The sequence below is a fragment of the Mesonia algae genome (assembly GCF_003253545.1).
In the GTDB taxonomy this organism is placed as follows: Bacteria; Bacteroidota; Bacteroidia; order Flavobacteriales; family Flavobacteriaceae; genus Mesonia; species Mesonia algae.
Window position 1 is genome coordinate 227,968 of the sequence record NZ_QKYV01000005.1, and the last position, 57,671, is coordinate 285,638.

The following is a 57,671-nucleotide window of genomic DNA, read 5'->3' on the forward strand; positions in this document are numbered from 1 at the left end:
TGAACCATCGTGATAAGTTATAATTAATGATTCAGAGAAGAAACTATCATATTCAGCTTTTGCAACATATTCTCCTATTGAAGAAGAAGTATAAACATTACCTTCAATTAATTCATCGTTAATATAGAATAATGTTTGATCTGTTATATCTTCTCCATCTTTAGTAGCTTTAAATTCTACACTATTTCCAATAAGACTTGTAGTGTTATTGGCGGTAATTAAAATGGGTTGATCTGAAGGTAATATGTCATAGCTTTCAGAGCAACTAAAAATTGTGATAATAGAAAGTAAGAGGAGTAATATGTATTTAGAAAACTTCATAATTGATTACTTCTTAATGATTTTAGTGGTAGCTTGTTTTCCGTTAAGGGTATTAAACTTAACTAAGTAAACCCCTGTATTCAATTGTGATGTATTTAAATTGTGTGCACCATGTGCAAAATTTTGAGACTTTATTTGCTTTCCGTTAAGGTCATAAACATTAATAGTAACATTTTCTTTAGTTGAAAAAGAAATGTCGTTTGTAATAATGGATGAATTTAAAACAACTCCTAAGTTTTCTAGGCTATAGTTTGAAGAGTGCAAAGAAGCATCATAGGTGTAAGTAAATGTTACAATATCTCCTAGTTCATTCCCATTAACATCTACTTCGTAAAACCTAAATGTATATTCTACAGGCGCATTGGTGTTATCTCCAGAATAATTATTGAAGAAGTGGTCAAATAAACCATTGTTACCGCCAGGTTGCAATGTTAAAGGACCATTAAGGGGATAGGTATTACCTTCCGCTATAACAGCATAGCAGGTGCCGCCTAAACAAAACTGTAGATTATTTCCAGATGCGTTTTCCATATTTACGAGTTCTGCTAAAATATAGGCAGTGTCATTTCCTTCATTACTTATAAATATAGGAAGCTCAACTCCTAAATTAGAGTAATAATAGGTTTCATTATTTACAATAGGTGCACCTCCTTCTTCGGTTATTGTGATTTGGGCATTTCCAATAGCAATAAAACATATGGCAACGATAAATAAGATTGTTTTTTTCATGGTATTTGGGTCTTAAAAATTAATATGGATTTGGTAATTATATAGCAAATCCATATTAATTAGTAGTAATTATTTTAAAATTAATTTAATTGTATTTTGTTTTTCGTTTGACTGGACCTTAACGAAGTAGATTCCGTTTTCTAAAAAAGACAAATTTATTTCCTCATTAGCTCCAAGTGCTTTTTTAGCAAAAACTTGTTTACCAGTAACATCATATATATTCATATTGTATTGATCTAATTGGCTAACAAAAATACTTCCTGAAGAAGGGTTAGGGTAAATAGTGATATCATTATTATCAAAACTACCTGCTTCAAGACTGCTTACATTAATAGCAGAACCTCTTTCAAAAGTACTTCCAAAATTACCCACATTTTCTCTATAAATTATTTCTCCTTCTGAGACAATTTCTATTCCTGCATCTGGGTTGCTTCCCCAACCGTCACCATAAGAATCTTTATAAACGACATCATAACAGTCAAAAGCTGCAGGCAAACTTACATTGTATGTTTTTATGGTATTTGCATTCGATCCTCCTCCGTCTGGATTTCCAGAGTATGGACCATCACTAGCTACAATAGTTCCTGAACTATCTTTGAGCTCCCAACTAATTTCAGTAGGATATTGATCTGTTCTAACATTTATTGTTATATTGGTAGAAGCTTCTTCGGAAGGTAAAACTTCATAATCTCTGACAACCATATTTTGAGAGGTATTATGAGGAGTTTGCCCATTAATTTCAGTTAATTCTGCAGTATAACTTGCATTAAGATTAATCGCTATATTATCAAAGTTAGCGGAACCTTTATCAAATTGATTTAGAGAGCCTGTAAAGTTTTCAGTACTTATAATAGTTCCATTTTCCTTTAAGACGATAGTAGCAGTTGTTATATTATTATTTCCATAATTTGTAACACTAAAAGGAACGCTTACGTTGTTATTATTACAAACATAAATTTGATTACTTTGTAATTCTAACATTCCATGATTTGGTACACCAACCACATTTGAAGCTCCGCAAAAATTATCCATTTTAGCTAATATCTCTGAAGGCGTTGAGTATGCAGTTTGTGTGTTGTTAGTAACTCCTACTTCGTAAACATTATTGTTAGAAGAACATATTCCATATAATGTTGGGAAGTATGCAACTTGATAACTACTCGCAATACTAGCATTGTCTAATACAGGATAAGGGGTGTGTGATAACCAATCTCCTTGAGATGAGTTTGTCTGTCCTAATAAATCGGCCATATTGGTAGATCCGTCACCTTCTATAAATAAAACTACGATCTCATCTGAACCATCTGGGCCATATGCATAATGTAATTTTTTTAAAGTTTCTGCTTGGTGAAATCCCCAACAAGGTCCACACCATGTTGCAGAAACATCCATGATTACATTTTTACCGCTATTTAAATAAGTAGATAGAGTATGTGTGTTGCCATCTGTATCAGTAGCAGTAAAGTCAGGTGCTGCACTACCGTCAGCAATTTGGGCTTGTACTATTAGCCCTGTAAATAAAAAAAATAAATTAAGTAAATTTTTTTTCATAATAGTTATTTGTTAAGGTTTAGTTAATTACAAATATATATATATTATCATATATTTTATGAAAATGTGTTTAAATTTTATAATTATTATTATTGAAATGGTTAAATATATATATATTTGCTTGCTATTAACAAAATATTAATATCTCATGAATAAAATTACTTTCATCATTTGTTGCTTAATAGCCACTTATTCTCAAGCGCAATCTCAAATGCCAAATGTTCAATTGAAGAACTTGGAAAATAATTATAAAAATGTATATAAAGATTATTCAGAAACAGATAAAGTATATGTTTTTTCTTTTTGGGCAACTTGGTGTGCACCTTGTATAAATGAATTAGAGGCCATTAAAGAAAATTATTCTGAATGGAAAGAAGAGGTCGATTTTGAAGTGGTCGCAATTTCAATTGATGACTCTCGTACAATGAGAAGAATAAAACCTTTAGTTAATGGGAAATCTTGGAAATATGAAATATTACTAGATACTAATCAGGAATTAAAAAGAGCACTTCAAATTAATAATATTCCTCACGTAATTGTAGTTAAAAATCAAAAAGTAGAGTATGTCCATAATGGATATGTCGAAGGAGGAGAAGAAGAATTGTTTGAAAAAATAAAAGCTCTTTAATGATTAAAAATACAATCTATTTGCTGTTGATTATTGGTATACTTCCGTATTCAGCAATTGCTCAAGAAGAAGATAATAACAAAACCCAAGGTAGGTTTTTTGGAGGGGTAGAATCAAACTCACAATATTATGTAGATGACCCTAAATTGGGAGACTTTATGTTTGAGGATCGTTTCAGGTCTAATAATTATATCAATGCAAATTATAACTACGGGAAGTTAACAGGAGGAATACAGATAGAAGCTTACGAAAAAAACTCTTTATTAAATTATAACCCTAAATATAAAGGAACCGATTTAGCTACTTTTTATTTAGATTATAAATCAGAAAAATTAGATATTACCGGAGGGTATTTTTATGAGCAGTTTGGTAGCGGTTTAATTTTAAGAACTTGGGAAGATAGAGCTCTAGGTATAAATAATGCTTTGCGAGGAGGTAGAATTGTCTATAGACCTAATAATAATATAAGTTTAAAGGCGCTTTACGGAAGACAACGTAGTGGTTTCTCTGTTTCTGATGGTCATATATTTGGATTTGATTCAGAATTTTACTTAACAGATTACCTTAATTTAGAAACATCAGATCTGTCGGTTGGAGTTTCTTATGTAGGAAGATATGAAGAAACTGATATTGAAAACCCAAAATTTTCAGAACTCACTAATGCAATGGCTTTTCGTTTTAATTATTATAAAGGTTCTTTTTACGCGAGTGGAGAAGCAAATTACAAAACCGAAGATGCTGTATTAGATGCGCAAAATGAAATAGGAAATGATTTTATAGAGCCTGGAAGTGCATATCTTTTAAATTTTGGTTATACAAAAAGTGGTTTGGGTGTCGATGTAACCTTAAGACGTATAGAGAATATGGGGTTCTATTCAGAAAGGGTTCCAGAAATTTTAGACGCCAACAATACAAGTCTTAATTATAATGATAAAATACTTAATTATTTACCAGGCTTAACTAAACAACATCATTCTAATCTTGCGAATATATACGTATATCAGGCTCAGGCAAGTGTAAGTTACTTAGATGTAGATAAGATGAAATCTGGTGAGACAGGTGGTCAAATAGATATTTTTTATAACTTCAAAAAAGGAAGTACTATAGGTGGTAAATACGGTACTAAAGTTGCCTTAAATGTTGCTACTTGGTATAATTTACCTGGAAAATATAAATTTTTCCCACAGGAATATGATACTGAGTTTTTTGGAGTAGCCCAAAAGTATTTTGCAGATTATAACATAGAAATTAAAAAAAGATTTAATGACGGATGGCGATCTGGACTATATTTTATCCATCAATATTATGATAAGAGTCTTATAGAAGGAGGTGAAGTTGTGAATGCCGATATTTTAGCAATAGAAAATACATGGTCAATTGGAGAAAAACAATCTTTAAGGTTAGAGTTAGAACATCTTTGGGCTGATGCAGATAGGAGAAATTGGGCAGGAGGGACGTTAGAATATAATTTAAATAGAAACCTTTCTTTTTATGTATGGGACATTTACAATTATGGAACTCATAAAGAAGCAGAAAAAAATCATTATTATAATTTTGGAGGAGCTTATCGTTTTGGGGCTTGGAGAATTGCGGCAAACTATGGGCGACAAAGAGGAGGCTTAGTATGTGTTGGGGGTGTTTGTAGATTTGTGCCTGAAAATACAGGTTATACTTTAAATATTTCTACATCATTCTAAAAATTAAAAAAAAATAAAATTAAACCCCAATTATTTATTATTGGGGTTTTTAATTATCAATCAACTCTACTTGAAATTCGATAATTCCTGCATTAATAATAGCTTTTTTTAAGACAGCATTTTCATAGATATAGGTGTTGATTCTATTTTTTTCACCTTTCTTTTCATAGATATGTTTCTTTACTTTTTTGAGACTATGAAACGTTCCATTTTCTTCTGAGTAAACATTTTTAATGCCTATAGGCTCTTCAAGCATAAGCATTGCAGCTGTGTAATTTATATTTTCAGATATTAGGAGACTTAAGTCTTCATCTTCATAGTAATGATATTTATTTTTTTTTAAAATCGTTTTCGAGTTTTTCCTAGACTTACCATTTAGTTCTATTTGTACAATAGCTTTATTTAATAAGCCATTTTTAAAAGTGATTTCATAATCGTACTCTAACTTAATTTTAGTAATAATTCGAGTGTCAATTTCTGTTTTATTTTGATAAAAAGTTATAGAATCATTTGTTCGTTTAATGGCATCTAAAGTTCCAACCTCTTTATCTTTATAGATCACTTTGTATTTTAAGTTTGTAATTTGTGCAAAATTATAGCTGAGTTTAAAGAAAATAAGTAAAAAAATAAGTGTTATTTTGTACATAAGAATATTTATATTAATTATAAATCTAAAAATAGATGAATAATTTAAAATTAATAAAAGAGAGAAAAGATATTAAGCTACTTGTTACTAAATTTTATGATAAGGTTAGGTTAAATGAAGATATAGGTTATTTTTTTAATGAAACTATTCAAGATTGGGAAGAACACCTTGAAAAGTTGACAGATTTTTGGGAAAGTAATTTGTTTAAGGTCAATAAATTTTCAGGAAGACCTGGGTATGCTCATATTAAAGTTGACCAAAAATTTAATAGCAGCATCGAAGCAAAACATTTTGGAGTATGGCTTAACCTTTGGTTCGAAACCATAGACACCTATTTTGAAGGAGAACTAGCCGATAAAGCTAAATATTTTGCTAGAAACTTAGGGAGTAACTTTCACATGAAAATTTTTGCGGCTAGAGGTTAAGTCAATTTAATTACGATATTAATTTTTTATTTGGTATTAGTACCAATCTTTTTCCTCCAATTGAAACAGTTCATCTGTTTTAACTTCTAATACTACGGCTAACTTTAGAGCAAGCACGGCAGAGGGTGAGTATTTTTCTAGCTCAATTGCATTAATGGTCTGTCTGGTAACTTCTACTTTTTCCGCTAAGGCCGCTTGTGTTAAACCTTTAATAGTTCGCTGAATTTTAATGAAATTTTTCATGAGTTATTTCGCTTTACGGAAATTAATTCTCTCTGAAAGAAGAAGATAAATAAGATTAAGGTACTCAGCATATTTAAAACTAAAACGCTAAAGAATGCCAAATTGTAAATGAAAAATATGGCAAGAATAAGAATAAAATAGTTGCAATATACAGCCTTAACCAAAGCGCTTAATCTTAGCTTAGATATATACTCGTCTTCTGTCTTCTCTTTGGAGAAAGCGAATAAAATACCGCTTATAATCACTAGGATAGTCAATAGGTCGTACCACACGTTGGTTTCAATCCAACTAAAGTAGGTCGCATCTTTTAAAAATTCAGTAGAAGCAATTGCAAACATGGGGAAGTTAAAACTAGAAGGAACCCAATCCATTAAAGTCGTCACTAGCAATACACAAAAGCAAATGATAAAAATAAAACCACTAAGTTTCTTTATTTGATAAGGAAATAAATAAGTCGATTTCATAAAATTATATCTTTTAGTTTTTATAAATGTAACATATTTTTTACAAAAAGTAAAAAATATGTTACATTTAGGTGATTAAAAAACCCGCTTAGACCATATCTAAGCGGGTTTTGTGTATTAAAACAATTTTATAATTAAAAATCAGTGGCTTTTTTCTTTTTTAGACTAAGACTATATGCACCTATCCCAGCGCCTAAGATTAGCACAAAAGGAATGTAGTCATCGATTGGAGCAGCTGGATTATCTATAGGGTCTTCATCAGGGATTCCAGGAGTTCCACTTGGAAATTGTGCGAAACTTATAGCGAAACATCCTAAAAGAGCTATACTGCATATAATATTCTTGATATATTTTTTCATAGAAATCAATTTTTAGGGGTTTACAATTTTCTTAGTGAATGTGGTGTTTTCTGTGGTTACTTTTACCAAATAAACACCTGCAGCCAGTTGGCTCATATTGATGCTTGTGTTTCCAGTAATAGCGGTGTGTGATTTCTTAATCATCAACTGTCCGACATTATTAAAGATAGAAACTTCCATTTCTCCTGTATAGTTGGGATTAGAGATATTTAGTACGCCATTGTTTATTGGATTAGGATATAGGCTAAACCCATTAGCTTTAACCGTATTGCTAGCTAAGCTGCTATCTTCAAAAGTTATTTTAAATCTATCAGTTTCTACACTTGCTGCAATTTGTTCATCTACACTAAAATTAAATACATTCTCTCCTGCAACTAAAGCTGTAGAAGTTTGTAAATAATTATCTACAAGATAAGCCTGCATATTAGGAATCCCTTCCCAATTGATTAAGAATTGATAATCTTGATGTCTATACGAGCCTACATATAATGGTATTTCTTCTAAATTTACAGGAATATCTCTTTGTTCTATGCTTAAGAAATGATAGCCGTTTACTAGCGCTAAGTTTTCATCTGAATTTCCTAATTTCTTAGCATCATAATCGTTGACTGCGTTATTATTATCATCGCTAAAATCAATTACTGCAGCATCTAAAGTGTTAGCTCCGCTTTTTAAGAGAATATTTAAAGCGTATGATGCTCCAGAAGGTCTAAATACACCCAAATTATCTTCTTCTACATTTTTATCGTTTTCTTCAAAACTTAGATTTGGAGAACCAGTCACTGAAGATACATTAGCCACAAAGATGGCTTGACCTGCTTGTAGAAAGCGATTTACATTACTACTAGGATTACTTATGTTATTATTGGTAACATTTACCACCACATAAGCTCCTTTAGTGGCTAAATTAGGATCCCATACCCAAATGAAATTAGGATTTATTTCGCTGGTTCCTGTATTTGTTAATACTTCGTTCATATCTACTGGAGCTTGGTATGGGTTTCCAAAAAAGCTGAACTCTTCGTTTCCATCTGCTAAGGTTGCAGCAGTTAAATCACTATCGCATAATTTTAAAGTTCCTTTAGTTCTTATAGTTGTACTTATAGGATCGGGAGCATTGGTGCTCATATCTAAGGTACGATCTCCTCTAATATTAATATAATAAGGATCACCTACGTTTAAATTGGTAGCATTTGTATTGGCTAGGGCGCTCCAAGTTTGAGCTTGATTGTTATAGGTAAAAGCACTAGGGTTGCCTGTAGCATTATAATCAAAGCCATTAGCGTTACTACCTCCTGTAATATGAGTGCCAAACCCTACAATATTACCTAAAGAATTAGATCCTGTATTATACTGTGTGTCAATATCTCCTTCTTGCCAGTTAGAGTTTATCGTTCCTGCATCTACAGCAGAAGTAAGCATGCGATAAGCTCTTACAGCTACCGTACCTCCGTCGGTAGAACCTGCGGGGATGTAGCGTTCCACTGTGACTCCTGAATTATTACCGTAAGTAATTCTTGAAGAAGTACACACTCCGCCAACTTCACCAAAGAACGCAGTGCCATTAGCATCACTATTAAAAATGATTTCAGCATCATCTTGTAAAGCTAAAATACCTTCGGTGGCTAAATTTAAGTTAGTCATCACTTCTACTTCATTAAGTACTTCTAGTTCAGCTCCACCAGTAGTATTTACTTGAACTTTATCAATTTGATGTCCGTTTCTGTTATCGGCAATACCATCTTTATCGACTAACAGATCTCCATCAAGAACTATATTATCTGTTCCTACAAAGATGATCTCACCATCACTTGCATCAATACTTCCGTCTGGGGCAGTAATACTTCCGCTAAGGGTAAAAGAATTGGTGTTTTCTACTGTTAAAATATAGGGTGAGTTAATGGTCAAATCGTGTACTTCTAGACTGCCGTGTGTATCTGTATTGTAATCGCCATTTATGGTAGCGATTCCATTGTCTGTAGCATCTGGACCGGTGACATTACTCCAAGCTGTACCGTTCCAAATGATATCTCCTGTATAAAAGCTATAGATATTTCCGTACAGTTGCGTGCTCGTTCCATTTATGGTAGAGGTCGCTGTAGCTCGGTAATAATAAGTGGTATTGGGGAGCAATCCCGAAATATTTTCAGAGTAATTAGCTGCAAATCCAGGGCCTGAACTAACAGATACTGTTCCAGCAGCAAAATTAGGAGTGGTACTATATTCAAACCCAAAAGAATCTAAACATGAATCATTTTCTAAACTTCCGTTTAAGGTAGCCTCATAATTAATACCCACAGATTCAGGAGCAATGCCTGTTGCATAATTAGTGGTAACCAGTGTTGTGTTTTTAGAAATTTCATATAATTCTAACCCCGAGAGTAAACTAGCTCCTACTAAAGAAGAAATACTGATCCTAATATTATCTATTGAAGCGCCAGGGCTATATAATACACTAACTTTTTCATTATTTTCTAAATTAAGAAGGTTTAGATCTAATAATTGATATAAAGAAATACTATTTTTAAATGTATTACCCTCATAACCTGCTAAAGTAATATTTTGTGCTACTCCTACTGATAGTAGCCCCGTGGGCAACCTTAAAGTAATATGATAGCTGTCTGAGCTAGTAGATAAACCTTCAAGGTAAACTGTTTGGGTAGTTGTAGCGGCTACACCTACTGTTCCTGTGGTTAAATTTGAAAACGTAGAGAGATCTCCATCAATAAAGTTACTTATGTTTTCGGCAGGACTAGTTAGGAGACTAACGCTTGCTAAACCCGATCCATCCCAAGAAGTATAAACAGGTGTGTTACAGTTAGCAGTGTTATTTCTATAAAAAGCACCATGGACATTTAAATTGAAATTGTTACCTGAAACTATTGTAGCTGGACCATTGTTGGTAATCACTATATTAGAAAATTGTACATCACTATATATCGCTAAATAGTAATTACCTTCACTATCTTGTACTACTTCGATATTCTTATTTCCAGTTATACTGGCTAAATTAAAGTTATCTGAAGAACTTCCTAGAAATAAACTTGTGGTACCATTTAAAATTTCTATACTTAGGATGTGATCTAGATCTATGACGGGAGCTATTATTTCTCCAGATACGCCAAGTGTACCTGCAACTAATGCTTGTAAAAAATTAGAATTGGTGGAAGTAGGATCTATACTTATACGTACAAAAGTGGTTCTGTTGGCAGGGACATTGGTGTCAAACTCTAAATCTATTGATGAAGAAGTACTTGCGGTTGTAGCGTTTAAGATAGCAAAAGTGGTCAAATCCCCTCTCGTATCTGTTGAAGGTAAGGTAGTATTGTCTACCGCGTTTCCAGATGCACTTACATTTGTTTCCGCAGCTACCGTATTAGCTTTTGTGTATTGAGCTTGGGCATAACCAAAACTAAATAACATTAGAAGTGATAAAATTGAGGTTATTCCCCATTTCTTGTGTTGTAATCTTTTTTTCATATTTAACATTTTTAATCAAGTATAGCACTTGTTTATTATCGACAAAATTACACCTTAATCGGTTTTAAAAGTTATTTTATTGTTAAAATATAAGAATATTATTTTTGTGAGGGTTTAATTATATTCTTTTATTTAATTAAAAACTAGTCATTTAGTAGTGTAACCGGGTTTGGTGTATGGTATTGTCGATTAAATTTATAATGTAATAGCTAATTTAGTTTTTAACGGTTTATAAAGGATTGATTACTAGTCGAAAGTGCATTTTGGTTCGGTAAGATGCTTTAAAGTGAAGATTAAACAACTTTTGTATTGTTTATCTATGAAAGGATTTTTTGCTAAAATTTTTTATTTAAAATTTTAAAAAATCAACATGTTAAACCTGTAGTTTTATTGCGTCAATTTGCGGTGTAAAAGAGAATAACTCTTAAGTTTGATTTTATAAAAGAAAGAAGAGCAAACTATAGAGTTTCATAAATATTTTATAGTTAAGACTATGACTAACAGGTGTTCTGTGAAAATTTGTAAATAGGTTACTGTAATTTCTTAACTTATAGGAGCAAAACTTCTAAGAAAGGATTATTAAAGACTTTCTTGATTTATGTAAGGTTAAACTCTTGTAGTATATTGAATATTTTAAAGAGTAAAATTTCGGAAGGAAACCCTAAAATAATTTGGCATCATTAGGGTCAATATTTATCGGGGTGAGAGCCTATGATGTTTGAAATTCTAAAGAATGTAATAGTGTGAACTTATGTTATACTATAATAGAAATTTAAGTAAAAGTTTTGATTTTATTTTCAAATAAAAAAAGGGGACTTTATAAGTCCCCCATACTTCTATGCTTAATTTAGTTTATTGATATACTTTAATCGAAAATTCTCTTTTTACGGAGTTCAAAATTCTGCCCTAGATATACTTTTCTCACCATTTCATCTGAAGCTAATTCTTCAGGTTGACCATGTTTAAGAATATTTCCTTCGAACATAAGATAGGTTCTGTCGGTAATCGCTAGAGTTTCTTGTACATTATGGTCAGTAATTAAAATACCTATATTTTTATTTTTTAATTGGGCTACAATGCGTTGAATATCTTCAACAGCCACGGGATCTACACCAGCAAAGGGTTCATCTAATAAAATAAACTTTGGATCTGTAGCTAAAGCTCTTGCAATTTCTGTTCTTCTACGTTCCCCTCCAGAAAGCAAATCACCTCGATTGGTTCTTATATGACCTAAACTAAATTCATCGATGAGGCTTTCCATTTTTGCTTCTCGTTCCTTTTTAGAAAGTTTAGTGAGCTCCAATACACTCATGATGTTATCTTCAATGCTTAATTTTCTAAAAACAGAAGCTTCCTGTGCCAAATAGCCAATCCCATGTTGAGCTCTTTTGTACATAGGGTATTTAGTAATATCAGTTTTATCTAAATAAATATTACCGCTATTTGGTTTAATAAGTCCGACTATCATATAGAAAGAGGTGGTTTTTCCAGCACCATTAGGACCTAATAAACCAACAATTTCACCTTGATTAACCTCTACTGAAATGCCTTTAACAACCTTTCGGCCTTTATAGGCTTTCATTAGATGATCTGCTCTTAGTTTCATATTTTTTAATTTTTTTACTGGATTTTTTTAGCTTCTAAAGTCTCCCAGTAATCGTAAGCTCTTCTTAAATGTGGAATTACAATGGTACCACCAATTAGTGTACCAATACTTAAGGTTTCCATAATTTGATCTTTAGACATTCCGCTACTGTGACTAGATTCTAAATGATACTTTACACAGTCATCACAACGCAATACTAAAGAAGCTACTAAGCCTAATAATTCTTTTGTTTGTTTATCTAGAGCGCCTTCAGTAAAAGCATTCGTGTCTAGATTAAAAATTCTTTTTAAAACCTTATTGTTTTCTCCAAGAATCTTATCATTCATCTTTTGGCGATAAGCATTAAACTCATCTACTTGATCACTCATTTCTTAATTTTTAGCAATTGATTTTTCTTTTTTTCTTTCTTTTCTTATTACAAAAGCAGAGATGTAAATGCTCACTTCATATAAAATCATCACAGGAATAGCTACTATAATTTGGCTCGCAATATCTGGAGGAGTAATTAAAGCTGAGATAATTAAGACGCCTACCAAAGCAAATTTCCTATATTTTCTAAGTATTTCTGGAGTTACTAGTCCTATTTTTGTTAGTAAAAACATAATAATAGGAAGTTCAAAAATCACCCCACAAGCTAATGAAGAAGCTCTTACTAAACCAAAATAACTACTTAAATCAATATCATTAAAAACCTCTTCACTCACCTGGTAAGTTCCTAAAAAGTTAATAGATAGAGGAGAAATTACATAATAACCAAAAAGCACTCCTAAAAAGAATAGGAAAGAGGCTATAAAAATAAAACCTTTAGAAGCTTTCTTCTCATTAGCATGTAGTGCAGGAGATATAAAACGCCAAAATTCATACAGTACATAAGGAAAAGCTACAATAAATCCAGCGGTAATAGAAGTCCATATATGTGCACTAAACTGCCCTGCCATTTGCCTACTTTGTATTCTAAAAGGAATTTCAGTAAAACAAAAACTCTCATCCATTCCCATAGAAGAAGCGATATTACATAGAACCCTATACGTAATAAAATTAGGATCTTTAGGGCCAAAAAGTATTCCGAATATAAAGTCTTTAGCGATAAAAGCAACTGCGCCGGCAATTACAATGGCTAGGGTCGATCTAATTAAATGCCATCTTAAATCTTCTAGATGATCTAGAAAAGACATTTCTTCAGGGTTTTTAGCTTCTCTCTTTGCCATAGGCTTATATAATTCCTTCTTTTATAAGATTGTGCAAATGTACAATACCTGCATACTTTCCTTTATTGTCTTTAGCAATTAATTGTGATATTCCGTTCTCTTCCAAAATGTCCATGGCATCTACCGCCATCGCATGATTGTCGATTGTTTTGGGAGAAGCTCCCATAATATCTTTAGCTTTTAGCTGAGAAAAATCTTCATTCTTTGTGAGCATTCTACGAATATCTCCATCGGTTATGATCCCAACAATTTCTTCATTTTCAATCACAGCAGTAACACCCAGCATTTTTTCTGAAATTTCTATAATTACTTTATTGATAGAAGTATTAGGAGTCACCTGTGGTTTTTGATTTTCTGAAGTAATATCACTTATTCTTAAATATAATTTTTTTCCTAAAGCCCCACCCGGATGATACTTAGCAAAATCTTTACTAGAAAAACCTCTTAGGTGCAATAGGCAAACGGCTAACGCGTCTCCTAATACCAATTGTGCCGTTGTACTAGTAGTAGGCGCAAGATTGTTAGGACATGCTTCTTTATCGATATACGCATTTAATACATAGTCAGATTGCTTTCCTAAAAAAGAATCCTTATTTCCTGTGATACCAATCAAGGTATTTTTAAAATTTTTGATAAGAGGGACTAAGACTTTAATTTCGGGAGTATTCCCACTTTTAGAAATACATATTACTGTATCATCTTTTAAAATTGTTCCTAAGTCTCCGTGAATAGCATCTGCAGCGTGCATAAAAATAGCAGGAGTGCCCGTACTGTTTAAAGTAGCCACAATTTTGGTAGCAATAATAGCACTTTTGCCAATTCCTGTAATAATTACCCTACCTTTGGAGTTATAGATATGTTGAACCGCATGCGCAAATTCATCATTTAAATAATCTTGAAGTTTTTCAACGGCTTTTGCTTCATTAGAAATCGTATCTCTAGCGACAGAAAGTATGTTGGATGCTTGCATTTAAAATTTTAAATTTGAATTTGTAGGTACTAAAGAAAAATGTATCTTTAGTGTAACAAAGGTATGTAAAATTGTAACATTAAATAATCAGTTTGTCAGAAATCGATTTACATCAAGAATTAAAGAAATATTTTGGCTTTAGCCAATTTAAGGGATTACAAGAAGAAGTAATTAAGAGTATAGTAGCTAAGGAACACACATTTGTCATCATGCCTACGGGTGGTGGAAAATCGTTGTGTTATCAATTACCTGCGTTGATTAATGAAGGTACTGCTATTGTAGTTTCTCCTTTAATTGCTCTTATGAAAAATCAAGTAGATGCTTTACGCGGAATTTCTTCCGAACACGGTATAGCCCACGTGCTTAACAGTTCTTTAAACAAGACTGAAATTAAGCAGGTTAAAAAAGATATCTCTGAAGGAATCACTAAATTGCTTTATGTAGCGCCCGAATCTCTTACCAAAGAAGAGAATGTGGAGTTTTTACGTGGAGAAAAAATCTCTTTTTTAGCCATAGACGAAGCACATTGTATTAGCGAATGGGGTCATGATTTTAGACCAGAATATAGAAACTTAAGAAGTATTATAAAGCGAATAGGAGATAATATACCTATTATAGCGCTTACAGCAACAGCAACCCCTAAAGTTCAAGAAGATATTCTTAAAAACTTAGGAGTCACGAATGCTAATACCTTTAAAGCTTCCTTTAATAGACCCAATCTTTACTACGAGGTAAGACCAAAAACAGCCAATGTAGATGCCGATATCATTCGTTTTGTGAAGCAAAATGAAGGAAAAAGCGGGATTGTCTACTGTTTAAGTCGGAAAAAAGTAGAAGAATTGGCACAAACCCTACAAGTAAATGGAGTTTCGGCCGTTCCCTATCATGCAGGTTTAGACGCTAAAACTAGAGCCAAGCATCAAGACATGTTCTTAATGGAAGATGTAGATGTCGTAGTGGCAACCATTGCTTTTGGGATGGGAATCGATAAACCCGACGTTCGTTTTGTGATCCATCATGATATTCCAAAAAGTATAGAAAGTTATTACCAAGAAACCGGTAGAGCAGGACGAGATGGAGGCGAAGGACATTGTTTAGCTTTTTACGCTTATAAGGACATTGAGAAACTCGAGAAATTTATGAGCGGTAAACCCGTGGCCGAACAAGAAATAGGTCACGCGTTATTACAAGAAGTAGTGGCTTATGCAGAGACATCGATGTCGCGTAGAAAATTTATACTTCATTATTTCGGCGAAGAATTTAACGGCGGAAAAGAAGATGGGGTAGATATGGATGATAACGTTCAGAATCCCAAAAAGCAAATTGAAGCTCAACCCGAAGTAGAATTGCTTTTAAAAACTGTAAAAACGACCAATCAACTCTATAAATCTAAAGAAGTAGTAAATACCCTTATCGGAAAATCTAATGCGCTCATTAAATCGCATAAAACCGATGAGATTGCTCTTTTTGGAAAAGGTAAATACAAGGACGCTCCTTTTTGGATGGCTCTTATCCGCCAAGTATTAGTTGCTGGTTATTTAAAGAAAGATATCGAAACCTACGGAGTAGTAAAAATTACTGAAAAGGGGAAAGAGTATATTAAAAATCCTGTCTCTTTTATGATGACAGAAGATCATAGTTACGATAGCCAAACAGATACTAAGAATATAATTTCAACAAAATCTGGAGGAGCAACAGATGAGCGACTCATGAAAATGCTCAAAGATTTGAGAAAAAAGGTAGCTAAGAAAAAAGAAGTTCCACCATTTGTGGTTTTTCAAGATCCTTCTTTAGAAGATATGGCTACAAAATACCCTATTACGTTAGAAGAATTGAGTAATATTCACGGGGTAGGAGATGGAAAAGCTAAAAAATTCGGGAAAGAATTCATTCAGCTTATCTCTAATTATGTAGAAGAAAATGATATTCTTCGTCCAGATGATATGATCGTTAAATCTACTGGAGCTAACAGCGGATTAAAACTATATATCATTCAAAATGTAGATAGAAAACTTCCTTTACCCGATATCGCTTCTTCTAAGGGTATGGAAATGAAAAATTTTATAAAAGAAGTTGAGGCTATTGTTTATAGTGGTACCAAACTAAATATTTCGTATTGGATAGACGAACTTTTTGATGAAGAGCAACAAGAAGAATTACACGATTACTTTTTAGAAGCAGAAACTGATGGTATCGAAGAGGCTATGGAAGAATTTGATGGCGATTACGAAGATGAAGATCTACGTTTGTATCGCATTAAATTTATGAGCGAAGTAGCCAATTAGAAAAAAAAATAATATTGAATACAAAAACCTGATTTCTAATAGTTTTAGAAGTCAGGTTTTTCTTTTTAGGAAAAGCCCTAAGAACAACTTATCTTTGGACTTTTAATAAAACAATTACTATGGAAAACGGATTATACGCTAAATTTACGACCAATAAAGGAGACATCTTAGTTAAGTTAACCCATGATAAAACTCCCGGTACTGTGGGGAATTTTGTGGGACTTGCTGAAGGAAAAATCAAAAATGACGCTAAAGCGGAAGGAACACCGTATTACGACGGACTTAAGTTTCACCGTGTGATAGAAGATTTTATGATTCAAGGAGGAGATCCTAAAGGTAGCGGAGCAGGAGGACCTGGTTACCAATTTGAGGATGAAATTCATGCAAATCTAAAACACGATGAGCCAGGGATTTTATCTATGGCAAATGCAGGACCAGGAACTAACGGAAGTCAGTTTTTTATCACTCACGTACCTACACCTTGGTTAGACGGTAAGCATACTGTTTTTGGGAAAGTAGTAGAAGGAAAAGAAATTGTAGATAAAATTCAGCAGGGAGATAAAATTGAAAAATTAAGTATAGAAAGAGTAGGGGAAGAAGCTGAGAGCTTTGACGCAAAAGCTGCTTTTGAAAAATTTAATGCTTCTAAGGCAGAAAGAGAAGCTGAAGCGAAAAAACAAGAAGAAGAAAAAATGAAGTCACTAACCGAAGGGATGACAAAAACCGATAGCGGCTTACATTATAAAATCACGCAAGAAGGTAAAGGATCAAAACCAAATAAAGGAAGCAACGTTTCTGTACATTATAAAGGAATGTTAACCGATGGGACTGTATTTGATTCATCTTTTAAAAGAAATCAACCTATACAATTTCCAGTAGGAATGGGTCATGTAATCGCAGGATGGGATGAAGGAGTTATGTTATTAAACGAAGGAGATAAAGCAACGTTTGTAATTCCGTCTCATTTAGGATATGGAGCGCAAGGAGCTGGTGGTGTAATTCCTCCAAATGCAACTTTAATCTTTGATGTAGAGTTGGTGAAAGCTTAATTCACTATTTAAAATACAATTACCTTATTAAAAAAGCTATTCTTCTAGAGTAGCTTTTTTATTTCCATTTTATACTACAGCCTACACTAGGCTTTTGAAGCTGAGGTATAGGCCTGCTATTAAAAAGAGCATCTAATACTTCTCGCACACTTCTTCCGTTGACGGCAATTCCATTTTGAGGTCTAGAATCGTCTAACTGTCCGTGATAAACCAATTCCGCGGAAGCGTTGTAAACGTAGAAATCTGGGGTGCAAACAGCCTTATATTTTTTAGCAACACGCTGACTCTCATCATACAAATAGGGGAATGTAAAATGATATTTTCTGGCGAATAACCACATATGTTCTAAGCCGTCTGCTGGATATTGTTTGGCGTCGTTACTAGAAATCGCTACAAAACCAAAACCTAAAACTCGGTAATCATTAGCTAGTCTTACTAATTCATCTGCCACGTGTTTTACGAACGGACAGTGGTTACAAATAAACATGATGACCGTTCCTTTTTCCCCCTGTATATCGGCTAAGCTATAAAGGTTATTGGTGCTGGCATCTAACAGAGAAAAATCGGGTGCTTTTTCACCTAATTTTATTTGAGAAGACTCTAGTTTCATATCTTTTCTTTAATTTTAAATTTAATAAAAATTAAAACTATTTGGGCATTCCTGCTTAAAAAAAAAGCAGGTCGGGCTTTCCGCTGTATTTTCTATCTCGCAAAAAAAAGCGAGAAAGAAAGATGCCGCTGCAATCCCTAATGCAAAACTTAAAAAAGATGAAAGAAATAACTTGGAGTGATTTTGAAAAAGTAGATATGCGTGTGGGTACTATCATAGAGGTAAACGATTTTCCTAAAGCTAGAAAACCAGCCTACCAACTTAAAGTTGATTTTGGGGCAGAAATTGGGATTAGAAAAACTTCGGCACAAATTACAAAACGCTATGCTAAAGAAGATTTAGTAGGTAAACAAACCATCGCGGTGGTTAATTTTCCTAAAAAACAAATCGCCAATTTTATGAGTGAATGTTTAGTAATGGGAGCTGTTGATGGAGATGAGATTACTTTAATACAACCCGAAGCTCAAATTGAAAATGGTTTAAGAATAGGTTGATATTATCATTTAAAAAAATATAGGTTTCATTCAGCAAGTAATTAGTGGTATTTAGAAAGTCAGTAAGCGTTTTAAGTGTTGATTTATAGAAATTTGGGTGTTTAATAAATAATACTCAAACTATGAAACGAACATTACTTTCTTTATTCTGCCTAGCTAGTGCTAGCCTTTTTGCTCAAAATGTATACATTCCCGATCCAGATTTAAAAAATGTTTTAATTAGTCACACAGGAATAAATACCAATGGAGATGGAGAAATTAGCTATCCTGAAGCGAATGCTTATACGGGGATAATTTCTGCTCCTAATTTAACTATTTCAGATTTAACCGGTTTAGAGGCTTTCCCAAATATTACGGAAGTATTCTTGCCTAATAATAATATTAGTTTTGCCAATTTTACTGCTAATACAGCTTTAACTAAAATTGCAATAGGTTTAAACCCGTTAACAACCTTAGATGTAACAGGACTTACCAATCTTACCTCATTAGGAGCAGATTATACGCTAAGTCTTGCCTCTATAGATTTAAGTACCAACGTAAATTTAGAGGTTTTAAACTTATCAAACAATCAGCTAAGCACGTTAGATATTTCTAACAATCCTAACTTGGTCAATTTTTTGGCAGGACTTAACCAATTAACAACGATAGATTTAAGTAATAATACAGCTATTGAAATGTTAAACTTGCACCAAAATAACCTAAGCAGTTTAGATTTAAGCAATCAAACTAATTTAACTAGGTTTGCTTTAGATTCTAATAATTTAACTGCCTCTAGTTTAATCTTACCTAATACATCAACCGTTACCATTGCTTATTTGAGTGATAATCCATTAGGAAGTATAGATGTAAGTAGTTTTACTAATTTAGAAAAACTAAAAGTAAATAATACCAATCTTAGTACCATAGATCTTTCTAGCAATACCGTTTTAGAAGAATTAGAGGCAAATACTAATAGCTTTACTTCTATAGATCTTTCTTCATTAGCTCAGCTTACAAGTTTAAAATTAGTAGAAAATAATCTTACCAGTATAGATTTATCTAACAACCCGGTACTTTCACAATTGTATGTAGGAGATAACGATTTAACTTCTTTGGATCTTACAAATAATCCAAACATATATCACTTAGAGCTACAAGATAATCTTTTCTCTAGTGTAGATGTTTCGATGCTACCATCTTTAGGCTCTCTGTATGTTTCAGATAACGCTAACTTACAAATTATAAATATGGCTAACGCCAATAATGCTTCAATCTATCAATTTTTAGCAACTAATTGTCCTAATCTTTCTTGTGTGCAATTAGATAATGGTTTTACGCCTCCTGCCACAAGCCCAGGTATTTCTTGGACTATAGATTCAGATAAAGACCCTAACACCATTTATGGTTATACTACTTGTACTTTAAGTACAGAACAAAATACATTAGAGAGCTTTTCTGTTTATCCAAATCCAGTACAAGATGTTCTTCATATAGATGCAGCTTTTATGGTAGAGAAAGTTACTATTTACAACACTTTAGGTAAAAAAGTAGCAACTTCTTCTACTCAAACTATAGATGTAAGTTACTTACCTAGCGGTATTTATTTTGCAGAGATTCTTTCTCAAGGTAATCGTGCTGTAAAGAGAATTATTAAAAATTAATCATTTATAAAAGCGCATACTGGTGGGGTAGTATGTGCTTTTGTATTTAAACCAATCTATTATGAAAATCAAATTAAGTTTAATAATGTTGGCTATTAGCTTGTTTTACAGTATTTCTACCCAAGCACAGTTTGGTAAAATGCTAAAAAATAAAGTTAAAAACGCAGCTAAAAATGTTGTAAAAAAAGAAGCCAGTACCACTACCAATTCTTCTTCAGGACCATCAGGTAGTGCTAGTAAAATGCCAGGCAGTGTACCTGGGAGTCCATATACAGAAGAAGCAGGTAATGTTACTACGAGTCTAAAATTTTTAGACCCAATGGGTTCGGTATATGCACATACTACGCATATGGTAACAGGGGCAAATTATAAAGAAGGTGAGTTAGAGCAAGGACACGCCGTAGTTATACAACCCGATTATGATTTAGAATATTCTTGGTTAGTTTTTATATCTCCTAAGGTGTTAGATGGTTTTGCTATTGGCGGTACACGTGTTTATGAGATGACTAACGGATCTTACATTGTTAAGCATCCAGCAGATCCTAATCAACAATTAGAGATAGGTATTACCGGACCTATTTTAAGCAGAATGTTGAAAGTAGAAGAAGATGTTTTTATTTTATATGCAGGGCAACAAGTAGGTGGTCACGCTTATAATGTACCTTCTTACATTGTTTTAGAAGATTTGTATATCATGAATGTAATTGCTCCAGAAGAAAAACTAGCAAACTATACCAAAGAAGCATCGAAAAAAATAGCTGTAGAAATGGAAACCAAACTTAAAGCTAATTATGATGCTGCTGCCAAAGCAGATTTGGCAAGTATTAAAATTCCAGCTGCAGGAAAATTAAATAGTGATTCTAGCTTGAAGAATTTTGCCAAAACAGAAATTAATAAAGTGGTAGTAAAAGATGGCGGAGAGCTAATTCATGTAAATATTGAATCTAACGATTGGAATATTGTACATCATAAAGTAACAGGGAGACCTTTGTATAGATGGATTAAAGGAACCTTTACTGAAAAATTAAGAAGTGGTAAGTGTAAACTACAAGGCTATTTACTAAAACAACAATACAATGGTAGTAGCTATAGTAATACCACTTTTGGAGGAGTAATCCACGGCCAGATGCCTTACGGTCAATATATAGATTGTAATAATACTAAACCATAAATATTATAAAAAATGAAAAAAACAGTTTTAGTCCTTTCAACACTTGCCTTAGTAAGTTTTTACGCTTGTTCTAGCGACGATGATAGTAACAGTAGTGAAGATATAGTTGAAGTTTATGTAAACATTCCTGATGCTAATTTTAAATCAGCCTTGTTAGAAAACACTTCCATAAATACTAATGAAGATGAAGAGATAAGTTATGCTGAAGCAGAAGCTTTTGAGGGTAACTTATTGATAAGTAATCAAGAGATAGAAGATTTAACTGGAATTGAAGCTCTTAAAAATATAGAAGTATTAACTGCATTTAATAATAGTATATCTACTATAGACTTATCGTCTAATACAAAATTAAGACAAGTACTTTTAGAAAGTAATTCTATAGAAAATTTAGATATAAGTATGTTGCCAGCATTAGAAGACTTAAAAGTGCATACAAACGACTTATTAAGTTTAAATGTAGCCAATGGTAATAACGCTAGTTTTACAAGAATGGAAGCACAAGGTAACTTTAGTTTAGCTTGTATTGTAATTGATGAAGATTTTACGCCAACAGATGGATGGAATAAAGATCTTGAAACTTATTACTCTATCACACCGTGCGACTGAATAGAGTAAGGGTAGTTTTATAATTCGTAGGGGTGAGAGGTCAAACAGGAATGTTTGGCCTCTTTATTTTTTATCCAAAAATTTGCTGTACTACTTTTAAAAAATTTTCTTTATTAGATTTAGAAATAGGAACCGATTTTTGATTGCTCATAATTAACTGGTCACCATCTTTTCTAGAAAACTCGACTACGTATTGTAGGTTTACCAAATACGATCTGTGACACTTAAAAAAGAGATCCTCTTCTTGTAATTGTTCAACAAAGATTTTTAATGGTTTACAAATAAGTTTTTTATCTCCATTTTTAAGAAATACATTGGTATACATTCCATCTGCTTCAAAATAAAGAATATCGTCGTGAGCTACAAATAAAATCCCTTTAGGTACTTCTAATGCAATTTTATTTATAGCAATTTTTTGTAGCGCTTTAGATAAATCTTCTATTTGATGAGTTAATCGTTCGCTAGAAATTAACTTTTGTGCTTTTTCAACCGCTTTTTCAAGCTCATCTATATCTATAGGTTTTAATAAATAATCTACTGCATTTTGTTTAAAAGCTTCAATAGCATATTGGTTATAAGCGGTGGTAAAAATTATTTTAAAGTTTACAGGAGCTTTTATAAAATTAAAAATTTCTAGACCTGAGTGTTCTGGCATTTCTATATCTAGAAAAACAAGTTTAGGTTGTTCTTTTTCTATTAATGCTATACCTTCTAATAAGTTTTTAGCCGTAAAAACTTCTAAGGAAATATTATTTATCTCGGCTAACATTTTTTGTAGAAGATTTCTAGCTCTAGGCTCGTCGTCTATGATTATTGCTTTCATTTAAGATTTATGGGTATTTTTAAGCTAACAATTGTACCAGGGTTTTCTTTGCTCTCTGTATAATTGACAATACTAATTTCTATATTATAATCTTTTAAACGATTATAAAGATTAATGCGTTCTTCATTTGCACTTAGCGCAAAAGATTTATGCTTACTATAATTTCTTTTATTGATAATTTTAGAATTCTCTACACCAATACCATTATCTATAATTTTACAAATGATCAACTGATTTTCTTTTTCAAAACTAATGTTTAGAGATTTATTTCCTTTTTTATGTAAAAGTCCGTGTTTTATAGCATTTTCTATATAGGGTTGTATAAATAATGAAGGAACTTTAATTTTTTGAGGCTGAATATTTTCTGAAATTTTTAAACTAAAGTCAAAGCTTTCTTCAATTCTAATTTTTTCTAATTCAATATATATTTTTAAAGCTTCAAGTTCTTCTGCAAGTGTTATAAAGTTTTTTTGACTGTGTTCTAAATACATTCTTATAAGTCTAGAAAATTTAACTAAATAAGAGCTTGCTAGTTTTTTTTCATTAGAAAGTATATAATCTTGTATTGCGTTAAGAGCATTAAATATAAAGTGCGGATTCATTTGTGAACGAATATTTTCTAGACGTAACTCGCTCATTTTTTTCTTATTTTCTAAAGCAATTAATTGTTTCGCTTGTTTCTTATTCTTTCTAGATATAAATATTTTGAAAGCAATAAGAATGATAGCAATTAATGTAAATGCAATACAGAAATAAAACCATGTTTTTTGCCAAAAAGGAGTCTCTATCTCAAAATTGATACAGAGGCTTTCTTTACTTTCTAATCCCTCTGTATTTATTGTTTTAATTTCAAGATCGTATGTGTTGGATGGTAAATAGCTGAAATTTAAATTGTTTATTCCTGTCGTAGTTTCTTCCCATTTAGTAGATAAATTAGATAATCTGTATTTATAGTTGTAGGGTTCCGAAATTTGTAGGCCAGGAGCTTGAAAGCTAATATTTATATTTTTTTGATTGTGTCCTAGTTGAAGATTTTCTGCCGTGAGGTATGTGGTATCTACTGTAGTAAGTTTTTGAAAGATAGGTGCTGGAGGAAGCTTTTGGTGGTTTTTGTTTTTTCTGCTTAAGGGTATTAAAATTAATTCTTCATTACCAGAAATAATTATTTGTTCATTGAAAATAAGTAGTTTTTTGAGGTTAAGCTGATTGTAGTTGTATTTATAATTATCTGTAAATACTTTTTGATGAGTATTATATTTTTGCACTCCATTTTTAGTGAGAATCCATAATTGATTTTGGAAAGCTTTTATATCTAAAATAGTATTGTGAGCTAATTTATTTTGAGCATTTAAAAATGTAGATATAATACCATTTTCATATTTTAAAATTCCTTTTTGCCGCGTACCTATATAAATTTGGTTTCCTATTTGTGTGAATGAAGTAGCTAATACAGATTCGTTTTTGTAGGTAATCGTTTTTTCATTAAAATCTCTATCATATTCTACCAACTCATCGATATAAGAAATAAAAAAACGTTCATTTTTTTCATCATAATAAGCGGTAACAGCTCTTTTGTCTTTTAATAAAGTAGCCTTCTCATAATTGGGCGTTTGGCTGTAAAAAGCTGCTCTGTACGATAAATTTAAAAATCCATTTTTAATATTCACCAAATCTTTAGCACTCCAATATCCTTTTATAGATTTTACTCTATAATTATTGAGGTCTACCGTATATGAACTTAAATTATCTTGACTTATTAATAGCTGATTGGTATTTGTTAAATGTAAAATCTTTACAATTGGATTTTGTTGAGGAAGATGTATAGTCTTTCTACCATGTAAATGTTGATCATTAATTAATATTTTACCTTTACTTGTACCAATAATAAGTTGATGGTTATCCACAAGGGTAAAAGCATTAACCGTTTCTTGATTTAGTTGGAGATTTAACTTGTTAAAATGATTTTGCGGAATAATAAATACTCCATTTTTAAGTGTGGTTATCCATGTATTGCCTTGAAAATCTTCTAAAATTTTAGTTATAGAATAATCAGTAAAATAAGTTTTGGTAATTTTAAAATTTCGATCGACTTCAATAATACCTTGGTTTGTTCCTAATATTTTTTTTTGATCTTTAAAAAAATGGGTGTAAATATGTACACCTTCATATTGTGGTAGAAAATTAATAATCTCAAATTTCTTTATTTTAGCATCCCACTTTTTTAAAACACGTTGATTATTTTCTTCTAAATATGAATGGTAAATAGTTTTATTCAATTGAAAAATTTGATAATTGTATTTTTCTTTTCGGTTTCCTTCAGGATCTTGATAAAGAACTTCAACTCGGTCTTTGGTAACCTTTTTAAATTCATCTTGATGATTTATGTAATAAACAGCTTTTGTTTCTGGGTTTTGCCAAGTAGTTAATATGTTTTCTTGATTGATAACCCGAAGCTGTTTATTTTCTTTATTAAATGTTAATAAACCATTTTGAGAGGAAATATAAAGTAAGTTGCCTAATGCGTTTATCTGAGCCAATTTGCCTTTAAGATATGGTGTTAAGTTGGTAACCACTTTAAGCGAATCATTTTCAGTTTTCAATAACTGACCGTATAGATTAACCATCCAAACAGCATTATTTATCTCTTTTAAAGAAAAAAATGCGTTACTTTTTTGTGCTGAAGTCGCATACTCCTTAAACGAATTACCGTCAAATTTATAAAGTCCATTATCTGTAGATAACCAAATATTTTTATATTGATCTTCTAATGCATCGTAGTAAACAAGATCAGGTTGTTGGAAGAAAGAGCCTAGAGAAATGGCAGCAGGTTCCTGTGCATAAATTGCCGTAAAACTTAAGAAAGCTAAAGCTAAAAAATGTTGATATTTTCTTAACACTTGGTAAAAGCTATATGGTAAAAGACTAAAATAGCTTCAAATTACTATATAAATTTATTATTTTTCTGAATAGCGACATTTTTTTGTTGAATGGCATAAAAAAAGCCGCTAAATTATTTAGCGGCTTTTTTTATAATATTTTTTTGTTTAAATATCGTCAAAACTTACATCGGTGAAATCACCTGTAGAAGTTCCATTAGAGGAAATATCTTCGGTGGTTTCGTATTCTTTTTTGAAATCTTTTTGGTGACGTTCACTAATTACTTCTTCTCCTTTTTCATTGATGATGTAATTTGTCATTTCTTTTAAAATCTCTTCAAAACCTTCAAAATCCTCTTTATATAAGTAGATTTTGTGCTTTTTGTAGAAAAATGAACCATCATCGTTAGTAAATTTCTTACTTTCTGTAATGGTTAAATAGTAATCATCAGCTTTAGTCGCTCTTACATCAAAGAAATACGTACGTCTTCCAGCTCTTAAAACTTTAGAAAATATTTCTTCTTTCTGCATCGTTCCGTTGTCGCTCATAGTCAAAAATATTAGTGTTTATTTTTAGTTGCTGTCAAAAATCATAAAAATATTAACATATAGCAAGAAAAATCAATTTTCTTTTTCACTCAGTTGCTTTAAATAAAGTTCTTTGTAATAGCCTTCTTTAGTGATAAGTTGATTGTGAGTACCTTGTTGTAAAATTTCTCCATCTTCTAAGACAATGATTTTGTCTGCATTTTTAGCTGAAGAGACTCTGTGACTTACAATTACCGTAGTTTTTTTGCTGGAGATGGCGTGTAGGTTATTAAGAATTTCTTCTTCCGTCTCCGTATCTACAGCAGAAAGACAATCATCAAATAATAGAATTTTAGGGTCTTGAATTATAGCTCGTGCGATAGAAACCCTTTGTTTTTGTCCGCCAGAAAGAGTGATTCCTCTTTCTCCTAAAACAGTATCGTAACCTTTGGAGAAGTTGGTAATGTTTTTATGAACGGCGGCATTTTTAGCTGCGGTCATAACTTCTTCTTCCGAGGCATCGTTTTTACCAAATTTAATATTGTTTTTTATAGAGTCGCTAAAAAGAAATGCATCTTGAGGTACATAACCTATAGCTTTTCTTAAGCTAGATAAATGGAGCTGCTTTATTTCTTTTTTATCAATTAATAACTCTCCATTTTGAACATCGTAGAGTCTGCTTATAAGTTCTAGAATAGTAGATTTACCCGAGCCTGTTTTTCCTATAATAGCTAAGGTCTCTCCGGGGTGAATGTTAAAAGAAACATTTTTTAAAGCTGTTATACCTGTGTCTTCGTAAGTAAAAGTGATGTTTTTAAATTCGATATCTCCATTTATTTCTGTTTCTTCATCAGAATGATTGTTGATTTCGGGTTTTTCACTTAGAAACTCATTAATTCTTTTTTGTGAAGCTTCTGCGCGTTGAACCATATCGGCCACCCAACCTACGGTTGCTACCGGCCAAGTAAGCATATTTACATATAAGAGAAATTCAACGATGATTCCAAAATTGTCAATTTCACCGCTAATGACTTGTTTACCTCCAATATAAATTACCAAAATATTACTGATTCCGATAAGCAAAACCATTAAAGGAAAGAAAAAAGCTTGCACTTTTACAAGGTCAATGTTCTTTTCTTTATTCATATTAGAGAGTTCAACAAACTCTTTATTGATTTGCTGTTCTAAACCGTAGGATTTAATCACTGTAATTCCGCTAAAGCTTTCTTGAGTATAGGTGTTAAGCTTAGATAAGTACTGCTGAACGATAGTACTTTTTTTGTTGATTTCCCGACTTAATTTGTAAATCGCAAATGATAAAAAAGGTAAAGGAGCAACGGTATAAAGAGTTAACATAGGAGCTGTACTTATCATATAAGCCAGAACCACCACAAATAAGGTAATGGTTGTAGCGCTATACATTAAAGCAGGTCCCGTATACATTCTTACTTTAGAAACATCATCACTTATACGGTTCATTAAATCTCCCGTTCTGTTTTTCTTATAAAAATTTAAAGATAGGGCTTGGTATTGACGATATACTTCATTTTTAAGATCAAATTCAATGTGCCTAGAAACTACGATAAAAGTTTGTCGCATTAAGAAAGTTAGAAATGCTGAAATTAAAGTAGCTCCTAAAATGATAAGTATATTATCGATTAAGGTAGATTTTACATAGCTAGCATCGGTAATTTCATCATTGATGTATTGTTCGATGACGTGCGTAGAGTCTCCAATAAACTGGGGAACGTATAAAGCAAAAATTCGTGCAGCTATGGTAATTATGAGTCCTAAAAATAAGCGTCCTTTATATTTTGCGAAGTACTTATTAATATGCTGAAGTTCTTTCATAAAACTAAATCAGTAAATATTTATTGATGATTATTCAATTTAACACCAAGATCGTTCATTATCTTTCAAACAATGTTTACTTTTGCGGTTCGATATTAAGAAATACTTAAATTAAAAAGTTTTACCTATGAACGCTGAAATTTTAAAAGCAAACGAATTAAAAAAAGTAGCGCCAGTATTTGGGCAACTTTCTTTTGATGAACATGAACAAGTTGTTTTTTGTAACGACAAAGATACAGGTTTAAAAGCAATAATAGGAATACATAATACAACTTTAGGACCTGCTTTAGGAGGAACTCGAATGTGGGATTATGCTAGTGAATGGGAAGCATTAAATGATGTATTGAGATTATCTCGCGGAATGACCTTTAAGAGTGCAGTGACTGGTTTAAACCTTGGAGGGGGAAAAGCAGTTATTATAGGAGATGCTAAAACTCAAAAAACACCCGAATTAATGAGGAAGTTTGGAGAGTTTGTAGATTCATTAGGAGGTAAATATATTACTGCAGAAGATGTAGGAATGGATACTGCCGATATGGACACGGTAAGAGAGGTAACTAAACACGTAACAGGTATTTCTGAACATTTAGGAGGTTCTGGAAACCCTTCACCAATTACTGCTTACGGTGTGTATATGGGAATGAAGGCTGCAGCAAAATATAAATATGGAAAAGATTCTTTAGCTGGTAAAAAAGTATTGGTACAAGGGATTGGACATGTAGGAGAAACCTTAGTAAAATACATTGCCGAAGAAGGAGGAGAAGTACTTATTGCAGATATTAACCAAGAACGTTTAGAGCAAATAAGAGATAAATACGGAGCTATCATTTTTGGAGGCGAAGATTTATATACTGCCGATGTGGATATTTATGCACCTTGTGCATTAGGAGCTACGGTAAATGATGAGACTATTCATAAGCTAAATGTTGATATTGTTGCGGGAGCAGCGAACAATCAATTAGCCGATGAGAAAGTTCACGGAAAAATGCTACAAGAGAAGGGTATCGTTTACGCTCCCGATTTCTTAATCAATGCAGGAGGAATTATTAATGTTTATGCAGAATTAGAAGGTTATGATAAACCAGAGATTATGCGTAAAACTGAAAATATTTACCATACTACTTTAGAGATTTTAAATTCTGCGGAAGCGAATCAAATCACTACGCATCAATCTGCTTTAAAAGTTGCTCAAGATAGAATTGAAAAAAGAAAAGCAGAAAAGAAGCAGTAAGCATTAGAAAAACATAATTTAATTATATTTTTGCAGGGCGAAATAACTATTTCGCCCTTTTTTAATTTAAAGTTCTTTAAAATACGCTATGTTAACAAGAAGACATATTCGAGTAAAAGTAATGCAGTCTATGTACGCATTTACACAATCGGCTAACGATAATTTAATTGCTGAGCAAAAATTTCTTCAAAAGAGTATGGGAGAAATGTATGATTTATTTTTACTCAACTTAGATTTACTGGTTCAGGTAAAAAATAAAGCTCAAGATTACTTAGAGAAATCACAGAAGAAACATCTTGCTACAAACGAGGATAAAAATCCTAATCTTAAGTTCATTCAGAATAAATTAATTCATAAGATTGAACATAGCGAAAATCTTAGTGAGTTATTGGATGATAAAAAATTGACCAATTGGCAACAGGATGATGAGTATGTGAATATTATTTGGGAGGAAGTAAAACAAAGCGAAACTTATAAAGATTACTTAACATCAGACCTATCTTCGTTTCAAGAAGATAAAGAATTTATCATAACTATATTTAAGGAAATCATAGCTCCTAACGATAAGCTTTATGATTATTTAGAAGATAAAAAACTGACTTGGTTGGATGATTTACCTATAGTTAATACTAGCATCCTTAAGTTTTTGAAAAAAGAAAAGGAAGCAAATCCAGAAGTAAAAGTCCCAAAACTATTCAAGAATAGGGAGGATGAGGAATTTGCAATAGAATTGTTTAGAAAAACACTCTTAAATCAAGAAGCTTACGTAGAAGATATTCAAGAAAAAACTCCCAATTGGGATAAGGATAGAATAGCAGGTGTAGATAGTATATTGCTTAAAATGGCGATCTGCGAGTTTATGAAGTTTCCTTCGATTCCTGTAAAGGTCACTATTAACGAATATTTGGAGATTGCAAAAGAGTACAGCACTCCAAAAAGTAGCGTGTTTATTAATGGAATTTTAGATAAGTTATCTAAGGAATATAAAAGTTCAGAAAAAATCAATAAAATTGGTCGCGGATTAATGTAGTCCATTAAATTTTATTATTTTTAGCACTTGAAAAATCAATTACAAACAATTAAAATAAGTTAAAATGAAAAAAGGATTTTTAATGTTAGCTGCTGTAGCGGCAATGGTTTTTACTTCATGTAAAGAAAATGCAGCAGATAAGGTAAATGCAGAAAATGAGAAAGAAGTTGCAGAACGTGATGCTAACACTTCTGGAGCTCCAGCAATGAAGTTTGAAGAAGATATGCATGATTTTGGAACTATTAATGAAGGAGATGTAGTAGAGCATACATTTATGTTCGAAAATACTGGAGATGCACCTTTAGTTGTTTCTAATGCAAAAGGAAGCTGTGGTTGTACGGTTCCTACTTGGTCTAAAGAACCAATCGCTCCAGGAGAAAAAGGAGAGATGGTAGTTAAATTTAACTCTAACGGTAAGCCTAATAACCAAATGAAGACTGTTAGAATTACTGCTAACACAGAGTCTGGGCAAGAAATGATTAAAATTAAAGCTTTCGTAACTCCTAAAGCAGGTGGTGCAGCAAAAACAGGAAATCCAGTAAAGTAATTTCATGGAAAACTTAACCAGTTTTTTACCTTTTATTGCGATTATAATCATATTTTATTTCTTTATGATTAGACCGCAGCAAAAGCGTCAAAAGGAAGAAAAGAATTTTTCTGAAAATTTAAAAAAAGGTGATAGAGTCATTACCAAGAGTGGAATGCACGGTAAAATTGTAGATTTTAGTGAAAAACTAAATACTGTAATTATAGAAACGGGTGCAGGAAAAATCACTTTTGAAAAATCTTCTATATCATCGGAGTTGAGTAAACAATTAAATACAACTACTCCAAAAGAAAATTAATTCTATATAGATTATAATAAAAAAGGATTCCTTAACGGAATCCTTTTTTTATTTATACTTATCATATAAACCCACCTGATTTATAATCATGGGTTTAATTTTTTCTAATCGTTTATCTTTTGTACTGGATCTTTTGGCTTCCCTTATATAATCGGCATACTCTCTTTGTTTTCCTTTTGTTAGGTTGAGAAATGAAGTTTCCATTTCAGGGTTTTTTTGAAAAAATTGAGTCAACTCCATAGGAATAATTAACTCCTTATTTTTTTGAATAGGTATAGACTTACCTTCTTGTTGCAGTTGAATAGCTTCTTCTATATATGCTCTTAAAATAGGAGAGTCAATTGCATCTTCCTTGGTGAATTTAATTTGTCTTAGGGCTTTTGTTTTTCCTTTTTGCGCATTCACCAGTAAATTGGTGTTCTTTTTTAATAAAGCGCCGTTAAAAAACCATAAGGCATAATGATTTTTAAAACCCCCGAGACTTACTACATTTTTATTTTTTAAAGTATATGTTGGAGCTCCCCATTTAATAGTTTCTTCTAAGTTGGTTAATAAGATGACTTCTCTAAGTTGTCTAAGTTCATTTTCCCATTGGGGATGTTTTTCTATATAATCTTCAAAATTCTTAACTGGCATTTTTATAGATGTGTTGGAAATTAATTATTTAAGATAAAAAGATATAAAAAAAGCCCAAGTAAAACTTGAGCTTTTGTGTAATTTATAACTTTATTTAAGCTTGGTATTTTTTCGCTGTAAGTTCAGCTACTTTTACAATAACCTCTGTAGCTTTAATCATACTTTCTACTGGAACATATTCGTACCTTCCATGAAAATTATGACCTCCGGCAAATATATTAGGACAAGGTAGTCCCATAAAAGAAAGTTGAGAACCATCGGTACCACCTCTAATTGGTTTAATTAAAGGTTCAATGTTCACCTCTCTCATCGCTTCTTCTGCAATATCTACAATATGCATTACAGGCTCTACTTTTTCACGCATATTAAAGTATTGATCTTTAATTTCTATTTCAATAACTTCTTTATCGTGCTGAGAGTTAATTTCGCTCACCAAATCTAACATCATTTTTTTTCGAGCTTCAAAGTGAGTTTTGTCGTGATCTCTAATGATATAATTTAGTTTGGTTTCTTCTACTTTACCATTAATTTCTGTTAAATGGAAAAAACCTTGAGTTCCTTCAGTATGTTCTGGAGTCTCTAAACGAGGTAGGGAATTGATAAAATCTTGAGCAATATACATGCTATTTACCATTTTTCCCTTCGCATAGCCAGGGTGAACGATCTTTCCTTTTACTTTTATTTTTGCTCCTGCAGCGTTAAAATTTTCATATTCTAACTCACCAATTTGGCTTCCATCCATGGTATACGCCCATTCTGCACCAAATTTGGCAACATCAAATTTATGCGCTCCTCTTCCAATTTCTTCATCTGGAGTAAAACAAACTTTTATAGGACCGTGTTTAATTTCTGGATGCTGAATTAGGTATTCCATCGCAGACATAATTTCTGTAATTCCTGCTTTATCATCTGCTCCTAACAATGTAGTTCCGTCGGTGGTGATAAGCGTCTGCCCTTTATATTGCAATAGATCTTCAAAATAATCTGGAGAAAGGATGATTCCTTCCTCTTTATTTAAGACTATATCTTTCCCATCATAATTTTCTACAATCTGAGGTTTTATATTTGCTCCAGTAAAATCTGGTGAGGTATCAAAATGTGAAACGAACCCAATAGCAGGTACTTCGTGATCTACATTACTAGGTAGAGTAGCCATTACATAAGCATTATCATCTATATTTACATCGCTCATTCCTATAGCTCTTAACTCTTCAGTTAATTGCTTTGCTAAATCCCATTGCTTGTTTGTACTTGGTGTAGTACTGCTTTCTGGGTCACTTTCCGTATCTACAGTTACGTAACTTACAAAGCGATTTATAATGTGTTGTTTTTCTATCATGGTTTACTTTTTTGGTAAAAATAATTAATCGTTAGGGGAGTACAAAGACTTTTAAGAATATGCTTTTAGATTTTTTAAAATAAAGTATTTTTGCCAAAACTTTCCCATTATGTATAAGTCTATTATTCGTCCAATATTATTTAAGTTTGATCCAGAAAAGGTTCATCACTTTACTTTTTCAACTCTAAAAAATACCTTAAAAATTCCTGGAGTTTCTTCCGCTTTAGCGAAAACCTATTTAGTTGAGGATAAAAAGTTAGAGAGAAATGTATTTGGACTTAAATTTAAAAACCCAGTAGGCTTAGCAGCAGGCTTTGATAAAGACGCAAGACTTTACAAAGAATTAAGCCAATTAGGATTTGGTTTTATAGAGATAGGAACGGTAACTCCTAAAGCTCAAGGCGGAAACCCGAAACAAAGATTATTTCGTCTAAAAGAAGATCAGGCGATTATTAATAGAATGGGATTTAATAATGAAGGAGTTGAAGCTGCGATTAAAAGACTAAAAAAGAATAATCAGGAGGTTTTAATTGGAGGAAATATTGGGAAGAACAAAATCACTTCAAACGAAAATGCAGTTGATGATTATAAAATTTGCTTTGAAGCCTTGTTTCCTTACGTAGATTATTTTGTAGTCAATGTGAGTTCTCCTAACACCCCAAATTTAAGAGCGCTACAAGATAAAGAACCTCTTACTAGATTGTTAAATACTTTGCAATCGCTTAACGCGGAAAAGGAAAACAGAAAGCCCATTTTACTAAAAATAGCGCCAGATCTTACTGATGATCAACTTTTAGATATTATTGAGATTGTAAATACCACTAAAATTGCTGGAGTTATCGCTACTAATACAACAATTTCTAGAGAAGGTTTAGAATCTGAGCATAAAGAAGAAATGGGAGGTTTAAGTGGGAAGCCATTAACTTCTCGTTCTACAGAAGTAATTCGATTTTTATCTGAAAAAAGTAATCAGGCTTTTCCTATTATTGGAGTAGGAGGAATTCATTCTGCTCAAGATGCTTTAGAAAAACTACAGGCGGGAGCAAGTTTGGTACAACTCTACACAGGGTTTATTTATGAAGGTCCTCAATTGATTAAAGAAATTAATCGAGCGATTTTAAAAGAAAACGCTTGAATATAGAAATTCTCATATCGTTTGTGGTAGCTGTTTTTGCTTTAGCAGTTTCACCAGGGCCCGATAATATTTTTGTACTAGTACAAAGTATTCGCTTTGGTAAAAAGTTCGCTTTAGCGGTGGTAATGGGTTTGATGGCGGGCTGCTTAGTTCACACCTCTCTCGTCGCTTTTGGGGTTTCTTTATTTATAGCAAAAAATGAAATTTTATTTACTTTACTCAAATTTTTTGGAGCTGCTTATTTATTATACCTAGCTTTTAAAGTATATAAATCTTCTGATGAGATAGATTTTAATACTGAAAATATACCAGCTAAACCCGTGACAAAATTATTCCGTCAAGGCTTTATGATGAATGTACTCAATCCTAAAGTTTCCTTATTTTTTTTAGCTTTATTTCCTGGATTTTTATTTTCTGAAACCTTATCAGAAACGCTTCAGTTTTTCATTTTAGGAGGAGTGTTTATCGCTGTTTCTTTTCTTGTTTTTGGAAGCATAGCTATGCTTGCGGGCTCGTTAAAAACCTATATAGAAAGACACCCAAATTCTGGAGTTTTTCTAAAATGGTTGCAAATAGTTGTATTTATAGGTATTGCGATTTTTATCTGCATCTAAGCCTATAATGCTTATATATTTTAAAGCTAATGAGTATCTTTGAGCTATGAACAAGATTAAGCTAATAGAATGTCCTAGAGATGCCATGCAAGGTATTAAGGACTTTATACCTACTGAAAAAAAAATTCAATATATTCAGTCTTTACTACGTTGTGGTTTTGATACCATAGATTTTGGAAGTTTTGTATCTCCCAAAGCCATTCCGCAAATGGTAGATACCAAAGAGGTATTGGCAAATTTAGATTTATCAAAAACCAATAGCAAATTATTAGCTATTGTAGCTAACGTTCGTGGTGCACAAGATGCCGTACAACATCCAGAAATAGATTATTTAGGTTATCCTTTCTCTATATCAGAAAATTTTCAAATGCGAAATACGCATAAAACCATAGAACAATCTGTAGAGACCTTACGAGAGATTTTAAACATTGCCCATAAACACGGGAAACAAGTAGTAGCTTATTTATCTATGGGATTTGGGAATCCTTATGGGGATCCTTGGAGTGTAGAAATTGTAGGAGAGTGGACAGAGCGTTTATCTTCTTATGGTGTGAATATTTTATCCTTATCGGATACTGTGGGAACTTCAGATGCAGAAACTATAGATTATCTTTTTTCTAATTTGATTCCTGCCTATCCAAATATTGAATTTGGAGCGCACCTGCACACTACACCAACTTCCTGGCACGAAAAAATAGACGCAGCTTACAAAGCTGGGTGTAGGAGGTTTGACGGAGCTATACAAGGTTTTGGTGGATGTCCTATGGCGAAAGATGATTTAACAGGAAATATGCCGACCGAAAAAATGCTAAGCTACTTTAATGCTGCTAAAGCAGATTCTAACGTAAAAATGGGTAGTTTTGAATCTTCTTATAATGAAGCTACTAAAATTTTTAATCTTTATCATTAATCTTATTTAAATTAAATATAAATAAAATTTGTTTGCAGGCTTAAATAGCATATTTTTGCAGCCGAAATAAAATTATTTTTAAAAAATCTAAATAAAGGTATAATGAAGAAAATTTTTATCCCCGCGTTAATTTGTACTACTATATTTTTTACCTCTTGTTCTAGTGATGACGATAATAATATTATCGGAGGTGAAGATCAAATAAACGTTCCTACTAATTATGAGTTTGAAAGAGAAGGTGTTTCTACTGTAAGTTATGGTGGACAAACAACTAGAATTTCAATGGCAAAAGAATTGAGTGATGCTTTCACAGACTTTGATAATTTAACGGCCGATCGTTTAACAAATATGTTTTCAAATGAAAACACACCATTTTCTGAAGGAGATTTAAATAGTTCTTCAAAAAGTATAAAAAGTAAAGTAGCAGCTTCTAACGATTATTTCTCTTTAAATTCAACCGGTTCTGCAGCTGTTAAAGAAGATTTTGAATCTTGGATGAATGCTCAATTTGATGAGGTTCTAGCTAATCAAAATGTAGCGGCAACTTCAGGAGTTGCTGGACAAATTGCACAAGGTGATAAGACTAGGTATGTAAGTGCAAAAGGACTAGAATACAATCAAATGTATGCTAAAAGTTTAATGGGAGCTTTATTAGCAGACCAGATGTTAAACAATTATTTATCTTCAGATGTTTTAGATGAAGGAGATAATATTGTCAACAACGAGAACGGAGTTACCGAAGAGAGGAAATCATATACTACTATGGAGCATAAATGGGATGAAGCTTATGGGTACTTATATGGAGATACAAGTATTCCAACTTCTAACCCTATGAGTGTATTAGAAGATAATTCAGATAAATTTTTATTCAACTATATAAGACAAGTTGCTGCCGATGATGATTTTGAAAATGTAGCGCAAGCAACTTTTGATGCATTTAAAAAAGGAAGAGCGGCAATTACTGTAGGAAATTATGAGGTAAGAGATACACAAGCAGACATTATTAAAGAAAACATTTCTTTAATTTTTGCGGTAAGAGCGATTCACTATTTCCAAGCAGGAAAAGAATCTATTGCTGCTGGTGAAATGGGAGCTGCTTTTCATGAGTTATCTGAAGGTTTAGGATTTATGTACAGCATACGTTTTTCTCAAAACCCAGATACTGAAGCACCTTATATGAGTGCATCAGAATTAGAAACTTTTAAAAACGAGTTGTTGGACGGTAACGGATTTTGGTCTGTTTCTGCAGAAAAATTAGATGAAGTTTCAGAAGCTATTGCAAGTGCATATAGTATTTCTGTAAGTCAAGTTGATTAAGCTAATTATTTAGAAATCTAATAACAAGGTGTTTTGTAAAAGGCCTTGTTGTAATTTTAAGTATATGAAAAAGTTTATTTTATTATTTGTTTCCCTTAGTTTATTTGTAGTGAGCTGTAGTGATGATGATTCATCCTCTACTACTGCTGGTGATGATGCTTTTGATAGAAAAGAAATGCTTACACATTGGGCAGATCATATTATTGTACCCGCCTATACTAATTTTGTCGCTTCTTCTACTACTTTAGATGCAAGTACACAGACGTTTATAGAAACTCCTAATGAAGCAAATTTAGTTCAGCTTCGTGAAGATTATCAAAAAGCTTATTTAGATTTTCAAACCATATCTATATTTGAAATTGGACCAGCTGAAACTATCGGTTTTAGAGGCTTTGTAAATACATACCCTACCAATGCTACTGCAATTACACAACTTATAGAAAATTATGAAACTCCTAATTTAGAATTACCTTCAAGCAGAGCGGCACAAGGTTTTCCTGCTTTAGATTATTTTTTATACGGTGTAGCCGATAATGACAATAGTATTATTGAAACTTATAGCACAGGTAATTTTGCTAATGGTTATAAAACTTATTTAGGTTTAGTAAGTAAACGTATAAAAGATTTAAGTACTCTTATTCTTAATGATTGGAATAACGAATATAGAGATAATTTTGTAGCGAACACCAGTTCTTCTTCAACAGGATCTGTAGATATGTTAGCAAATGATTTTATCATTCATTTTGAAAAATTTATCCGTAGCGGAAAAGTGGGTATTCCTGCTGGAGTGTTTTCGGGTAATGTAGAGCCTCAAACCATTGAGTCTTATTACCAACCTTCATTTTCAAAAAGTTTGTTAGAAAAATCTCTTAATTCAAGTAAAAACTTTTTTAAAGGATTATCTTTTGATCAGAGTACTACAGGCTTGAGTTTTGAATCTTATTTGGATTATCTAAATTCAATTAAAGAGGGAGAAGATTTATCGACTTTAATTCTTAATCAATATGAAGATAGCGCTTCTAAAATTGGTTTACTGAATGATAATTTATTACAAGAAGTTGAAAATAACAATTCTAAAATGCTTACCGCATATGATAGTATGCAAGCCAATGTTATTTTATTAAAAATAGATATGTTGCAAGCACTTTCAATAAGCGTAGATTATGTAGATACCGATGGAGATTAATCTATAGAAAAAAAAATAGATGTTAATTAAGATTAAACATTATTTTAAAAAAAATACGGATGCAGCTCCTTTAGCAGTATTCCGTATTTTTTTTGGTTTAATGATGAGCTTAAGTATCGTTCGGTTTTGGGCAAATGGTTGGATAGATAAGCTTTACGTGCAACCTAAATTTTTCTTTTCTTATTACGGGTTTGAATGGGTGAAGCCTTTAGGGATTTATACTTATTTTATTTTTTTAATAGCACTAATTTCTGCTATTGCCATTATGATAGGCTATCGTTATAAATGGTCTATACTTATATTCTTTTTAAGTTTTACGTATATAGAACTGATGGATAAGACGACTTATCTTAACCATTATTACTTTATAAGTATTCTTAGTTTTTTAATGATTTTCTTACCGGCTTCAGCTCATTATTCTATAGATGCTTATTTAAATCCGCGTAAAGCGTATCAAAAAATACCCAAGTGGTGTATTCACAGTATTCAGCTTTTAATGAGTATTGTGTATGTGTATGCAGGTTTAGCTAAGCTTAATTCTGATTGGCTTTTGGAGGCCATGCCTTTAAAGATTTGGTTACCTTCAAAATATGATATACCTCTGTTAGGAGATTTTTTACAACAAACTTGGGTGCATTATGGGTTTAGTTGGTTGGGGATGATGTACGATTTAAGCATTCCTTTTTTATTACTCTATCGTCCTACTCGAAAAGTCGCCTTTTTTATGGTCATCGTTTTTCACGTATTGACGCGGGTATTGTTTCCTATTGGTATGTTTCCCTTCATTATGATTGTGAGCGCTACGATTTTTTTTGATGCTAAAGTGCATCGGCAAATTCTTAAAATCATTAGTAAAGTTTTTAAAATCTCTTACCATCGTTTTCAAAACCATAAAACTTTAGTTTTTTCCTCAAAAAAAAATAGCTTATTAACATTTGTACTTGTTTTGTTTTTTACAATTCAGTTATTTTTGCCCTGGCGTTACTTAGCTTATCCCAATGAGTTATTTTGGACAGAAGAGGGTTTTAGGTTTTCTTGGCGAGTTATGCTTATGGAGAAAGCGGGTTATGCGCAATTTAAAATTGTAGATGCTCAGACACAAAAGCGTTTTTATGTTGATAATTCAGATTTTTTAACACCTTATCAAGAAAAACAAATGTCTTTTCAACCCGATTTTATATTAGAATATGCGCATTTTCTGGGGAGTCATTTTGAGAAACAAGGTCACAAAAATGTAGAGGTTTATGTAGAAAGTTATGTGGCATTGAATGGGCGTAGGAGTCAGCCTTATATAGACCCGACTGTAGATTTATTACAAATAAAGGAATCATTTATTCCTAAAACATTTATACTTCCTTTTTATGATCAGATTAAAGGACTTTAATTTTATCGCGCTTTTCTTTTTGCTAAGCGTTTCTTTGCATGCACAATTTAGTTTTAAAGGAAGGGTAACTTCCGCTACGACGGGAAAAAATATAGCAGAAGCAGAAGTGTTTCACGTGTTGACAGGTGCTGTAGAAAAAACGAATGCTAACGGAGAATTTAGTTTTGATAATTTAAAAGAGGGCACTTATACTTTTGTGATTTTTGCAGCATCTTTTGAAGTTTATGAAACGCAGCTTAATCTTAGTGAAGATGTTGAAAAAACTTTTATTTTGACAGAACTTTCTGAAGAGTTATCTGAAGTAGTTATCACTCAACGAAGAGAAAGAATTTTTGCTTTACGGAATTTAAAACCCGTTGAAGGAACCGCTATTTATGCAGGTAAAAAAACCGAAGTTGTTCTCTTAGATAAAGTTACAGGAAACCTTGCCGCTAATAATGCTAGACAAATTTATAGCCAAGTAGTAGGTTTAAATATTTATGATAATGGAGATGCAGGTTTACAGTTAAATATTGGAGGACGAGGTTTAGATCCTAATCGCACGCAAAACTTTAATACGCGTCAAAATGGTTATGATATTTCTGCCGATGTTTTAGGTTACCCTGAAAGTTATTATACACCACCTCCAGAAGCTTTGAAGGAAATACAAGTGATACGCGGTGCTGCTTCTTTGCAATATGGAACGCAGTTTGGTGGATTGATCAATTTTAAGTTCAAAAAACCAAATAAGTATAAAAAAATAGAATTGGTTTCAAGGCAAAGTTTAGGTTCAAATCAACTATTTACGAGTTTTAATAGTTTAAGCGGGACCGTAGGAAAGTTGAGTTACTATACATACTACCACTATAAAGGCGGAAATGGTTTTAGGGACAATTCTGGATTTGATTCTCATCAAGCATTTGCACATTTAGGTTACCAAGTTTCTGAGCAAACCAAATTAGAATTTGAATATACATTTTTAGATTATTTAGCTCAGCAACCTGGCGGAATCACCGATGCTCAATTTTATGAAAACCCAGATTATAGCAATCGTGAACGAAACTGGTTTAAAGTAAATTGGAATTTATTTTCGGCTAAATTAAAGCATCAGTTTTCTAAAAAAACAGATTTTAGCCTTAACCTTTTTGGCTTGTCTGCTTCGAGAAAAGCTTTAGGGTTTAGAGATAATCGAGTTTCAAGTGTAGATGATCCTAATTTGCCTCGAGAATTATTAGTAGATCATTTTGAAAATTGGGGAGCCGAAGCGCGTCTTCTTACAAGATATGAGTTATTAGGTCAAGAATCTGTTTTTTTAATAGGAAGCAAATTTTATAAGGCGCATAATACACAAATGCAAGGAGCTGGTAATGCTGGGAGTGAGGCTAATTTTAATTTCGCCACCAGAGAATTTCCTAATTATGAACGTCAGGCAGATTTTACATTTCCCAATCAGAATTTAGCTTTTTTTGGTGAAAACATTTTTAGGTTAAACTCGCGTCTTTCAGTAACTCCTGGTTTTCGTTTAGAGTTTATAGATACCGAAAGTAAGGGATCATATCAAAACATTGTGAGTGATAATGCAGGAAATGTTTTGGTAAATGAAACTTTAGAAGACAATAGAAATTTAGAACGTTCTTTTGTTTTATTAGGAATAGGAGCTAACTATCAACTCTCTTCTCAAGTAGAGTTACTCGCAAATTTTTCTCAAAATTACCGTTCTGTTACCTTTAATGATATACGTGTAATCAATCCAGTTTTTGTGATTGATCCTAATATTAATGATGAAGAAGGCTTTACAGCCGATATCGGCATGCGTGGAAAATTATCTCGAAAATTACGATATGAATTAGGGGTGTTCGGACTTCAATATAAAGATAGAATAGGGGAGATATTACAAAACCAAGGGAGAATTGTAAGGTATAAGAGTAATATAGGAGATGCTTTTATTTACGGAATAGAAACTTTCGCAGAATTTGATCTTAAAAATCAATTTTTCAATTCTAACAAAAATTTACAGTGGAGTATTTTTAATAATTTTACATTTACCCAATCTGAATACACTCAATCTCAGCAGACGAATGTAGAAGGAAATAAAGTAGAATTTATACCAGAGTATAATCTTAAAACAGGAATGCGTTTTGGTTATAAAAATTTAATGGGTAGTTTGCAATACTCTTATTTATCTAAACAGTTTACAGATGCTACTAATGCTCCACAAGTAAAAACAGATAGTCAACGAGGTATTGAAGGGGAAATACCAGCCTACGGGATTTTAGACTTTTCTCTATCTTATGTGTATAAACGATTTAGATTAGAAACGGGAATTAACAACCTTTTAAATAATGATTATTTTACCCGAAGAGCTACGGGATATCCAGGTCCTGGAATAATACCAGCTCAACCTATTAATTGGTATACCACCTTGCAAGTGAAGATTTAAATTAAGAATTACCGTCAAAAATTAAATTAAAAGTAGTATCTTTTTAAATGAAATTTTCAAACTTTCTTAATTAAGAATATACAAGTATCAATATGTGTTTATGGTTTAAATACAGAAATTATATACGTGGTTAAGAAAATATTTACTTTCTTTTTTCTTTTGGCTATTACCTCTATGTATAGTCAACATTTAGACTCTATTAAATATTTTAATAAGAGGGCAATAGATACTTACAAAAATAATTCGGGGCAAGCGTTAGATTATTTACATAAAGCAGAACTCTTATTACAAACAAGTCCAAATGACACTCTGCAAACTAAAATCAACCAAACCTATGCCATTACCTATTATTTAAAAGGTAATTATGGGGAGTCTTTATCTTATTATTTAAGTGCCCTTAACGGATTTAAAAGGCTGCAAGATGAACATAATATGGCTAGGTGCTATAATGGTTTAGGTCTTATTCAACAAGGCATTGGTAGACACAATCAAGCTATTCAATATTTCGAAAAATATTTAGAATACGTAGATAATAAAGATCCATCGGCGGCTTACCTCAATTTAGGGATTTCTTATTTGGCTTTAAATCAAATCGATAAGGCTAGTCAGTATTTTGATGAGTCGTTTAAATTTTCGATTACTTCAGAAAATAAATCTATAAAATTAGCAACAAAAAATAGAATAGCACAAGTATATTATTTAGAAGAAAACTTAGAGGAAGCTATTTTAACCTACAACCAAGTAATCAATGAATCTAAAAATGATAATTGGGAGTTAACCTTTGCGTATGGAGGATTAGCGGAAATTTATATAAAATTAAACGAGCTGGAGAAAGCTCTTTCTGCAGCACAAAAATCATATCAAGCCGCTATTGAAATTGATGCACTTTGGGATCTTGAACGAAGTACGGCTTTGTTGGCTAAAATTCAAGTTCTAAAGGAGAACTACAAAAATGCTTACCGTTTTTCAAAAGACAATAGAAAGTATAAAGATTCTCTTTTTAATAAAGAGCAAGCACAGATTATAGCAGTAATGCAGTTAGATAAAAAAGAGGCAGAAAATGAAATTTTGACAACTAAAAATCAGCAGTCTGAGGATAAAATTTTTTTCAATCAATTAGTTATAGCGCTTATTGCTTTAATTTTAGCTATCACTTTATTTTTTGCATTTAAATACAAAAAAATAATTAGAGAAAAAGAAGAGTTAAATACAGCCTTAGCTCAAAAAAATAGACAACTTATAAAACTAGATAAAGGAAAAAATAAACTTTTCTCTATCATCTCTCACGATTTAAGATCGCCTATTGCAGCTGTTTCTCAGGTAATGGACTTACTGCTTCAAAATGCCTTTACGGAAGAAGAAAAAATTGAAGTTTACTCTTCTATGCGTTTGCAATTAGACGAAACTTCTAGAATGCTTAATAACCTATTAATTTGGGCAAGTACACAATTAAATGGAACGAAAATAAACTTTACGGAAATTAATATTGTATCAGAAATGATAGAAATTTTGAATGTGTATAAAATTTCGAGTCAGAGTAAAGGGGTGACGATCGTTCATGATGTTTATAAAGAAGCTATTATGATTACGGTAGATACCGTACAATTGCACGTAATCTTACATAATTTATTATCAAATGCATTAAAATATACTCCCAAAGAGAAAAGTATAAAAATATCTTATCAAATTAAGCCTGAGCATATCGAAATACATATTTTTAATGAAGGAACGCCTATTTCTAAAGATCAATTAGATAAAATTTTTTCAGAAAATAACTCATCCATTACTTCTTTAAAAGGAACAGATGGCGAATTTGGAACTGGCTTAGGCTTGTTTTTAATAAAAAAGTATGTAGAGCTTAACAAGGCGGAATTTGCGATCCAGCCTATTGAAAACAAAGGAACTCTTGTTATACTTTGTTTTGATAAAAACTAACGCTTATTTTTTGTCTTTATAGAGTTAAAACTATCGAGGGCTACAAAAAAAATGCATACCCACATAGGTATGCATTTTATATTTTAAACGCTTATTATCATTAAGCCGTAACTTGAGGCGCCCAGTAAGAACATAACATATCGGGTGCTGCTTTTTTAGGGTGAGCACAAGTAGGACTCATATATCTTGAACAAGTGGTACAGTTTTCTTTGTCCAAAAATCTATTTTTCATCGTAAAACTATCACACGTATGCCTATCACTTACCGATGTATCATGTTTTATACAAAAATCATTTTCAAATTTTTTACAGTTTACACAGCTGTTTCCTAATCTAATACTCATAGCTCTCTTTTTTAGTGAATAACTTAAAAATAGAAGTTTAATAAGGAAGAAGCAATATAAATAACTGAATTTGAGTATTTTGTAATTGGATTGATTAAAAATAAAAAGCTACTCTATGCAGAGTAGCTTTAAAATAATTTGGTTGGTACTGGCTAATTAATTTAGAATCAACTTTTGAGTTGTACTATGACTTCCTGCTTGATATTTAACAATGTAAGTACCATTTGCTAATTGCGACAAGTTTAATCTTTGATTGGTAAACCCAGCATTTTTCAATTGAGAAGTGTATACTTTTTTACCCAAAAGGTTATAGATTTCTACCGTTTGATTAGCATCTTCACTTTCAACTAAAACATTAATTTGCTTGTCGGAAGATGGGTTAGGGTAGATACTAAATGAATTTTCAGCATCAAAAGCCACCGTGCTTAACTGGCTAGTTACATCTTCATAGTTAAACTGAATGTTTCCTGTAGAACTTCCTCCAAAATCAGTGAAATTTAATTTGTAAACTGTTCCGTCAAGATATTTTACGTAAAAATAAAGATCTGGTTCTACATCATAAGTATAACTTGCATTTAATGTTTTCCAGTCGTAACCAATTGTATTGATTTCATCTGAATAATTAAGATTACTAGTATCTCCATTTCCGTTAGGCTCTATATTTTCTGCTACGACTAGGTCTGGATGTTGTAAAGCTCCTGTTACTACATACTTCATAGTTCCTCCGCTATAAGCATAATCTGTAGTGAATTTTGTAAATTTTAGATCCCAGTCTGTACTTGCAGGTTCAGCAACTACTTCAGAAGCGGTAGTGAAATTGTAGTAGTTGAACATGTTGTTAGGATTGCTGGTATTAGAAACAGTTTCGGTAGTATCTGCACTCCAAGTAGAAGTGGTCTCGTCCCAAGAAGCATATTTAAATGTATATCCACCAAAATAATCTTCAATGAATAATTTTTTGAAGCTCCCGTCAGCATATTTTAATAAAAAGGTAACGGTTCCCTCTACGTGGTGGTTGGCTGGATTATATTCTCCAAAACCATAAGAAGCAGAACCTGTATTGAAAGCTCCTTCAAACCAACTTATGTCACTGTTGTATAGCTGTGTGAAGTTGGCAATATTATTCACATCTACTGTAGCATAATCTACTGGGGTATTGGCTGCTTCAAAAACTTCTAAACCAATTCCGTCATTAATTCTAATGGCAAAATTCATATTGTTATTTCTCAAAAAAGCAATTTCCCAATCGGTTGCAATATGGTCGTAACTTTGATTGGTTGAAAACTTATAATAAACTTCGTTTGCATAAGAAGGATCTAAGCTAAGATTTACGGTAGTTTGTGCCGTTGCGATTAAGCAAAAGCCAAAAAACGCTAAGAAAGATAGTTTTAAATTCATAAGGTGTAATTTTTAGTTATAATTGTATATTTAATTAAGGATTTGATATTCAAATTTTGGGTAACCGCGTACGCCGTTTTCATTCACCATCGAAGTGAATTTTAATTTATAAGTATTTCCGTCAGTATCTTTAATGATGTAAAAACGCTCGTTAAATAGTCCGTTAAAAACATCTCTCCAGTTGGCTCCAATTACTCTTTGGTCAACTTCATATAATGAATTATCGATATTTGCTGTAGTGAAATCTTGATAAGCAATATCTTCAGTCATTACTTGATAAGCTTTGGTGTTAGAAAGTACGTTAGTAGCAACATAATCAGAAAAACCATAAGCAGATTCTCCTCCTTCTGGAAGATCTAACACTTCCGTGAAGACGGTAAAATTAAGATCCCATTTCCCTTTTGTTGGAGCAACATCTACCACATTTTCATTTATTATACTGAAATAGGTGAAATCGTGATGGTTATCCTTTCCAATAGTGATTTCTTGGTGAGTAGTTGCATCTAAATCGGCATAAAGCAATTTATAAGCACCGTCTTCTTGTACAACTCTTATTTTTTTCCAACCTCTATCGGCTCCAGCAACGGCAACGCTTCCAGTTTCTGGAGTATCGGTTCCTATCTCGCTCCCCATTTTGATGAGGTAAACTTTATTCTCTTCAAGGTTGATAGAAATTTCTTCGATCACCGTTTCGTTTAAATTTCCGCTAGGAGCATCTACAAATTCATTAGATCCTTGCACTAGGAAAGCCATTTGTGACTGTAAACTAGCAACATCAGCTTCGGTAATAGCATCAATATTCGTAGTTTCTAATGGGGCAGCCATCATAAATAAAGAGCTATTTAGCTTAACGCGGAATTGATCTCCGTTATAAAAAGCTAAATCCCATTTATCTCTACTGACTACGGTTTCTTGTTGTGTACTTAAATCTAAATACACTTGATTTCCTTCATTAGGTCCTCCTAAATTGGGAGAAATACTTCCGCCAAGAGAAGCAGTATCAGAGAAACTTACAAGATTGGTAGTGTTTCCTTGAGTAAAACCATTAGGAATATTTACTTCTGTTATGGAGAACTCAATAGATTTATCAGTGTCATTTTGAGCAGGATTTGAGTTTAATCTTTCTAGACTAAATGAAGTTTGAATGGTTCCCATCACAATAGGAATTTCAATAATTCCGCTTTGCGTGGATGGAGTAGTGCTATAATCCTCACCGTAAGTTAAGTTGGTTTCGGTATAAGTAATAACGAGTATTCCGTCCTGCGGAGCATCATTAGAAAAAACAAGGTCTATTTCTTTTTCATTATCAGTTTCCGCGAAAGCTGTAGAAGGATTTTTAAAAGCCACGACAAATTCAGAATCATTGGCTGATGAATCATCTTTATTACACGCCGTAAAGAAGATAATAACGAGAGAAAAAAGTACTAAATAGTTAGATTTCATAATTAAAAATTTAGATGGTATAAAAGTTTTATAAAGAAAGACCTGCCATATCCTAATAACTGGGATGAAGATGCTGCAGTATGCGTACCTCCTTGGCCTGTACTAGAGTTTACTTCTGTAATATCTAATACATTTCTTGCGCCTATGGTAATATCTAAGTCTTTGTAGAATGTCTTTTTGATAGATGTATTTAACCAACCGTACCCGTCAAGTTTTCCTCTAGTAATTTCAGTTTCTCCATCGTCATTAATGCTAGATACAAATTGATATTGTGGACCATTTACTTTAAAAAAAGTAGAGAAAACAGTATTCCATTTAGGAACTTGGTAAGATAGATTAGTGTTGAATTGAAAAGCGTATAAGAAATCATCATTATACACATCGCTACTGTTTAATACTTTTGATTCTCCAGAGAAAGCAAGTCCTAGGGTAGCAGAAAGATTTTTGTATTTAAGTGTATTTCTTAAGGATAATCCCCAAGTTTTGTATAGATCTATATTATTATATTGGTAGGCTAGAGGAGAAGTATTTGTAATAATTAAATCTATTTTATCTTCAACATCTAGATACCAAGCCGATAGTTTTGGAGTATATTTTAATTCGTAATCGTTTAACCAAAATGCTTTTTTAAAGTGTAAGAATATAGATTTTCCATATTCCGGATTTAGATTCTCATTTCCTTGTACATTATGATTGCTATCAACCATATAAAAATAGAGTTGCTCAAACGTAGGCGTTTTTGGTGCTGTACCAATGATAGTTCTTAGTTGATAACCATCTTTAAAGCTATACTTTCCGCTAAGGGAAACTGCATACTGAGGTGAAAACTGCGAAGAGGTAATAATTCTAGCTCCAGGTCTTAAGGATAAGCGGGCGGTAGGTTTTATTTCTGAAGAAGCAAAGAAACTATATGAATTAAGGGTATTGTTTTGAGTCCTATTTTCGACGTTCTGAGATGAAAGTCCGCTTGCAGAACCTTCATCTAGCGTAGTTTCATAACCTAATTCTAATTTAAAATTTTCCTTATTAAAAAAGTTGTTGAAAGTTCCTCTAGAGAAAAAGCCTTTGCGGGTATTGTAATCATAATTTTCAATATTAGACTTCTCTTCAGATTTTATGGTGTAAGTAAAAGTTTCAATATTCTTAGTTTGTTCTTGGTAAGATGCAGAAATATTGAAGTTGATTTGGTCTCTAATTTTCCCTGTAGCATTTAGATGATGATAAAACCTGTCTGAATTAAAGATCTCATCATTGGCTGTTGGTTTATTAGTTTGCGTAGAACTGTTATGATTTAATAAAACATTGGTATTGTACTTATTAGTTTCTTCCGTAAAGTATTCGAACTTGTAAAAAACGGTAAAGTTTTCAAAACGATAATTAATTAAAGTTTTAATACTATTTTGTTCTTTAGGAAGCCATTCATAACCTCTTAAACCATCATTTTCATCCACAGGATTAAAATAATTTTTTCCTTGATTTTGATTTAGAAACCCTTGAAAATCATTTCTGGTAAATAATACATTGGCGTAAAGCTTATCTGTAAAATTATGTCCCACTTTTAAAGACTGTATATGTCTACCTTCATCAAACAATCCATATTCGCTACCAATGGTTTCTTCTTGAATATATGGCGTGATTTGCCATTTCGCTTTCGCGGATTTTTTTGTAATAATATTCACCACACCAGTTACTGCATTAGAACCGTATTGTACTCCCATAGCGCCCTCAATAATTTCTATTTGTTGGATATCATCTAAGTTAATTTGAGAAATATCTATAGCATTCCCAAAACCTTCATCCCCTACTATGGGTACATTATCTACTAAAATTTTTACATATTCTGAGTTAAATCCAAACTGTTGAATTCCCGATCTGCCTTCACCAGCTTGCGGAATAATATTCATATTTAATGTTTGGGTAAGAACATCGGCAAGGTTATTTCCTGCCATTAATTGAATGTCTTTTTCTGTAATTACCTGTACTTCAAAAACCGATTTTTTTACAGATTGGGAGTTGTACTGTCCTGTGAGAATGACCTCCTCTAGATTATTCACTTTTATGGTGTCTTTTTTCTTGTCATTCGTTTCTTTTTTAACCTCAGTCTCTTGAGCTTGAATGTTAAAAAAGTTTAAAAGTAAAATGATGAGTAGAAATCTATTTTTCATTATTTAGACTAAGTCTTAATTAAAATATTTCGACAAATATATATATTATTTTAAATCAATCTAAATAAATTTAATATTTTTGTCCCAGAATCAATCTATAAAAAACTAATAAAAATGAATTTCAAGAACTTATTATTTACAAGTGTTTTGATGGCAGCCACTAGCGTTGGTTTCGCCCAAAAAAATCTAAAAGAAGATAAACAAGCTATAAAAGATATGTGCGGCTGTTTTGAGGTTACCTTTAAGTATACCGAGACATTTTCTCCAGAAATTGATTATGAAAAACACTATGATTATACAGCTACAGCTTTAGAATGGGCAGAGTTGATAAAAGATGAAAAAAACGAAATTTCTATTCAGCACCTTTTAGTTCTTAATGATACCATGGTCATTAAGCACTGGAGACAAGATTGGTTATATGAAAATACAAAGCGTTATGACTTTAACCACGATAATCAATGGACTTTTGTAAATATGAATAAGAAAGATGTAAAAGGACAATGGACACAAAATGTATATCAGGTAGATGATAGTCCGCGTTACTCAGGTTCTGCAACTTGGATTCATGAAGATGGAAAACATTATTGGAATAATACTACAAGTTCTCCTTTGCCGCGTAGAGAATATTCTAAACGAAGTGATTATAATGTAATGATGCGTGGTAATCAAGTTGAAATTACAAAAGAAGGGTGGTTGCACGAGCAGGATAATGAGAAAGTAATTCGTGAAGATGGTAAAGAAGATGTGCTTTTAGTAGAAGAAAAAGGTTATAACGTATATCGTAAAGTAGCCGATGAAAAATGTAAAGCTGCCAAAAACTGGTGGGCAACTAATAAAGATTTTTGGAGTAGAGTAAGAAATAAGTGGAGTGATGTTTATGGTCGTGATAAAGATTTAGCTTTAGAGAAAGCGGTAAACGGTCAAGCTTTATTTATGCAATTATTCCCAATGGATATTGAAACAAAACAAGCAAAAATTGATAGTACTGTAGAAGAATACGTAAAAAAATAAATGATGATTAAAAGGTTATTAATATTTTGTGGCCTATTAAGTTGTTTTGCTTTTACGATTACAACAACCCAAGATAGGCTTCAAGAAAAATTTGATAAGGCGATAAAAAGCACTTACGAAGTAAAGGATTATCAGTTGGAATCTATTACGGCTCCAGGAAATATAGAAGAAAAAATTCCGGCGAAGACCGCAGCTAAAAACCTTTCAAGAATTTCTGTACAAGGAGAACTTATAGGTTATACCTATTTAGGAACTGCTCCAAGTAAAAAGAAGAAATTTGAATATGTGGTGTTGTTTGATAAAGATTTGAAGATTAAAAAATCTAAAGTTCTCATCTACAGAGAAGATTACGGACTTCAAATAGGGTCTCAGCGTTGGCTTAAGCAGTTTATAGGTATGACACCAGACTCTAAAATTGAGTATGGAGAAAATATAGCTGCTATTAGTGGAGCGACTATTTCTGCCTCATCTATGGCAAGAGCTGTAAATAATGTATTAAAAACGATGCATATTTTAAAACAGGAAAATCAATTATGATCAACCTTAACGGATTTATCTTTAGGTTACCCAAAGAAGTAAAATTTTTAATCGGCGCTTTTCTTGTAGTGTTAAGCGTCGGTTATTTTACGGGTTTGATTTTTGTAAATGATACTACAGAAAATCATCCTCAAGGCATTCAAGAAAACTATTTAGGTAACGAAGAAGACCTGGAAGCAGAAGTGATGAAGTTTAAAAAACCAGAAAGAGAAATGCTTACCATCATTCATACGCACATTCTTTCTATGTCTGTTATATTTTTTCTTCTTGGCGGATTGGTTTCAATAACCAAGTCTAACAAAAAATTAAAAAAAGCTTTAATGATAGAGCCGTTATTATCGGTCTTATTAACCTTTGGTGGAATTTATTTAATGTGGACTGGTTTACATTGGATGCGTTATGTGGTGGTGGTTTCAGGAATACTTATGACTACATCTTTTGTTATATCTGTACTTTTGGTTTTCTCACAATTGTTTAGAAAATAAATAATAACATTATTACAAGTTTCTTAGCATAAAAGCTTACTTTTGCATGCAATTAAATCTTTAATTGCGATGACTGCACACGATAATAAAATTGTTGGAGAAGGATTAACATATGATGATGTTCTTTTAGTTCCTGCGTTTTCCGAAGTTCTTCCTAGAGAAGTTAACATTCAAACCAAATTTACCAAAAATATCACTATCAACGTTCCTATTGTTTCGGCAGCTATGGATACGGTGACAGAATCTCGCATGGCTATTGCTATGGCTCGAGAAGGAGGTATTGGTGTTTTGCATAAAAACATGACTATCGAGCAACAAGCACTTAAAGTCCGTAAAGTAAAAAGAGCAGAAAGTGGAATGATTATCGACCCTGTTACTTTACCTATAGAAGCAAAAGTAAAAGATGCTAAAGAATTGATGCGAGAGCATAGTATTGGAGGAATCCCCATTGTTGATCAAGAAGGAAAATTAATTGGGATTGTTACCAATCGTGATTTGCGTTTTGAGAAAAACAACGAAAGACCTATTGAAGAAGTAATGACTTCTAAAAATTTGGTAACTGTTGCAGAAGGAACTTCTTTAGATGATGCAGAAGAAATCTTACAAGAGAATAAAATTGAGAAGTTACCTGTTATTAATAAGGATAACAAGCTAGTAGGTTTAATCACGTTTAGAGATATTACTAAACTAACTCAAAAACCTATCGCTAACAAAGATCAATACGGTAGATTACGTGTGGCAGCAGCTTTAGGTGTCACTGCAGATGCTGTTGATAGAGCAGAAGCTTTGGTGAATGCAGGTGTAGATGCTGTAATTATAGATACAGCTCACGGTCATACTAAAGGCGTGGTTCATGTATTGAAAGAAGTGAAAAAGAAATTCCCAAATTTAGAAGTAGTGGTAGGGAATATCGCTACTGCGGAAGCTGCGCAATATTTAGCTGATGCTGGAGCTGATGCCGTAAAAGTAGGAATAGGTCCGGGTTCTATTTGTACCACAAGAGTAGTGGCGGGAGTAGGTTTTCCACAATTTTCTGCTGTAATTGAAGTAGCTGCAGCTTTAAAAGGAAGCGGAGTACCAGTCATTGCAGATGGAGGTATACGTTATACAGGAGATATTCCTAAAGCCATAGCAGCAGGAGCAGACTGTGTGATGTTAGGTTCTTTACTGGCAGGTACTAAGGAATCTCCAGGCGAAACTATAATTTACGAAGGAAGAAAATTTAAATCTTATCGCGGAATGGGATCTGTAGAGGCAATGCAACAAGGCTCTAAAGATCGTTATTTTCAAGATGTAGAGGACGATATTAAAAAGCTTGTTCCAGAAGGTATTGTAGGACGTGTACCTTATAAAGGAGAATTATTTGAAAGCATGAATCAATTTATTGGAGGTTTACGTGCAGGAATGGGATATTGCGGAGCAAAAGATATTGAAGCTTTAAAGAACGATGCTAAATTTGTGAAGATAACATCATCGGGAATTCATGAGAGTCATCCTCACGATGTAACCATTACCAAAGAAGCACCTAACTATTCTAGATAGTTTTAAGTATAAACTTATAAAATTGAAGAAAGCTCTAATTGTATTAGGGCTTTTTTTTTAGGTTAGATTTTTTCTGCAAGCCATAAAAAAATATACTTCCTAGAAAATACATTACTACATCCCACCCATCAGAAGTGTAGCGAGGGTTTATTTGAGGTTGATAATATTCAAAATAAATAGCATAATAGATAGTCAAAGAGATAATTGTAAACAAAGATAATCTTATGGAATCATCCTTTTTAATCTTTTGCACAGCTATTAGGCAAATAGTAAGTACAATTGGCATACATAGCAAATCGTTAGCATACGAATTGATTATAGTGGGCAGTTGGATATGGAGTAAATGTTTTGTAGCTAATAAACACAAAAATAAAGTAAGAAGAGAATATAGAACTTTATAGATAAGGGTCATAATAAAAGCAAGGAAGTAATAAATGCTAAAATTCCTCCTATGACCATGACAATCATCCATACCGAGTAGCCCATTTTAGAAAAAAATAGACTCAATTTACTTTTTGGTTTTTCTGATGCAGATTTATTTTCGCTCTCTTTTTTCATCCTTATTTAAATAGTATAAAGTTGTCCTCGATGCGGTTTTAGCGCATCTCTAATAGGTTTCATTTCATCTTTGGAAACAATCATAAATGCCAAAGAATGCATATCTGATAGGTTTTCAACTCCTGTAAGATTTAGCTGAGTTTTTTCAATCTTGATAAAATCTTTAAGGTGAATTTCGTGATGTTCAGCAGTTTTTTGAGCGTGAGGACCTCTAAAATCCCATATAAGTTTAATATGTTCCATTAAGTATTTTTTACGCTTGTACCTTCTTCCGCGAAAGCTTTAAAATCTTTCATATATTTTAAGGATTGTTTTTTAAAAATATTAGGCATAATCCATCCTAAAAACTTAAGGCTTAAATTAGAAAATTTAAATTCACTCTCACTTATCCAAGTGGTTTGGTTCTCACCTGTTACATTAAAATAATTGTGTTGAATATTATGAACGCCTTTGGTGTCGTAGGTAGCGTGAAATTCTTTTGGGAAATCATTTTCAATAATGGTTTCAATCATTTCCATTTCTCGCTTCCCCATTTTATAACTAAGTTTCATTTGAGAACCTTCTTTACCAAGCTCTCCTGTTAAGGGAGTAGCTTCTAATAAACCTTTTTGCCAGTGCTGTAAATTTTCCATAGAATCCATTTTTGCAATGACTTCTGTTCTGGGTAATTCGATAACAATTTGGCTGGTGTATTTCATAAAGAAGTAATTAAAAAGTTGAATTCAAATATAATTAATAATTTATTGAAGCGTTACTTTTCCTAGTGTCTTTATGCGGATTGAAAATATGATTTTAGCAGAAAAATAGAATCTTACTTTTACAACTTTATTTAGATGTAGGATCTTAATTTAAATACTTGTATAACCTTTTATATTTCTTATTTTTGAGCACTTTTAAAAATTATAAAATGAAAAATCTACTTTTACTTGTTTTCTTAGCGACAAGTTGTTTTGCAATTGCACAAAAAGATGAACAAAAAGTATTATTGACCATTAATAATCAACCCGTTTACGCAGATGAGTTTAAACGAGTGTTTTCTAAAAATTTAAACCTTCTACAAGACGATCAAAAAGATGTAGAAGAGTATATGGATCTTTTTGTAGATTATAAATTAAAGGTTTTAGAAGCCGAAGAGCAAGGCTTTGATACGCTTCCTTCTTTTATGGGGGAATATAATATTTATAAAAAGCAGTTGGCAGATAAGTATATGAAGGATTCTGAAATTACAGAGAACCTTTTAAAAGAAGCTTACAGTAGAAAAACTGAAGAAGTAAATGCCAGTCATATCTTAATTAAACTTTCGGCCAATGCAACAGATACTTTAAAGGCATATCAAAAAGCAATGAAGGCAAGAAAAGAAATCCTTAGCGGAAAATCTTTTCAAGAAGTGGCACAAGCTTATTCTGAAGATCCTTCCGTAAAGCAAAACAATGGAGATTTAGGTTGGTTTTCTGTGTTTTCTATGGTTTATCCATTTGAATCGGCTGCCTACAAAACCAAGAAGGGTGATATTTCAATGCCAGCAAGATCGCAGTTTGGTTATCATATTGTAAAAGTAAATGATAGACGAAAAGCAGAGGGTACCGTAAAGGTGGCTCATATTATGATAGAAAATAAAAAAGGAAACTCTGATGCTAAAACTCAAATTTTTGAAATTAAAGAGAAGTTAGACAGCGGCAATGGTTTTTCTGAAATGGCTAAGCAATATAGCGACGATAAAAATACAGCCATAAATGGAGGTGTAGTTAATACTTTTTCTAGAGGTAAATTAAACTCTAAAGAATTTGAAAATATAGCTTTTGGTTTAACTGAAGTAAATGAAATCTCTCAACCTTTTAAAACAGAGTATGGTTGGCATATTGTAAAACTTTTAGAGAAAAACCCTATTAAAAGCTTCGAAGATGAAAAATTAGAACTTTCTAGAAGAATGAAGGGAGATGTAAGAGCGCAACTCATTAGAGAAGATGTACTAAAGGATATTAGAAAAACCTATAACATTAAAGAAGATAAAGAAGCTTTAGCTTATTTTACTCAAAATGTTTCTGATGATATATTGACCTCAAAATGGAATATAGCAGATTTAAAAGATATTCCGCAAAAGAATATAATAGAGATAAAAGGAGAAGGGAAAAGCTATGAGGATTTTGCAAAGCTTATGAGTAATGCTCAACGCCAAATAGGTAATGTCGACTCTAAAGAAAGCTTAATTGCAAATTGGTTAGAGATGTTTAAAGAAAACTTTCTTATTTCTTACCATAAAGATCATTTAGAAGAAACCAATAAGGAGTATGCTTACATTATTGAAGAATACCGTAATGGATTGTTGTTGTTTGAGCTAATGGAAGATAATATTTGGCAAGCTGCTAAAGAAGATTCTATTGCTTTAAAGCGTTATTATGATCAGCATAAAAAAAGCTTTGTCAAAGAAAAACAATATACTTTGACAATGGTATCGACCGATACTAAAGATATGGCGAAGCAAGTGAGAAAATGGATGAAAGATGAGGTAGCTAAAGAAGAAATTGAAAAGAGCGCTAAAGAAATGGGACACACCATATTATTTAAATCGGGTGAATTCAAGGAGAATAATGAAGCGCTGCCTACTAAAATAAGAGATAGAAAAGGTGTTTCTAAAGTTTATGAAAATAATGGCGTATTTCTTGTGTTAGATATTAAAAATATTGAAAAAGAGGGAATAAAAACTTATGAAGAAGCAAGAGGTGAAGTGGTAAGTAAATATCAGCAGCAGCTAGAAAAAGAATGGATAGAGAATATTAGATCAAAGAATAATGTGACTATCCATCAAGAGGTATTAAAAAGTTTAGAGAAAGAATTTGAATAAAACTCCCTATTACATATTTATATTAAGTTGTTTCTTGCTAATGAGTTGTGATTTCTTTCAGCCTAAAGATGAAAGAGTTCCATTAGCAAAAGTACACGATAATTACCTCTATCAAGAAGATGTAAAGGGATTAATTCCCGATGGAGCTTCTTCAGAAGATAGTGCTTTATTTATGTCTAACTATATTAATCGTTGGGCTCAGGATGAATTGTTTATGCATCAAGCAAAAATAAATTTATCAGAAAAAAAACAGCAAGACTTTAAGGAACTTATTGAAAATTATAGAAGTGAGTTGTATACAGAGGCTTATAAAGATGTTATAATTTCTAAAAAGATAGATACTACATTTCAAGATACGATTATTCACAGTTATTTTGAAGCTAATAAAATAAATTTTAAGCTGAATCAAGACCTCATAAAACTAAGATATGTTGATGTTAGTAAAGATTACCCTGATGTAAAAGAACTCAAGGAGAAAATTACGAGGTTTAATCAAGAAGATAAAATAGAACTAGAGGAAGAGTCTTTAAAGTTTAGAAATTATTATTTAAATGATTCGGTATGGGTAAAGCCTATAGAAATCTATAATAAAATAGGACCTTTAGATACTTCTAAAAACGAAGAGTTTTTAAAAAAGGAAAACTTCTTGCAACTTGAGGATTCTTTAGGAGTATATTTGGTATACATAAAGGAGGTCTTAAAAAGAAATGATCAAGCACCTTTGGAGTATGTAAAACCAACGATTAAGCAAATTCTTCTTAATAGAAGGAAACTAGAATTATCAAAAGAATTAGAAAAAGAAATAATAAAAGATGCAATTAAAAATAAAAAGTTTGAAATATATAATTAATATCTGCTGTATAGCCTTATTCTCAATAACCGCATTAAATGCCCAAACTAAAGCTGTAGATAGCAGTTTGGTTGTTACTGGTGAAGAAGAAATGGTAAAGACAGAGATCAAGAAAAAAGATTCTGTTCAGCCATTTAAACGTTTCAAAGCAGATGGTGTTGCTGCAGTAATTGGTGATTATCTTATTTTAGAAACAGATATCATTAAAATGCGTGAAGACATTAAAAATCAAGGAATAGCTTCTGAAGAAATTTCT

The 57,671-nt window shown here is 32.2% G+C and carries 54 protein-coding genes (2 of these 54 only partly in view); 28 read left to right on the forward strand and 26 right to left on the reverse strand.

Annotated features, from left to right (window positions below; genetic code table 11):
* The 3 genes from LX95_RS10365 to LX95_RS10375 all read right to left on the reverse strand — a co-directional run.
* A protein-coding gene (locus LX95_RS10365) for an Omp28-related outer membrane protein (protein ID WP_111541373.1) crosses the window boundary here: on the reverse strand, positions 1-321 show its 5' portion. The gene continues 729 nt to the left of window position 1, outside the view; 321 of the gene's 1,050 nt are visible here — the first part of the coding sequence; it begins with the start codon at positions 319-321; its stop codon lies off the left edge, out of view.
* 6 nt (positions 322-327) lie between these two features.
* Positions 328-1,050 carry a T9SS type A sorting domain-containing protein gene (locus LX95_RS10370; RefSeq protein WP_111541374.1) on the reverse strand — a complete coding sequence of 241 codons (723 nt, stop codon included), beginning with the start codon at positions 1,048-1,050 and terminating at the stop codon, positions 328-330.
* A 69-nt stretch (positions 1,051-1,119) separates the two neighbouring features.
* The gene (locus LX95_RS10375) at positions 1,120-2,601 is read right to left on the reverse strand and encodes a peroxiredoxin family protein (protein WP_111541375.1); all 1,482 of its coding nucleotides are present in this window, start codon (positions 2,599-2,601) and stop codon (positions 1,120-1,122) included.
* Positions 2,602-2,749: 148 nt separating this feature from the next.
* Between LX95_RS10375 and LX95_RS10380 the strand changes: the two genes are divergently transcribed.
* On the forward strand, positions 2,750-3,229 hold the full coding sequence (locus tag LX95_RS10380) for a peroxiredoxin family protein (RefSeq protein ID WP_111541376.1): 480 nt from the start codon (positions 2,750-2,752) through the stop codon (positions 3,227-3,229).
* Entirely contained in the window at positions 3,229-4,926 is a 1,698-nt protein-coding gene (locus LX95_RS10385; protein WP_111541377.1) for a DUF6029 family protein, read from the forward strand. Before LX95_RS10380 ends, LX95_RS10385 begins: the two co-directional genes overlap by 1 nt.
* A 49-nt stretch (positions 4,927-4,975) precedes the next feature.
* Here LX95_RS10385 and LX95_RS10390 read toward each other — a convergent pair whose 3' ends face one another.
* On the reverse strand, positions 4,976-5,572 hold the full coding sequence (locus LX95_RS10390) for a DUF6134 family protein (RefSeq protein ID WP_111541378.1): 597 nt from the start codon (positions 5,570-5,572) through the stop codon (positions 4,976-4,978).
* A 35-nt stretch (positions 5,573-5,607) separates the two neighbouring features.
* Between LX95_RS10390 and LX95_RS10395 the strand changes: the two genes are divergently transcribed.
* A complete protein-coding gene (locus tag LX95_RS10395) occupies positions 5,608-5,997 on the forward strand; it encodes a group III truncated hemoglobin (protein ID WP_111541379.1) in 390 nt (129 codons plus the stop codon).
* Between the two features lie 36 nt (positions 5,998-6,033).
* On the opposite strand, the gene LX95_RS10400 is transcribed toward LX95_RS10395, so the two are convergent.
* From LX95_RS10400 to LX95_RS10435, 8 genes are all read right to left on the reverse strand, one after another.
* Positions 6,034-6,240, reverse strand: a complete 207-nt coding sequence (locus tag LX95_RS10400) for a helix-turn-helix transcriptional regulator (protein WP_111541380.1) — start codon at positions 6,238-6,240, stop codon at positions 6,034-6,036.
* Positions 6,237-6,704 carry a hypothetical protein gene (locus LX95_RS10405; protein ID WP_111541381.1) on the reverse strand — a complete coding sequence of 156 codons (468 nt, stop codon included), beginning with the start codon at positions 6,702-6,704 and terminating at the stop codon, positions 6,237-6,239. Before LX95_RS10405 ends, LX95_RS10400 begins: the two co-directional genes overlap by 4 nt.
* Positions 6,705-6,838: 134 nt before the next feature.
* Positions 6,839-7,063: a hypothetical protein gene (locus LX95_RS10410; protein ID WP_111541382.1), complete on the reverse strand. Its 225-nt coding sequence runs from the start codon at positions 7,061-7,063 to the stop codon at positions 6,839-6,841.
* Positions 7,064-7,075: 12 nt separating this feature from the next.
* On the reverse strand, positions 7,076-10,543 hold the full coding sequence (locus LX95_RS10415; RefSeq protein WP_170116605.1) for a T9SS type A sorting domain-containing protein: 3,468 nt from the start codon (positions 10,541-10,543) through the stop codon (positions 7,076-7,078).
* 865 nt (positions 10,544-11,408) lie between these two features.
* Positions 11,409-12,149: an LPS export ABC transporter ATP-binding protein gene (gene lptB, locus LX95_RS10420; RefSeq protein ID WP_111541384.1), complete on the reverse strand. Its 741-nt coding sequence runs from the start codon at positions 12,147-12,149 to the stop codon at positions 11,409-11,411.
* Positions 12,150-12,163: 14 nt separating this feature from the next.
* Positions 12,164-12,517, reverse strand: coding sequence for a carboxymuconolactone decarboxylase family protein (locus LX95_RS10425; protein ID WP_111541385.1), 354 nt, complete (start codon positions 12,515-12,517; stop codon positions 12,164-12,166).
* A 3-nt stretch (positions 12,518-12,520) separates the two neighbouring features.
* Positions 12,521-13,357, reverse strand: coding sequence for a twin-arginine translocase subunit TatC (gene tatC, locus LX95_RS10430; protein WP_111541386.1), 837 nt, complete (start codon positions 13,355-13,357; stop codon positions 12,521-12,523).
* Between the two features lie 4 nt (positions 13,358-13,361).
* The gene (locus tag LX95_RS10435; protein WP_111541387.1) at positions 13,362-14,327 is read right to left on the reverse strand and encodes a KpsF/GutQ family sugar-phosphate isomerase; all 966 of its coding nucleotides are present in this window, start codon (positions 14,325-14,327) and stop codon (positions 13,362-13,364) included.
* An 86-nt stretch (positions 14,328-14,413) separates the two neighbouring features.
* Here LX95_RS10435 and recQ point away from each other — a divergent pair, with 86 nt between their 5' ends.
* Both recQ and LX95_RS10445 read left to right on the forward strand, forming a co-directional pair.
* Entirely contained in the window at positions 14,414-16,612 is a 2,199-nt protein-coding gene (recQ, locus tag LX95_RS10440) for a DNA helicase RecQ (protein ID WP_111541388.1), read from the forward strand.
* 119 nt (positions 16,613-16,731) lie between these two features.
* A complete protein-coding gene (locus LX95_RS10445; protein WP_111541389.1) occupies positions 16,732-17,661 on the forward strand; it encodes a peptidylprolyl isomerase in 930 nt (309 codons plus the stop codon).
* 58 nt (positions 17,662-17,719) lie between these two features.
* Here the strand turns inward: LX95_RS10445 and LX95_RS10450 are convergent, their stop codons facing one another.
* On the reverse strand, positions 17,720-18,271 hold the full coding sequence (locus tag LX95_RS10450) for a thioredoxin family protein (RefSeq protein ID WP_111541390.1): 552 nt from the start codon (positions 18,269-18,271) through the stop codon (positions 17,720-17,722).
* Between the two features lie 158 nt (positions 18,272-18,429).
* Here LX95_RS10450 and LX95_RS10455 point away from each other — a divergent pair, with 158 nt between their 5' ends.
* The 4 genes from LX95_RS10455 to LX95_RS10470 all read left to right on the forward strand — a co-directional run bounded on the left by LX95_RS10455 (position 18,430) and on the right by LX95_RS10470 (position 22,182).
* Complete coding sequence (locus LX95_RS10455) at positions 18,430-18,765, forward strand: tRNA-binding protein (RefSeq protein WP_111541391.1); 336 nt, start codon at positions 18,430-18,432, stop codon at positions 18,763-18,765.
* Positions 18,766-18,887: 122 nt separating this feature from the next.
* On the forward strand, positions 18,888-20,405 hold the full coding sequence (locus LX95_RS10460) for a T9SS type A sorting domain-containing protein (RefSeq protein ID WP_111541392.1): 1,518 nt from the start codon (positions 18,888-18,890) through the stop codon (positions 20,403-20,405).
* Between the two features lie 61 nt (positions 20,406-20,466).
* A complete protein-coding gene (locus LX95_RS10465) occupies positions 20,467-21,576 on the forward strand; it encodes a hypothetical protein (RefSeq protein ID WP_111541393.1) in 1,110 nt (369 codons plus the stop codon).
* A gap of 12 nt (positions 21,577-21,588) precedes the next feature.
* Positions 21,589-22,182, forward strand: a complete 594-nt coding sequence (locus LX95_RS10470; protein WP_111541394.1) for a leucine-rich repeat domain-containing protein — start codon at positions 21,589-21,591, stop codon at positions 22,180-22,182.
* A 70-nt stretch (positions 22,183-22,252) separates the two neighbouring features.
* Here the strand turns inward: LX95_RS10470 and LX95_RS10475 are convergent, their stop codons facing one another.
* The 4 genes from LX95_RS10475 to LX95_RS10490 all read right to left on the reverse strand — a co-directional run bounded on the left by LX95_RS10475 (position 22,253) and on the right by LX95_RS10490 (position 28,260).
* A complete protein-coding gene (locus LX95_RS10475; protein WP_111541395.1) occupies positions 22,253-23,005 on the reverse strand; it encodes a LytR/AlgR family response regulator transcription factor in 753 nt (250 codons plus the stop codon).
* Positions 23,002-25,902 carry a sensor histidine kinase gene (locus tag LX95_RS10480; RefSeq protein ID WP_111541396.1) on the reverse strand — a complete coding sequence of 967 codons (2,901 nt, stop codon included), beginning with the start codon at positions 25,900-25,902 and terminating at the stop codon, positions 23,002-23,004. The genes LX95_RS10475 and LX95_RS10480 overlap by 4 nt, the downstream gene beginning before the upstream one ends.
* Before the next feature lie 147 nt (positions 25,903-26,049).
* Entirely contained in the window at positions 26,050-26,430 is a 381-nt protein-coding gene (locus LX95_RS10485) for a PUR family DNA/RNA-binding protein (protein WP_111541397.1), read from the reverse strand.
* A 72-nt stretch (positions 26,431-26,502) separates the two neighbouring features.
* Entirely contained in the window at positions 26,503-28,260 is a 1,758-nt protein-coding gene (locus LX95_RS10490; protein WP_111541398.1) for an ABC transporter ATP-binding protein, read from the reverse strand.
* 127 nt (positions 28,261-28,387) lie between these two features.
* Here LX95_RS10490 and LX95_RS10495 point away from each other — a divergent pair, with 127 nt between their 5' ends.
* The 4 genes from LX95_RS10495 (at position 28,388) to yajC (ending at position 31,366) form a co-directional block, all read left to right on the forward strand.
* Entirely contained in the window at positions 28,388-29,491 is a 1,104-nt protein-coding gene (locus LX95_RS10495) for a Glu/Leu/Phe/Val family dehydrogenase (RefSeq protein WP_111541399.1), read from the forward strand.
* An 88-nt stretch (positions 29,492-29,579) separates the two neighbouring features.
* On the forward strand, positions 29,580-30,521 hold the full coding sequence (gene nusB / locus LX95_RS10500; RefSeq protein WP_111541400.1) for a transcription antitermination factor NusB: 942 nt from the start codon (positions 29,580-29,582) through the stop codon (positions 30,519-30,521).
* Between the two features lie 64 nt (positions 30,522-30,585).
* On the forward strand, positions 30,586-31,068 hold the full coding sequence (locus LX95_RS10505; RefSeq protein ID WP_111541401.1) for a DUF1573 domain-containing protein: 483 nt from the start codon (positions 30,586-30,588) through the stop codon (positions 31,066-31,068).
* 4 nt (positions 31,069-31,072) lie between these two features.
* Positions 31,073-31,366 (forward strand): preprotein translocase subunit YajC, encoded by a 294-nt coding sequence (yajC, locus tag LX95_RS10510; RefSeq protein WP_111541402.1) that lies wholly within the window; start codon positions 31,073-31,075, stop codon positions 31,364-31,366.
* A 48-nt stretch (positions 31,367-31,414) separates the two neighbouring features.
* Here the strand turns inward: yajC and LX95_RS10515 are convergent, their stop codons facing one another.
* The gene (locus LX95_RS10515) at positions 31,415-32,002 is read right to left on the reverse strand and encodes a YdeI/OmpD-associated family protein (protein ID WP_111541403.1); all 588 of its coding nucleotides are present in this window, start codon (positions 32,000-32,002) and stop codon (positions 31,415-31,417) included.
* Between the two features lie 94 nt (positions 32,003-32,096).
* The gene (pepT, locus tag LX95_RS10520; protein WP_111541404.1) at positions 32,097-33,341 is read right to left on the reverse strand and encodes a peptidase T; all 1,245 of its coding nucleotides are present in this window, start codon (positions 33,339-33,341) and stop codon (positions 32,097-32,099) included.
* 109 nt (positions 33,342-33,450) lie between these two features.
* Here pepT and LX95_RS10525 point away from each other — a divergent pair, with 109 nt between their 5' ends.
* The 8 genes from LX95_RS10525 to LX95_RS10560 all read left to right on the forward strand — a co-directional run bounded on the left by LX95_RS10525 (position 33,451) and on the right by LX95_RS10560 (position 44,241).
* The gene (locus tag LX95_RS10525) at positions 33,451-34,476 is read left to right on the forward strand and encodes a quinone-dependent dihydroorotate dehydrogenase (protein WP_111541405.1); all 1,026 of its coding nucleotides are present in this window, start codon (positions 33,451-33,453) and stop codon (positions 34,474-34,476) included.
* Positions 34,473-35,090: a LysE family translocator gene (locus LX95_RS10530; RefSeq protein ID WP_111541406.1), complete on the forward strand. Its 618-nt coding sequence runs from the start codon at positions 34,473-34,475 to the stop codon at positions 35,088-35,090. Before LX95_RS10525 ends, LX95_RS10530 begins: the two co-directional genes overlap by 4 nt.
* A 46-nt stretch (positions 35,091-35,136) precedes the next feature.
* Positions 35,137-36,000 (forward strand): hydroxymethylglutaryl-CoA lyase, encoded by an 864-nt coding sequence (locus LX95_RS10535; RefSeq protein ID WP_111541407.1) that lies wholly within the window; start codon positions 35,137-35,139, stop codon positions 35,998-36,000.
* 102 nt (positions 36,001-36,102) lie between these two features.
* Entirely contained in the window at positions 36,103-37,317 is a 1,215-nt protein-coding gene (locus tag LX95_RS10540) for a DUF4856 domain-containing protein (protein ID WP_111541408.1), read from the forward strand.
* 64 nt (positions 37,318-37,381) lie between these two features.
* Positions 37,382-38,503 (forward strand): imelysin family protein, encoded by a 1,122-nt coding sequence (locus LX95_RS10545; RefSeq protein WP_111541409.1) that lies wholly within the window; start codon positions 37,382-37,384, stop codon positions 38,501-38,503.
* Between the two features lie 19 nt (positions 38,504-38,522).
* Positions 38,523-39,887 (forward strand): HTTM domain-containing protein, encoded by a 1,365-nt coding sequence (locus tag LX95_RS10550; protein WP_111541410.1) that lies wholly within the window; start codon positions 38,523-38,525, stop codon positions 39,885-39,887.
* A complete protein-coding gene (locus LX95_RS10555; protein ID WP_111541411.1) occupies positions 39,865-42,306 on the forward strand; it encodes a TonB-dependent receptor domain-containing protein in 2,442 nt (813 codons plus the stop codon). The genes LX95_RS10550 and LX95_RS10555 overlap by 23 nt, the downstream gene beginning before the upstream one ends.
* Before the next feature lie 126 nt (positions 42,307-42,432).
* On the forward strand, positions 42,433-44,241 hold the full coding sequence (locus tag LX95_RS10560) for a tetratricopeptide repeat-containing sensor histidine kinase (protein WP_146240776.1): 1,809 nt from the start codon (positions 42,433-42,435) through the stop codon (positions 44,239-44,241).
* A gap of 100 nt (positions 44,242-44,341) precedes the next feature.
* On the opposite strand, the gene LX95_RS10565 is transcribed toward LX95_RS10560, so the two are convergent.
* The 4 genes from LX95_RS10565 to LX95_RS10580 form a co-directional block, all read right to left on the reverse strand.
* Positions 44,342-44,584, reverse strand: a complete 243-nt coding sequence (locus LX95_RS10565) for a hypothetical protein (RefSeq protein ID WP_111541413.1) — start codon at positions 44,582-44,584, stop codon at positions 44,342-44,344.
* Between the two features lie 156 nt (positions 44,585-44,740).
* Positions 44,741-45,982: a T9SS type A sorting domain-containing protein gene (locus LX95_RS10570; RefSeq protein ID WP_111541414.1), complete on the reverse strand. Its 1,242-nt coding sequence runs from the start codon at positions 45,980-45,982 to the stop codon at positions 44,741-44,743.
* 30 nt (positions 45,983-46,012) lie between these two features.
* Positions 46,013-47,425: an HmuY family protein gene (locus tag LX95_RS10575; protein ID WP_111541415.1), complete on the reverse strand. Its 1,413-nt coding sequence runs from the start codon at positions 47,423-47,425 to the stop codon at positions 46,013-46,015.
* A gap of 2 nt (positions 47,426-47,427) precedes the next feature.
* Complete coding sequence (locus LX95_RS10580; RefSeq protein WP_111541416.1) at positions 47,428-49,590, reverse strand: TonB-dependent receptor plug domain-containing protein; 2,163 nt, start codon at positions 49,588-49,590, stop codon at positions 47,428-47,430.
* A gap of 114 nt (positions 49,591-49,704) precedes the next feature.
* Between LX95_RS10580 and LX95_RS10585 the strand changes: the two genes are divergently transcribed.
* The 4 genes from LX95_RS10585 to guaB all read left to right on the forward strand — a co-directional run bounded on the left by LX95_RS10585 (position 49,705) and on the right by guaB (position 53,165).
* Positions 49,705-50,601, forward strand: coding sequence for a DUF6607 family protein (locus LX95_RS10585; protein ID WP_111541417.1), 897 nt, complete (start codon positions 49,705-49,707; stop codon positions 50,599-50,601).
* A gap of 3 nt (positions 50,602-50,604) precedes the next feature.
* Positions 50,605-51,138: an FMN-binding protein gene (locus LX95_RS10590; RefSeq protein ID WP_170116606.1), complete on the forward strand. Its 534-nt coding sequence runs from the start codon at positions 50,605-50,607 to the stop codon at positions 51,136-51,138.
* Positions 51,135-51,623, forward strand: coding sequence for a hypothetical protein (locus LX95_RS10595; RefSeq protein ID WP_317047031.1), 489 nt, complete (start codon positions 51,135-51,137; stop codon positions 51,621-51,623). The genes LX95_RS10590 and LX95_RS10595 overlap by 4 nt, the downstream gene beginning before the upstream one ends.
* 69 nt (positions 51,624-51,692) lie before the next feature.
* Positions 51,693-53,165: an IMP dehydrogenase gene (guaB, locus tag LX95_RS10600; protein WP_111541419.1), complete on the forward strand. Its 1,473-nt coding sequence runs from the start codon at positions 51,693-51,695 to the stop codon at positions 53,163-53,165.
* Positions 53,166-53,573: 408 nt separating this feature from the next.
* Here the strand turns inward: guaB and LX95_RS14640 are convergent, their stop codons facing one another.
* The 3 genes from LX95_RS14640 to LX95_RS10615 are packed head-to-tail and all read right to left on the reverse strand — an operon-like array spanning position 53,574 to position 54,421.
* The gene (locus LX95_RS14640) at positions 53,574-53,723 is read right to left on the reverse strand and encodes a hypothetical protein (protein ID WP_170116607.1); all 150 of its coding nucleotides are present in this window, start codon (positions 53,721-53,723) and stop codon (positions 53,574-53,576) included.
* A gap of 6 nt (positions 53,724-53,729) precedes the next feature.
* Complete coding sequence (locus LX95_RS10610) at positions 53,730-53,966, reverse strand: hypothetical protein (RefSeq protein ID WP_111541421.1); 237 nt, start codon at positions 53,964-53,966, stop codon at positions 53,730-53,732.
* Positions 53,966-54,421: an SRPBCC family protein gene (locus LX95_RS10615; protein WP_111541422.1), complete on the reverse strand. Its 456-nt coding sequence runs from the start codon at positions 54,419-54,421 to the stop codon at positions 53,966-53,968. The genes LX95_RS10610 and LX95_RS10615 overlap by 1 nt, the downstream gene beginning before the upstream one ends.
* 209 nt (positions 54,422-54,630) lie before the next feature.
* On the opposite strand from LX95_RS10615, the gene LX95_RS10620 reads away from it, so the two are divergent.
* The 3 genes in view from LX95_RS10620 to LX95_RS10630 are tightly spaced (at most 40 nt apart) and all read left to right on the forward strand, a layout consistent with a single transcriptional unit that may run on beyond the window.
* The gene (locus LX95_RS10620; protein WP_111541423.1) at positions 54,631-56,565 is read left to right on the forward strand and encodes a peptidylprolyl isomerase; all 1,935 of its coding nucleotides are present in this window, start codon (positions 54,631-54,633) and stop codon (positions 56,563-56,565) included.
* Positions 56,566-56,605: 40 nt separating this feature from the next.
* Positions 56,606-57,415 (forward strand): V-type ATP synthase subunit I domain-containing protein, encoded by an 810-nt coding sequence (locus LX95_RS10625; protein ID WP_111541456.1) that lies wholly within the window; start codon positions 56,606-56,608, stop codon positions 57,413-57,415.
* A protein-coding gene (locus LX95_RS10630; RefSeq protein ID WP_317047032.1) for a peptidylprolyl isomerase crosses the window boundary here: on the forward strand, positions 57,399-57,671 show its 5' portion. The gene runs 1,167 nt beyond the window's last position; only the first 273 of its 1,440 coding nucleotides appear in the window; it begins with the start codon at positions 57,399-57,401; the stop codon falls past the right edge of the window. The genes LX95_RS10625 and LX95_RS10630 overlap by 17 nt, the downstream gene beginning before the upstream one ends.

Bases quoted from the DNA above. Each gene is read 5' to 3' on its own strand.
- LX95_RS10370 (WP_111541374.1), bottom strand. From the start codon at position 1,050: ATGAAAAAAACAATCTTATTTATCGTTGCCATATGTTTTATTGCTATT.
- LX95_RS10375 (WP_111541375.1), bottom strand. From the start codon at position 2,601: ATGAAAAAAAATTTACTTAATTTATTTTTTTTATTTACAGGGCTAATA.
- LX95_RS10380 (WP_111541376.1), top strand. From the start codon at position 2,750: ATGAATAAAATTACTTTCATCATTTGTTGCTTAATAGCCACTTATTCT.
- LX95_RS10385 (WP_111541377.1), top strand. From the start codon at position 3,229: ATGATTAAAAATACAATCTATTTGCTGTTGATTATTGGTATACTTCCG.
- LX95_RS10390 (WP_111541378.1), bottom strand. From the start codon at position 5,572: ATGTACAAAATAACACTTATTTTTTTACTTATTTTCTTTAAACTCAGC.
- LX95_RS10395 (WP_111541379.1), top strand. From the start codon at position 5,608: ATGAATAATTTAAAATTAATAAAAGAGAGAAAAGATATTAAGCTACTT.
- LX95_RS10400 (WP_111541380.1), bottom strand. From the start codon at position 6,240: ATGAAAAATTTCATTAAAATTCAGCGAACTATTAAAGGTTTAACACAA.
- LX95_RS10405 (WP_111541381.1), bottom strand. From the start codon at position 6,704: ATGAAATCGACTTATTTATTTCCTTATCAAATAAAGAAACTTAGTGGT.
- LX95_RS10410 (WP_111541382.1), bottom strand. From the start codon at position 7,063: ATGAAAAAATATATCAAGAATATTATATGCAGTATAGCTCTTTTAGGA.
- LX95_RS10415 (WP_170116605.1), bottom strand. From the start codon at position 10,543: ATGAAAAAAAGATTACAACACAAGAAATGGGGAATAACCTCAATTTTA.
- lptB (WP_111541384.1), bottom strand. From the start codon at position 12,149: ATGAAACTAAGAGCAGATCATCTAATGAAAGCCTATAAAGGCCGAAAG.
- LX95_RS10425 (WP_111541385.1), bottom strand. From the start codon at position 12,517: ATGAGTGATCAAGTAGATGAGTTTAATGCTTATCGCCAAAAGATGAAT.
- tatC (WP_111541386.1), bottom strand. From the start codon at position 13,357: ATGGCAAAGAGAGAAGCTAAAAACCCTGAAGAAATGTCTTTTCTAGAT.
- LX95_RS10435 (WP_111541387.1), bottom strand. From the start codon at position 14,327: ATGCAAGCATCCAACATACTTTCTGTCGCTAGAGATACGATTTCTAAT.
- LX95_RS10445 (WP_111541389.1), top strand. From the start codon at position 16,732: ATGGAAAACGGATTATACGCTAAATTTACGACCAATAAAGGAGACATC.
- LX95_RS10450 (WP_111541390.1), bottom strand. From the start codon at position 18,271: ATGAAACTAGAGTCTTCTCAAATAAAATTAGGTGAAAAAGCACCCGAT.
- LX95_RS10455 (WP_111541391.1), top strand. From the start codon at position 18,430: ATGAAAGAAATAACTTGGAGTGATTTTGAAAAAGTAGATATGCGTGTG.
- LX95_RS10460 (WP_111541392.1), top strand. From the start codon at position 18,888: ATGAAACGAACATTACTTTCTTTATTCTGCCTAGCTAGTGCTAGCCTT.
- LX95_RS10465 (WP_111541393.1), top strand. From the start codon at position 20,467: ATGAAAATCAAATTAAGTTTAATAATGTTGGCTATTAGCTTGTTTTAC.
- LX95_RS10470 (WP_111541394.1), top strand. From the start codon at position 21,589: ATGAAAAAAACAGTTTTAGTCCTTTCAACACTTGCCTTAGTAAGTTTT.
- LX95_RS10475 (WP_111541395.1), bottom strand. From the start codon at position 23,005: ATGAAAGCAATAATCATAGACGACGAGCCTAGAGCTAGAAATCTTCTA.
- LX95_RS10485 (WP_111541397.1), bottom strand. From the start codon at position 26,430: ATGAGCGACAACGGAACGATGCAGAAAGAAGAAATATTTTCTAAAGTT.
- LX95_RS10490 (WP_111541398.1), bottom strand. From the start codon at position 28,260: ATGAAAGAACTTCAGCATATTAATAAGTACTTCGCAAAATATAAAGGA.
- LX95_RS10495 (WP_111541399.1), top strand. From the start codon at position 28,388: ATGAACGCTGAAATTTTAAAAGCAAACGAATTAAAAAAAGTAGCGCCA.
- nusB (WP_111541400.1), top strand. From the start codon at position 29,580: ATGTTAACAAGAAGACATATTCGAGTAAAAGTAATGCAGTCTATGTAC.
- LX95_RS10505 (WP_111541401.1), top strand. From the start codon at position 30,586: ATGAAAAAAGGATTTTTAATGTTAGCTGCTGTAGCGGCAATGGTTTTT.
- yajC (WP_111541402.1), top strand. From the start codon at position 31,073: ATGGAAAACTTAACCAGTTTTTTACCTTTTATTGCGATTATAATCATA.
- LX95_RS10515 (WP_111541403.1), bottom strand. From the start codon at position 32,002: ATGCCAGTTAAGAATTTTGAAGATTATATAGAAAAACATCCCCAATGG.
- pepT (WP_111541404.1), bottom strand. From the start codon at position 33,341: ATGATAGAAAAACAACACATTATAAATCGCTTTGTAAGTTACGTAACT.
- LX95_RS10525 (WP_111541405.1), top strand. From the start codon at position 33,451: ATGTATAAGTCTATTATTCGTCCAATATTATTTAAGTTTGATCCAGAA.
- LX95_RS10535 (WP_111541407.1), top strand. From the start codon at position 35,137: ATGAACAAGATTAAGCTAATAGAATGTCCTAGAGATGCCATGCAAGGT.
- LX95_RS10540 (WP_111541408.1), top strand. From the start codon at position 36,103: ATGAAGAAAATTTTTATCCCCGCGTTAATTTGTACTACTATATTTTTT.
- LX95_RS10545 (WP_111541409.1), top strand. From the start codon at position 37,382: ATGAAAAAGTTTATTTTATTATTTGTTTCCCTTAGTTTATTTGTAGTG.
- LX95_RS10550 (WP_111541410.1), top strand. From the start codon at position 38,523: ATGTTAATTAAGATTAAACATTATTTTAAAAAAAATACGGATGCAGCT.
- LX95_RS10555 (WP_111541411.1), top strand. From the start codon at position 39,865: ATGATCAGATTAAAGGACTTTAATTTTATCGCGCTTTTCTTTTTGCTA.
- LX95_RS10565 (WP_111541413.1), bottom strand. From the start codon at position 44,584: ATGAGTATTAGATTAGGAAACAGCTGTGTAAACTGTAAAAAATTTGAA.
- LX95_RS10570 (WP_111541414.1), bottom strand. From the start codon at position 45,982: ATGAATTTAAAACTATCTTTCTTAGCGTTTTTTGGCTTTTGCTTAATC.
- LX95_RS10575 (WP_111541415.1), bottom strand. From the start codon at position 47,425: ATGAAATCTAACTATTTAGTACTTTTTTCTCTCGTTATTATCTTCTTT.
- LX95_RS10580 (WP_111541416.1), bottom strand. From the start codon at position 49,590: ATGAAAAATAGATTTCTACTCATCATTTTACTTTTAAACTTTTTTAAC.
- LX95_RS10585 (WP_111541417.1), top strand. From the start codon at position 49,705: ATGAATTTCAAGAACTTATTATTTACAAGTGTTTTGATGGCAGCCACT.
- LX95_RS10590 (WP_170116606.1), top strand. From the start codon at position 50,605: ATGATTAAAAGGTTATTAATATTTTGTGGCCTATTAAGTTGTTTTGCT.
- LX95_RS10595 (WP_317047031.1), top strand. From the start codon at position 51,135: ATGATCAACCTTAACGGATTTATCTTTAGGTTACCCAAAGAAGTAAAA.
- guaB (WP_111541419.1), top strand. From the start codon at position 51,693: ATGACTGCACACGATAATAAAATTGTTGGAGAAGGATTAACATATGAT.
- LX95_RS14640 (WP_170116607.1), bottom strand. From the start codon at position 53,723: ATGAAAAAAGAGAGCGAAAATAAATCTGCATCAGAAAAACCAAAAAGT.
- LX95_RS10610 (WP_111541421.1), bottom strand. From the start codon at position 53,966: ATGGAACATATTAAACTTATATGGGATTTTAGAGGTCCTCACGCTCAA.
- LX95_RS10615 (WP_111541422.1), bottom strand. From the start codon at position 54,421: ATGAAATACACCAGCCAAATTGTTATCGAATTACCCAGAACAGAAGTC.
- LX95_RS10620 (WP_111541423.1), top strand. From the start codon at position 54,631: ATGAAAAATCTACTTTTACTTGTTTTCTTAGCGACAAGTTGTTTTGCA.
- LX95_RS10625 (WP_111541456.1), top strand. From the start codon at position 56,606: ATGAGTTGTGATTTCTTTCAGCCTAAAGATGAAAGAGTTCCATTAGCA.